Source organism: Asticcacaulis currens (assembly GCF_028550395.1).
Lineage (GTDB): Bacteria > Pseudomonadota > Alphaproteobacteria > Caulobacterales > Caulobacteraceae > Asticcacaulis > Asticcacaulis currens.
In genome coordinates this window covers 1-57671 of record NZ_JAQQKW010000004.1, presented here as the reverse complement: position 1 = coordinate 57671, position 57671 = coordinate 1, and the positions used below count along the sequence as shown (strand labels likewise).

The 57671-nt window shown below is 60.5% G+C and carries 40 protein-coding genes (1 of these 40 running past the window's edge); 20 read left to right on the top strand and 20 right to left on the bottom strand.

Going from position 1 to position 57671, the window contains the following annotated elements:
* A protein-coding gene (gene gntR / locus PQU94_RS07865; protein WP_272740918.1) for an HTH-type transcriptional regulator GntR crosses the window boundary here: on the bottom strand, positions 1 to 124 show its beginning. 893 nt of this gene lie to the left of the window's left edge; only the first 124 of its 1017 coding nucleotides appear in the window; the start codon lies at positions 122 to 124; its stop codon lies off the left edge, out of view.
* Between the two features lie 588 nt (positions 125 to 712).
* On the opposite strand from gntR, the gene PQU94_RS07860 reads away from it, so the two are divergent.
* From PQU94_RS07860 to PQU94_RS07830, 7 genes are all read left to right on the top strand, one after another.
* On the top strand, positions 713 to 3592 hold the full coding sequence (locus tag PQU94_RS07860) for a TonB-dependent receptor domain-containing protein (RefSeq protein ID WP_272740917.1): 2880 nt from the start codon (positions 713 to 715) through the stop codon (positions 3590 to 3592).
* Between the two features lie 200 nt (positions 3593 to 3792).
* Positions 3793 to 4341: a gluconokinase gene (locus PQU94_RS07855; RefSeq protein ID WP_368407064.1), complete on the top strand. Its 549-nt coding sequence runs from the start codon at positions 3793 to 3795 to the stop codon at positions 4339 to 4341.
* 35 nt (positions 4342 to 4376) lie between these two features.
* Positions 4377 to 7385 (top strand): glycosyl hydrolase family 28-related protein, encoded by a 3009-nt coding sequence (locus tag PQU94_RS07850; protein ID WP_272741193.1) that lies wholly within the window; start codon positions 4377 to 4379, stop codon positions 7383 to 7385.
* Positions 7386 to 7387: 2 nt separating this feature from the next.
* Entirely contained in the window at positions 7388 to 8722 is a 1335-nt protein-coding gene (locus PQU94_RS07845; RefSeq protein ID WP_272740916.1) for a gluconate:H+ symporter, read from the top strand.
* A 476-nt stretch (positions 8723 to 9198) separates the two neighbouring features.
* Positions 9199 to 9819, top strand: coding sequence for a DUF433 domain-containing protein (locus PQU94_RS07840; protein ID WP_272740915.1), 621 nt, complete (start codon positions 9199 to 9201; stop codon positions 9817 to 9819).
* Positions 9816 to 10193: a DUF5615 family PIN-like protein gene (locus PQU94_RS07835; protein WP_272740914.1), complete on the top strand. Its 378-nt coding sequence runs from the start codon at positions 9816 to 9818 to the stop codon at positions 10191 to 10193. The genes PQU94_RS07840 and PQU94_RS07835 overlap by 4 nt, the downstream gene beginning before the upstream one ends.
* A gap of 162 nt (positions 10194 to 10355) precedes the next feature.
* Positions 10356 to 10631, top strand: a complete 276-nt coding sequence (locus tag PQU94_RS07830) for an HU family DNA-binding protein (protein ID WP_272740913.1) — start codon at positions 10356 to 10358, stop codon at positions 10629 to 10631.
* Positions 10632 to 11006: 375 nt separating this feature from the next.
* Here PQU94_RS07830 and PQU94_RS07825 read toward each other — a convergent pair whose 3' ends face one another.
* Positions 11007 to 12023, bottom strand: a complete 1017-nt coding sequence (locus PQU94_RS07825) for a glycoside hydrolase family 43 protein (protein WP_272740912.1) — start codon at positions 12021 to 12023, stop codon at positions 11007 to 11009.
* A 165-nt stretch (positions 12024 to 12188) separates the two neighbouring features.
* Here PQU94_RS07825 and PQU94_RS07820 point away from each other — a divergent pair, with 165 nt between their 5' ends.
* Together PQU94_RS07820 and PQU94_RS07815 are read left to right on the top strand one after the other, a co-directional pair.
* The gene (locus PQU94_RS07820; protein WP_272740911.1) at positions 12189 to 13274 is read left to right on the top strand and encodes a serine hydrolase domain-containing protein; all 1086 of its coding nucleotides are present in this window, start codon (positions 12189 to 12191) and stop codon (positions 13272 to 13274) included.
* A gap of 14 nt (positions 13275 to 13288) precedes the next feature.
* Entirely contained in the window at positions 13289 to 14734 is a 1446-nt protein-coding gene (locus tag PQU94_RS07815) for a S41 family peptidase (RefSeq protein ID WP_272740910.1), read from the top strand.
* Positions 14735 to 14771: 37 nt separating this feature from the next.
* Here PQU94_RS07815 and PQU94_RS07810 read toward each other — a convergent pair whose 3' ends face one another.
* Positions 14772 to 15665, bottom strand: coding sequence for a LysR family transcriptional regulator (locus tag PQU94_RS07810; RefSeq protein ID WP_272740909.1), 894 nt, complete (start codon positions 15663 to 15665; stop codon positions 14772 to 14774).
* 117 nt (positions 15666 to 15782) lie between these two features.
* Here PQU94_RS07810 and PQU94_RS07805 point away from each other — a divergent pair, with 117 nt between their 5' ends.
* On the top strand, positions 15783 to 16340 hold the full coding sequence (locus PQU94_RS07805) for a carboxymuconolactone decarboxylase family protein (protein WP_272740908.1): 558 nt from the start codon (positions 15783 to 15785) through the stop codon (positions 16338 to 16340).
* A 5-nt stretch (positions 16341 to 16345) separates the two neighbouring features.
* Here PQU94_RS07805 and PQU94_RS07800 read toward each other — a convergent pair whose 3' ends face one another.
* The 5 genes from PQU94_RS07800 to PQU94_RS07780 form a co-directional block, all read right to left on the bottom strand.
* Complete coding sequence (locus tag PQU94_RS07800) at positions 16346 to 17353, bottom strand: NAD-dependent epimerase/dehydratase family protein (protein WP_272740907.1); 1008 nt, start codon at positions 17351 to 17353, stop codon at positions 16346 to 16348.
* The gene (locus PQU94_RS07795) at positions 17350 to 18747 is read right to left on the bottom strand and encodes a TolC family protein (protein ID WP_272740906.1); all 1398 of its coding nucleotides are present in this window, start codon (positions 18745 to 18747) and stop codon (positions 17350 to 17352) included. Before PQU94_RS07795 ends, PQU94_RS07800 begins: the two co-directional genes overlap by 4 nt.
* Entirely contained in the window at positions 18744 to 19595 is an 852-nt protein-coding gene (locus PQU94_RS07790) for an efflux RND transporter periplasmic adaptor subunit (RefSeq protein WP_272740905.1), read from the bottom strand. The genes PQU94_RS07795 and PQU94_RS07790 overlap by 4 nt, the downstream gene beginning before the upstream one ends.
* Positions 19596 to 19677: 82 nt before the next feature.
* Positions 19678 to 20382 (bottom strand): ABC transporter ATP-binding protein, encoded by a 705-nt coding sequence (locus PQU94_RS07785; RefSeq protein WP_272740904.1) that lies wholly within the window; start codon positions 20380 to 20382, stop codon positions 19678 to 19680.
* A 6-nt stretch (positions 20383 to 20388) separates the two neighbouring features.
* On the bottom strand, positions 20389 to 21528 hold the full coding sequence (locus PQU94_RS07780; protein WP_272740903.1) for an ABC transporter permease: 1140 nt from the start codon (positions 21526 to 21528) through the stop codon (positions 20389 to 20391).
* Positions 21529 to 21600: 72 nt separating this feature from the next.
* On the opposite strand from PQU94_RS07780, the gene PQU94_RS07775 reads away from it, so the two are divergent.
* Positions 21601 to 22248 (top strand): TetR/AcrR family transcriptional regulator, encoded by a 648-nt coding sequence (locus tag PQU94_RS07775; protein ID WP_272740902.1) that lies wholly within the window; start codon positions 21601 to 21603, stop codon positions 22246 to 22248.
* A gap of 161 nt (positions 22249 to 22409) precedes the next feature.
* On the top strand, positions 22410 to 24251 hold the full coding sequence (locus PQU94_RS07770) for a glycoside hydrolase family 97 protein (protein ID WP_272740901.1): 1842 nt from the start codon (positions 22410 to 22412) through the stop codon (positions 24249 to 24251).
* Positions 24252 to 24282: 31 nt separating this feature from the next.
* Here PQU94_RS07770 and PQU94_RS07765 read toward each other — a convergent pair whose 3' ends face one another.
* The gene (locus tag PQU94_RS07765; RefSeq protein ID WP_272740900.1) at positions 24283 to 25518 is read right to left on the bottom strand and encodes an RNA polymerase sigma factor; all 1236 of its coding nucleotides are present in this window, start codon (positions 25516 to 25518) and stop codon (positions 24283 to 24285) included.
* Positions 25518 to 25877: a YciI family protein gene (locus PQU94_RS07760; RefSeq protein WP_272740899.1), complete on the bottom strand. Its 360-nt coding sequence runs from the start codon at positions 25875 to 25877 to the stop codon at positions 25518 to 25520. The genes PQU94_RS07765 and PQU94_RS07760 overlap by 1 nt, the downstream gene beginning before the upstream one ends.
* A gap of 220 nt (positions 25878 to 26097) precedes the next feature.
* Here PQU94_RS07760 and PQU94_RS07755 point away from each other — a divergent pair, with 220 nt between their 5' ends.
* Positions 26098 to 28059 carry a ferritin-like domain-containing protein gene (locus PQU94_RS07755; RefSeq protein ID WP_272740898.1) on the top strand — a complete coding sequence of 654 codons (1962 nt, stop codon included), beginning with the start codon at positions 26098 to 26100 and terminating at the stop codon, positions 28057 to 28059.
* A gap of 6 nt (positions 28060 to 28065) precedes the next feature.
* On the opposite strand, the gene PQU94_RS07750 is transcribed toward PQU94_RS07755, so the two are convergent.
* From PQU94_RS07750 to PQU94_RS07730, 5 genes are all read right to left on the bottom strand, one after another.
* Positions 28066 to 28863 (bottom strand): FadR/GntR family transcriptional regulator, encoded by a 798-nt coding sequence (locus PQU94_RS07750; protein WP_272740897.1) that lies wholly within the window; start codon positions 28861 to 28863, stop codon positions 28066 to 28068.
* Positions 28864 to 29071: 208 nt separating this feature from the next.
* The gene (locus PQU94_RS07745; RefSeq protein ID WP_272740896.1) at positions 29072 to 29830 is read right to left on the bottom strand and encodes a FadR/GntR family transcriptional regulator; all 759 of its coding nucleotides are present in this window, start codon (positions 29828 to 29830) and stop codon (positions 29072 to 29074) included.
* 121 nt (positions 29831 to 29951) lie between these two features.
* The gene (locus PQU94_RS07740) at positions 29952 to 32330 is read right to left on the bottom strand and encodes a glycoside hydrolase family 95 protein (protein WP_272740895.1); all 2379 of its coding nucleotides are present in this window, start codon (positions 32328 to 32330) and stop codon (positions 29952 to 29954) included.
* Positions 32331 to 32342: 12 nt separating this feature from the next.
* Complete coding sequence (locus PQU94_RS07735; protein ID WP_272740894.1) at positions 32343 to 33842, bottom strand: tryptophan halogenase family protein; 1500 nt, start codon at positions 33840 to 33842, stop codon at positions 32343 to 32345.
* A gap of 143 nt (positions 33843 to 33985) precedes the next feature.
* Positions 33986 to 36994, bottom strand: a complete 3009-nt coding sequence (locus PQU94_RS07730; protein ID WP_272740893.1) for a TonB-dependent receptor — start codon at positions 36992 to 36994, stop codon at positions 33986 to 33988.
* 1017 nt (positions 36995 to 38011) lie between these two features.
* Between PQU94_RS07730 and PQU94_RS07725 the strand changes: the two genes are divergently transcribed.
* The 6 genes from PQU94_RS07725 to PQU94_RS07700 all read left to right on the top strand — a co-directional run bounded on the left by PQU94_RS07725 (position 38012) and on the right by PQU94_RS07700 (position 45878).
* The gene (locus PQU94_RS07725; RefSeq protein WP_272740892.1) at positions 38012 to 38272 is read left to right on the top strand and encodes an alpha-N-acetylglucosaminidase N-terminal domain-containing protein; all 261 of its coding nucleotides are present in this window, start codon (positions 38012 to 38014) and stop codon (positions 38270 to 38272) included.
* 15 nt (positions 38273 to 38287) lie between these two features.
* Positions 38288 to 40303: an alpha-N-acetylglucosaminidase gene (locus PQU94_RS07720; protein ID WP_272740891.1), complete on the top strand. Its 2016-nt coding sequence runs from the start codon at positions 38288 to 38290 to the stop codon at positions 40301 to 40303.
* Positions 40300 to 41418 (top strand): acyltransferase family protein, encoded by a 1119-nt coding sequence (locus PQU94_RS07715; RefSeq protein WP_272740890.1) that lies wholly within the window; start codon positions 40300 to 40302, stop codon positions 41416 to 41418. Before PQU94_RS07720 ends, PQU94_RS07715 begins: the two co-directional genes overlap by 4 nt.
* 45 nt (positions 41419 to 41463) lie before the next feature.
* The gene (locus tag PQU94_RS07710; RefSeq protein ID WP_272740889.1) at positions 41464 to 42375 is read left to right on the top strand and encodes a glucosamine kinase nucleotide-binding domain-containing protein; all 912 of its coding nucleotides are present in this window, start codon (positions 41464 to 41466) and stop codon (positions 42373 to 42375) included.
* A gap of 144 nt (positions 42376 to 42519) precedes the next feature.
* Entirely contained in the window at positions 42520 to 44952 is a 2433-nt protein-coding gene (gene galA / locus PQU94_RS07705; RefSeq protein ID WP_272740888.1) for a beta-galactosidase GalA, read from the top strand.
* An 8-nt stretch (positions 44953 to 44960) separates the two neighbouring features.
* Positions 44961 to 45878, top strand: a complete 918-nt coding sequence (locus tag PQU94_RS07700) for a family 43 glycosylhydrolase (protein ID WP_272740887.1) — start codon at positions 44961 to 44963, stop codon at positions 45876 to 45878.
* A 3-nt stretch (positions 45879 to 45881) separates the two neighbouring features.
* On the opposite strand, the gene PQU94_RS07695 is transcribed toward PQU94_RS07700, so the two are convergent.
* On the bottom strand, positions 45882 to 47462 hold the full coding sequence (locus tag PQU94_RS07695) for an alpha-N-arabinofuranosidase (protein WP_272740886.1): 1581 nt from the start codon (positions 47460 to 47462) through the stop codon (positions 45882 to 45884).
* Between the two features lie 196 nt (positions 47463 to 47658).
* On the opposite strand from PQU94_RS07695, the gene PQU94_RS07690 reads away from it, so the two are divergent.
* Positions 47659 to 50568, top strand: coding sequence for a TIM-barrel domain-containing protein (locus PQU94_RS07690; protein WP_272740885.1), 2910 nt, complete (start codon positions 47659 to 47661; stop codon positions 50566 to 50568).
* A gap of 29 nt (positions 50569 to 50597) precedes the next feature.
* Here the strand turns inward: PQU94_RS07690 and PQU94_RS07685 are convergent, their stop codons facing one another.
* The 4 genes from PQU94_RS07685 to PQU94_RS07670 all read right to left on the bottom strand — a co-directional run.
* On the bottom strand, positions 50598 to 52241 hold the full coding sequence (locus PQU94_RS07685; RefSeq protein WP_272740884.1) for an alpha-L-fucosidase: 1644 nt from the start codon (positions 52239 to 52241) through the stop codon (positions 50598 to 50600).
* Positions 52242 to 52304: 63 nt separating this feature from the next.
* Complete coding sequence (locus tag PQU94_RS07680; RefSeq protein WP_272740883.1) at positions 52305 to 53057, bottom strand: DUF6445 family protein; 753 nt, start codon at positions 53055 to 53057, stop codon at positions 52305 to 52307.
* A gap of 32 nt (positions 53058 to 53089) precedes the next feature.
* Positions 53090 to 55864, bottom strand: a complete 2775-nt coding sequence (locus PQU94_RS07675; RefSeq protein WP_272740882.1) for a glycosyl hydrolase 115 family protein — start codon at positions 55862 to 55864, stop codon at positions 53090 to 53092.
* A 14-nt stretch (positions 55865 to 55878) separates the two neighbouring features.
* A partial coding sequence (locus PQU94_RS07670) for a beta-galactosidase small subunit-related protein (RefSeq protein WP_272740881.1) occupies positions 55879 to 57671 on the bottom strand: 1793 nt, incomplete at its 5' end.

The window sequence follows — 57671 nt, the reverse complement described above, 5'->3', positions numbered from 1 at the left end:
GCAGATCTTCCGAGACTTTTTCCGGATGGCGAAAGGCGCGCGACACCGTAATCGTCGAGACACCCGTCATTCGGGCGACATCGTCAAGGGTCGCCCGACCCGTACTGGAGGCGCGTGAGGCCAATATTATCACCCTGTTTCGTTTTGCCAGCTCCAGGCGGCCACTGTCTCAGCCATATCACCGAATCGCGCAAAATGGCAATGACAGCGCTATCATTTTTTATTTTTCAATCCAATGGGGGACGAACACGTCGCTCATAAAAATGCCCATCGCCCGGCTGCCACTTTCCATCGTCCGCAAGGTGATAAAATAAAATTGATTTTGTTATTACTGACTTTTTTATCACATGCCATCGATTGAAGTCAGACTATTTGGTCGGGCGCTTGACATGTGGTCCATATCCGATTTACCAATTGTCCGACCGATAGCTGCGTTATGAAATGTTAGCGCTGTCATTGGCAATAAAAATCTGACTGGGAAACAACGCCGAACGAACCGCATTGGACACGGGTCGTTTATCTATCCGCTTCAATGATACCGCTATCAGCCGCCTCAATGTGCTCGAAGAGCGCCCAAAGGCGGTCGATTTTGCACAAAACCACGTGCAAACGTATGCAATTTGCAATGATAGCGCTGACATTGACGCCTCATGTGAAGGGAAAGACACACATGCCTCTTTTCAAGCGCCATATCATCAGCTCGGTTTCCGCTATGGTTCTCGCGACCCTGGCCGCCGGTGCGTTTGCACAGGAAGCCGCACCGGCGAAAGATGCCGAACCCTCCGACGACAGCACCATCGTCGTTACGGCCTCGCGCATTGCTTCGCGCGGCTTTAAGGCGCCTACCCCCACCAGCACCATAGGCGCGCTGGAAATCGCCCAGAATGCGCAGCCCAACGTCTTCACGACCATCGCGCAACTGCCCTCGCTTCAGGGGTCAAGCGGCGTCGCCACCAACACCTTCAGCACCTCCAGCGGTCAGCAGGGTCTGAGCTCGTTCGCGCTACGCGGTCTGGGTGTCAGCCGCACCCTGACGCTTCTCGATGGTCAGCGCGTGGTTCCGGCCAATATCGGTACCGGCGCGGTGGACGTCAGCCTGCTGCCGCAACTGCTGATCAAGCGAGTGGATGTCGTCAATGGCGGGGCCTCGGCCTCATGGGGTTCAGATGCCGTCGGCGGCGTCGTCAACTTTGTCACCGATACCCGCTTCGAAGGCTTCAAGGCCAATATCGCTCTGGGTCAGACCACCTATGGCGACGACAAGCAGGGCGTTATTCAGGTTGCCTTCGGCAAGTCCTTCCTCAATGACCGCTTGCATACGGCGACCGCGCTGGAATATCACCGCGAACAGGGTATCGAAGCCGGTGATTTCGGTGAGAACGCCGCCAATGGACGTACCTGGTACCGCTCATCGACCCTGGTCAATACGGGCATTACCAATAATGGCCTGCCGCAATTCCGGAATGTCGATCACGCCCAGTCTTATACCTACTCCAAATATGGCCTGATCACCGCCGGCCCGCTTCAGGGCATTGCCTTCGACCAGAACGGCAACCCCACCAACTTCGTCTATGGGTCGAACGGCGTGCCGCAAAAGGACGCGGCGGGCACGGTAGCGGGCTGCTATATCGGCTTCTGCGTCGGCGGGGACACCTCGGCGAATGTGGGGATCGGCGCGACGCTTCAGTCGGGCATCAACCGCCAGAACTTCTACAACCGCACCTCCTATGATATCGACGACAATAACGAGGTCTATTTCACCATCAATCTGGCGAAGGTCGGTACGCACAACCAGCCAAACCCCGGCACGACGCAGGCCGGTCTGACGATCCAGTGCGCCAACCCCTATGTGCCGCAGATCATTTCGCAGGCCTGCACCACCAACAACATCACCAGCTTCAAGCTGGGGACGGTGACGCCCTTCCTGCCCAATATCCGCGTCAATACCGAGCGCACACAGGAGCGCTTCGTCGTGGGCGCAAACGGTAAGTTCAACCTGTTCAACACCGACTGGTCGTACAACACCTACTACCAGCACGGTAAGGAAACCTCGGACATCAAGGTCCGCAATCTGCTCCTGAAGGCGCGCTTCACCGCCGCCATCAACGCCGTCCTGCTCAACGGAGCTATTGTCTGCGCCGATCCGGTCGCCCGCGCCAATGGCTGTCAGCCGATCAATGTCATCGGCAACCAGAAGCCCAGCGCCTCGGCCCTCGCCTATCTGCAACCGGCTGTGGGCGCCTTCCAGCACACCATCCAGACGCAGGATGTGGCGAGCTTCAACGTTTCGGGCGAACCCTTCTCGTTGTGGGCCGGGCCGGTTTCGGTGGCCTTCGGCGCCGAATATCGTCGCGAAGCCTATAAGGCCGTCGCCGATCCTTACGGCAACGGATCATCGAGCCCCTATACGGCGGAATATCCGGCCGATCCGCTTCTCAGCACCGGCGGGGGCAACTTCTACGCCGGCAATTATCGCAACGGTCGCGGCAGCTATAACGTCAAGGAAGCCTTCCTCGAATTCAACATTCCGCTGATCAACTCGGAAGCCGCCGGGGTGGTCAATCTGAACACCGCCGGGCGCGCCACCGATTACAGCACCTCCGGACGCGTCAACGCTTGGAAGGTCGGCCTGACGTGGGATACCCCGTTCGACGGTATCCGCGTGCGTACCGTGCAGTCGCAGGACGTGCGGGCACCGAACCTGAACGACCTGTTCGGGCCGATTGTTTCGACCAACCTGCCGAACTTCACCAACCCCTTCACCAACTCGACCCTGACCGTGTCGCAAAATCAGGGCTCGAACCCCAATCTGAAGCCGGAAATCGCCAAGAACCTGTCGTTCGGCGTGGTTCTGGCCAATCCGAAGTGGCTGCCGGGCTTCAACGCCTCGATCGACTATTACAAGATCGAACTGACCGACGCGATTTCGGGCGGACCGAACGCGACCCAGCTGGTGCAATACTGCTTCGACGGATCCGTGCCTTCGGCGTGCAGCACCTTCAACCTGACCGGCGCCAACCCCTACGTTAATGTCGGCAGCATCAATGCGGCCTCGATCAAGACCAGCGGCGTCGATTACGAGTTCAGCTACCGCTATGCACGCCCTCTCGGCCTGCCCGGCGAACTGATCCTGAGAGCGCTGGCCACGAATGTGCGTGACTTCACGACCATTCCGGGCCTGCCGGGCACCATCCCGTCTCAGACCGCCGGCCAGAACTCCGGCGCGACTCCGGACTGGAAAGGTCAGTTCATCCAGACCTACACGACAGAGAAATACACCCTCACCCTGCAAGAGCGCTGGTTCAGCGATGGTGTGATCGGTAATCAGTATGTGGTCTGCCGCAGCGGTTGCCCGGTTTCGACCTCGAACAATCCGACGCTCGACAACAATACGATGAAGGGCGCGACCTATATTGACCTTGGCGGCACCTACAATATCCGCAAGGGTGTCGCGGCCTACTTCAAGGTCGATAACCTGTTCAATGTCGATCCGGAGCCGTCACCGCAGACCAATACCGGTCTCGATGTAAACCCGGCCCTCTATGATACGCTGGGCCGCTTCTACCGCATCGGTCTGCGCCTCAACTTCTAACCGACGATACCGAGGGGCACCGACCTGCAAGGGCTCAAGGTGTCCCTCAACGCTTCCAAGTCATCTCACTTCGCCCGCCGCTCGGCTCTCTAACCCGAGCGGTGCGGGCGGCATGCTTCCCGGACCACGTCCCTCCCGCCCCATCCGGGAAGCATGTTTCCTTTTCCTCGGCGCGCTTCGGCCCGACCCGCGAGGTAATTATGCCAACCCCACACGCTATCGTCGTCATGGGCATCAGCGGGTGCGGCAAGACCACACTCGGCAAAGGGATAGCTCAAGCGTTAGGCTACAACTTCATCGAAGGCGATGACCTTCACCCCCAAGACAATGTCTCAAAGATGTCGGCGGGGATTGCCCTGACCGATGAGGATCGCTGGCCGTGGCTCGAACGTGTAGCCCAAGCGCTGGATCGCGCGTCGCCTGAAAATGGATGCGTGGTCTCGTGTTCAGCCTTGCGTCACTCTTACCGTCAGATGCTGAGATCACGGTGCGGAACACCAATTGTATTTGTGTTTCCGGAGCTTTCACCTGACGTCGCCCGTGCCCGACTTCAGAGACGGCCGAACCATTATATGCCAGCCAGTCTGGTCGACAGTCAGTTCGCGACGTTGGAGCCTCCCGGCCCGGAAGAGAGCGTCCTCCGAATCGACGGCCTGAGGTCCACAGGCGCATGCCTGAGGTATGCGCTGGCAAACCTCTCCCCCCAAACCGCAGATCTCTTAATCCAAACCCCTCAAGCTACTTTATGAAGGTCTTATCCATGGCCCTAAAACGCCTGATAATGATGTGCGTGACGGTATATCTGGTCAGCGTGACTTGCGCAGAGTCCGCCGCCCTTCACGAGTCTGTTTACCGGGTCGCGCCTGAGGACCCCAAGGCTGTGACCGTCCGCGGGGCGGGTGACGGCAGGACCGATGACACCCTGGCCATTCAACAGGCCATAGATACCGCCGCAAACTCAGGTGCCGGGGGTATCGTGTGGTTGCCCAGCGGGCGCTATCGCATCACAAAGAGTTTGCTCATCCCTCCGGCTGTCAGACTGTACGGCGTCGGTGCCAGACGGCCCGTCCTGGTCTTAGGCGATCATACGCCGGGCTTCGACCACGGGGTGGCCACCATGGTCATCTTCACCGGAGCAGATCAATATCAAAGCGGACAGGTACCCGTACCTGTCCCGTCGGCACGTCCCGAGACAGCAATTGTACGAGATGCCAATTCCGGTACCTTTTATTCCGCCCTGTCGAATGTTGATTTCGAGATGGGAAAAGGGAACCCGGCTGCCGCTGGTGTTCGGATGCGGATCGCCCAGCACGCCTTTCTAAGCCATATCGACTTCCATCTCGACTCTGGGTTTGCGGGCATTTACCAGGCCGGCAATGTCGCCGAAGACCTTCATTTTTTTGGCGGCCGTTATGGTATCGTAACAGAGAAGACCTCGCCTGCCTGGCAGTTCACCCTGATTGACGCCACCTTCGAGGGGCAGCGTGACGCGGCCATCCGCGAGCACGAAGTGGACCTCACTCTGATCAATGTCCAGATCAAAGACACGCCCGTCGGTATCGAAATTGACAGAGGGTACAGCGACAGCCTGTGGGGCAAAGACGTTCGATTTGAACGTGTTTCCCAGGCGGCCGTCATTATTAGCAATGAAAACAGCCCCTTCACCCAGATCGGCTTTGACAATGCCCTGGCGGCAAAGGTGCCCGTTTTTGTCCGGTTTCGCGAGTCAGGCAAGATTTTGAACGCGCCGGCGCGTATTTATCGGGTGTCTGAGTTCAGCCACGGCCTCAAGATTGAGGCGCGTGGGCAAATGGGCCGTCTGGCCACTTCATTTACAGCAAAGCGACTGGACAAGATACCTGCCTGGGGCGGCCCGGTGTTGCCCGCCTTGCCGCCCGTCGATCAGTGGACCAATGTCCGAGCGCACGGTGTCGTCGGAGATGGGATTGCCGATGACACGCAGGCGTTACAGCGTGCCATCGACGCCAACCGCGTGGTCTACCTGCCTTCCGGCCATTATCTCGTGAGCGACACGCTGCACCTGCGATCAGACAGCGTCCTGATTGGACTGCACCCCAGTGCAACCCAGATCACGTTGGCAGAGAAGACCCCAGCCTATCAGGGCGTTGGCAACGCGAAGGCCCTGGTCGAAAGCGCGCGTGGCGGGGAGGCTGTCATCAGTGGGGTGGGCCTCTTCACCGGGGGGGTTAACCCCCGGGCGACCGCCCTGATTTGGAGGGCCGGAGAGCGCTCGCTGGTCGAGGATGTCCGAATTCATGGTGGACACGGCACGCTTTTGCCCAGTGGCAAACGGGTCGATTTTTCCAACCCCTCTTTCCGGATGGATGGGCAGTACCCCGGTATCTGGGTGACAGATGGCGGAGGCGGCTACTTCGTCGGAAACTGGACGCCCAACACCATGTCGGACGCCGGCTTTTACGTCAGTAACACCAAAACCCCAGGCCATGTTTATGAGCTTTCCGCTGAACACCATAACCGTCACGAGATCGTATTGGATGGCGTCGAAAACTGGGAGTTTCTGGCGCCACAAACCGAGCAGGAGGTCGTAGATGGCCTCGAGTCGATGTCCCTCGAGGTGCGTAATTCAAAAAACATCCTTTTCGCTAACTATCATGCGTATCGTGTAACCCGCAGCCTCAAGCCGGCGGCCACGGCGGTGAAACTCTTCAACGTTGATAATATCCGCTTCCGTAACATGTCGACCAATGCGGAAAGTGGCTATGCCGCCTGTGATACGGAAGGGTGCGGCACGTATCTGAGGGCCAGCAAGTTTCCCTTTGAAAACGCCATCACCGACGTGACGCACCAGCTTGAGGTCCGTGAGCGTCAATTTGCGGTCCTCGATGTTTCAGCCAACCCGCCGCAGCCTCCGGCGACGCCTCGCCCAAGAGGACTGGAGACCGCGATTGTCGAGAAGCGTGAAGACGGCTTTTATTCCATTAGCGGCGGCACGGTCGACGATAAGGGCAATCTCTACTTTGTCGATCATCACTTCCATCGCATCTATCGATGGTCCCAAACGCGCGGTCTCGAAGTCGTTGCAGATGCGCCTCTGGATCCGGTAAATTTGGCCGTTGACCGCTCCGGGCAGCTCATGGTCCTCTCGTCGGACGGCTCGGACACGTCCGTTTACAGCTTCGATCCGTGGACACCCACTGCCCCGATTACCCGCATTGCGCCAACGCCTGCCGCCGTGCACCCCGATGCCATCATCGCCTTCCCCGGCAATCTGTGGAACAACGGTGAGTTCAGAGATCAGCTGGATCCGGTTACCTATCAGTTTACCACGCTCGCTGAGATGTTCCGCCGTGACATGGGCGTGCCCAAAGCACTGGAATATGTATCGCCCGATGGAAGCCTTGTCCTTCCGGCGTTTCGTGTGCACAGGCAAGGTCCTCCAAATTTCCTCGGATGGAGATTTTCAGACACGCTAGACACTTATGGCTTTGTGACAGGCAGATTGGGTGAACGCATACGGGTCAGCAACGGGTCAGAGGGTCGCATTTATTCCGGGATCCTGGGTCAGGGAGGGACGCTCACTGACCTGAAACCCCTCACCGAGCGTGCCGGTGAAAGCGTCGCCGTAGATGCGCAGGGCCGGATGTTCGTCGCCAACGGGCAGATTTTTGTCTACGGCGCCAACGGCGACCCAATGGGCCGGATCGACACTCCCGAGAGGCCGCTGCAACTGTTGTTTGGCGGACCTGACCGGCAAACCCTATTCATCCTGACACACCACACCCTGTACAGTCTGAGCGTCAAGGGGTTCTGACTATGTCACTGACGCATGATACCCTTGCGATCGTCGTGGTTCTGGTCGCCGTCGCATCCTTGATTGGCCTGATCGCTTGGCTCAAGGTTCAACCGCTTCTCGCCTTCGTGATAGCCTCCCTTCTGGCGGCCCTGATGCTGGGGATGCCCCTCAATAAGATCACGCATTCTATCGAGAGCGGCATAGGCAGTATGGTGGGTTCGCTTGCGGTTCTGCTGGCTTTGGGGGCCATATTCGGGAAAATCATCGCCGATAGTGGGGCGGCGAGGAAAATAGCCAGGGTCCTGATAACGGGGTTCGGTGACCGGCGGATCACCCTCGCCCTGTGCCTGACGGGTTTCATTGTCGGCATACCCCTCTTTTACAACGTGGGCTTTGTCCTTCTGGTGCCGCTGATCTTTTCTGTTGCCCGTCAGTCCGGAGGAGGTCTCGTGTATCTGGCCTTGCCGGTTATGGCGGGTCTATCCATAGCGCATGGGTTCTTGCCGCCGCACCCGTCTCCGACGGCTATCGTGCCGATGTTTGGCGCCGATATGGGCCTGACGCTCATTTACGGTCTTATCGTCGGTGTACCGACCGCGCTGATTGCAGGTCCTGTGTTTGCGCTAAGCGCGCGGGGCATTGTGTCGAACCCCCCACAGCTTTTTGTTGTGGATGAGACCGCCGAAGTCGCATTGCCGTCCACCTCCACCAGTTTTCTCACTGCGCTGTTACCGGTCATCCTCTTAACCGCGTCTACGGGGCTCGGCTATGTGCAGGGCCTGAGCCCAGAGACAAAATCCCTGATTGGCTTTCTCGGCAATCCCATGATCGTTATGCTGATCTCGGTAATGGTCGCACTGGTGACCCTTGGTATCGGTCAGCGCCAACAGCTGAGCGTACTGATGCAGGGCTCCTCCCTGGCCTTGCGCGAAATTGCGCCGATCCTGCTGATTATCGCTGGTGCTGGCGCCCTAAAGCAGATCTTTATCGACGGTGGCCTCAACGAACAGCTTGGCCTGCTGCTCAAAAATCTTCCCATTCCGCCCCTGGTGCTCGGTTGGCTGATCGCCGGCGTAATCCGCCTGTCGCTCGGTTCGGCGACCGTGGCGGGGCTAACAGCGGCAGGGCTCGTCGCGCCCTTGGTTAAGCTTTCCGGCGTCAATCCTAACCTGATGGTTCTGGTGATTGGGGCTGGCAGCCTGATGTTCAGTCATGTCAATGATTCCGGGTTCTGGATGTTCAAGGAGTATTTCGGTCTGTCCGTGAAAGATACGTTGCGAACATGGACCCTAATGGAGGGGCTTGTGGGCATTTTCGGTCTCATCTTTACGCTCTTGCTTAGCCTGTGCGTCTGAACTTCTGACATCGTAGCAGACACCGGGAAGGTGCTGGCCGACCTAAGCGGTCTCGCGCTGCAAATCACCTAGCGTCCACAAGGCGCCGGCGAGAGCAACGGAAATAGCCAGACAGCTCCAGTCAAAAAGCTTTAAGAGGTGTGGCCGTCAAATTCGGTACCCAAACGAAAATCGCGAAAAGGAGGTACATAGGCATCTTGCTGAGTCAGGGATCGATAGCCAACTGAATGCGACGACCGCGCACCAAAGTAAGTCTAATGGCCAAGTGAGGCCAGAAGGGCCAGTCGTATGCGATGAGCGGGCTGGTCCGAAAATAACAAGCGGAAGCGCGGCCTATCATCTGCCCATTAAGACGCCTTAGCTTTATGTATGGGAATGAAAAATGGCAGAGCTGAATTGCCTGTCGATCTTCCCGTTCTATCGGAATTTACTCAGACCTCACTCCATGATAATTATCCTTCCATAGGAGAATAATTATGCCGGCACTGTCCCGAACATTTACCCCTGCCCAGGCCGCTGCCGTTACAGGTGTGGATGTAAAAGCGGTTCACAACGCGATCGACAAGCACATCGTGGTTGCTCAATCCCGGCCCGGCATTGTGAAGTCGAAACGCATACTGTCTGATCTGGCGGTTCTGAAACTCAAACTCTGGAAAGAAGTCGGGGGCGCTTTAAGCCAGGAGCGAAGGCTTGCGCTCTTTGCAGAGATTGAACGCGAGCCAAAAGCGAAGACGGTCAAGGCCGGTGACTACCTCATCGTCGACGTCGCGGCGGCTCGCAAGGAAATCGAGAAAGCCGTGAAGGACCTGACAGAGGCGGAATCGGACGTCACGACAGACCTGGCCGTGTTGGGTGGTGAACCCGTCTTCAAAGACACGCGTATCCCTATACGGCTTGTGGCCACCATGCTGCGCGACGGGGCGTCAGAGGCCGAACTCCTTGAGGGGTATCCGAAACTCAACGCGCGGCGGCTGGAACTGGCACGGGTCTGGGCGGCTGCGCATCCGGCCGTGGGGCGCCCCAAAAAGCTGTCAGAAAAAAGCGGCACCCTTCGGTCCAGCGTGTCGCTTGGAAAGCTGTCGGGCGTGGGCGCGTGAGGTTCCTGATCGACGAGTGTCTGCACACCTCACTGGTAGAGGTGGCGCAGCAGGCCGGCCATCATTGCGATCATGTGAACTGGCTCGGGCTGAGCGGCACGACGGACTGGGACCTCATGCCGCGGATTATCGACGGGGACTGTACCTTCGTCACCAACAACGCGGTCGATTTCCGACGTCTGTACCGCCGAGAATCCCTCCACGCGGGTCTAATTATTATCATTCCGCAGGTCCCACCTGCACGGCAACGCGAGCTCCTGGCGGCCCTATTGACTCACCTTGGTCCTGACGGGCGGCTTGTAAACGAAGTCGTCGAGATTGTGATCGACGGCGATGAGGTGAGGCTCGAGGTTTACGACCTGCCTGAAGACTGAGTACCCTCATAAACCAGAGCTCGATGACCTCGTGGCTACTTGTCTCCCTGCGCACCATCATCATTAAAGGCCCATGGGTTCTTACGGTGGATACCTGACCAAGGGTATTGCCAATGCCTGTCCGGGAAGGCAAGTCAGAGACTTTCAATCGGAGACAGATCCATGAATACCTCTGACCTCATCGACAAAATCGCAACCGAACACGGCGTGACCAAGACGGCGGCCAAGGCCATCGTTGACACGGTATTTGGCAGCATCGTGGAAGCGGCCGTTCTGGGGCAGGAAGTCAACTTTCCGAGCTTCGGCAAATTCAGGGTCCAGGATAAGCCCGCACGCGAAGGGCGAAACCCCTCGACGGGCGCTACCATCCAGATCGCCGCCTCAAAGAAGCTGGTCTTCCAACCGGGCAAGGCGGTTAAGGATCGCCTGAACGCGTAGACCCGCGCTCCAAACGGCAAAAGCCCCGGGATAACCCCCGGGGCTCATAAGAGCCGTCGATTGCGGGGTCTCTCAAATGCACATCGACCCGATCCTGTGGTTTGCGAATTTATCGTTGGAACCGCAAACCCGGCTCCACCACACACGATTGATAGTTCGCGAAGTGACGGTCTATCTCGTTGCCAGCCACATAGTTTGAGTCGAGCGTCATCCGAAGCTCGATCAATGAAGTGAGTAACCGCACACATCTGCCGCGGCTTGGTTCCCACCTCCAAGGGCTCGGTTTCGGATCCGATTTCACAATCGCGTCGCCCCCGCACTCGATGACCGACAGAAAGCTAAAACCGCAAAGGCGGGTTGCGAGGATCACACTGCCTATTTTTGTCGCGGCACAGAGACGCCTTCGGTCGTGTGGACGATCGGCTTAATCGTACCGTCGGCATTGTAATAGAGATGCTCGACCGCAACGGCCCGACGACCCAGCCCGCCCTTTTCGCCGTTCAGCGTCAGCTTGCCATTATGGTAGAAGAAGTACGGTTGCCCCTTGAACTCAACAATGGCCGGATGGATGGTGAAGCTGTTTTCAGCAGGCCCGCTGATCTCACCGCGATAGGTCCACGGCCCGGTTATGGAAGGCGCGGTCGCGTAAGAGATCAACTCGTCGTTAGACACCGCCTTATCCATCGACGCATAGGTGAGGTAGTAGGTCTGACCGTGTTTGTGGATCCAGGGCCCCTCAACATATTTCGGCAGCGGAATTTGCTGAATCGGGCCGTCCAGCTCGGTCATGTTGGGCTTTAAGCGGGCGTAATAGCAGTTGGCATTGCCCCAGATCAGCCACGCCGTGCCGTCGTCTTCGATATAAACGGTGGGGTCGATATCGTCCCAGGTGTGCGGCCCTTGTGGCGTCATGTCATTGCTGATCAGGGCGGAGCCGCGCGCATCGACAAAGGGGCCGGTGGGGCTGTCGGAGACGGCGACGCCTATGGCCTTGCCCGGATGGGTTTTGTCGTGTTCGACTGCGGCATAGAGCCAGAACTTGCCATTGCGTTCCACGACCTGTGACGCCCAGGAATCGCGGATCGCCCATTTGAAATCCGTGGCCTTCATGATCGGCCCGTGCGCCTGCCAGGTCTTCATGTCCCTGGTGGAATAGACCAGCCACTCACGCATGGTGAACATCTCATCGCCCGTCGCCTGATCATGGCCGACATAGAGGTAGAGGGTGTCCTTGACCACCAGAGCCGCAGGATCGGCGGTAAAGGCGTCAGTAAACAACGGATTGCCGCCCTTGGGCGCGGCCTGTGCGGCCCCCGAAAATGCCATAGTGCAAACCGCTATGGCAGACACGCCCGCCACCGCGCACGCCCGCACCCATCCTGACCGGATCATGATAAACCTCCCATATCTGTTTAGGGCAGTGTGGCACCGATATTTGTCTGAGTAAACCGTCTTCCATACAGCCCCCTAATAGCGGCTCCCGTATCAAAGTTCTCTGGACTCTTCATCGGAATGCCCCTCCTATGCGTACATAAGACAGACAGGGGGAGCCAGATCATGCGCGCAGCGAAACGTGGCTCCGGCCGGGGTCTTTCCCTTTGCCTTTCTCTGATGGCTGAGCTGTTGGCCCTGCCCGCGTGCGCGCAAACACCGCTCAAAGCCATCGTCACTGCGGAAAATGCCACGGGGCGTTTTAACGGCATTGTGGTGGCCTCGGTAGAGGGACAGCCCACCGAAGCCATCCCCGCCGGCCGGCTTTCAAAAACCCGCAAGGCCGCGACTTTGGACACGCCGTGGCGACTGGCCTCGATCAGCAAGCAGATTACCGCCGTGCTGGTGATGATGTCAGTCGAACGCAAGGAGGTGTCACTCGACACACCCTTGAAAGCGGTCTTGCCGGAATTTGCCGACCTTCCGTCCGGAAACGTCACCGTTAAAGCGCTCCTGCGGCATCAGTCGGGCCTGCCTGACCCCTCCGAAACGCCGGCCAATGCCGATGGCGTGGCGCAATTCTACACCCACGACAAGGCCGATCACGGGTTTTGCCGCGGGCCGTTGCGCGCCGACCCGGAGGCCTTCCACTACAATAATTGCGACTATTATCTGCTGTCGGATGTGCTGGAAAAGGTGACGGGACGCCCCTTCGCGCAGCTTCTCGAAGAGCGGATCAGCGGGCCACTGGGCTTGAAAACCCTGCGTCTTTACCAGCCGGGCGATCGCGAGCCCTTCACCGCAGTCGATAGCGACGGCGCGCCGGAGCCGGTCCTGTCCCTGTCGGTTTATGAGGCGGCGGCTGGCATAAAGGGCTCGGCACGTGATCTGATGCGCTTTGATACGGCGCTCATGTCCGGACGCCTGCTGTCGCGTGACAGCCTGAAAGCGCTGTGGGAAGGAGAACCGTCGCTCGGCTATGTGGCGCTGGGGGCGTGGGCCTATACGGTCAAGCCCACGGGCTGCGCCCAGCCTATGACGGTCGTCGAACGACGCGGTGCGGTCGGCAATGTGCAGACGCTCAACCTCATCTGGCCGGAGCGGCAGGGGGTCATCATCGCCTTCAGCCGCACCGCCGCCACCGACTGGGGACAGCTTTGGCAGGATAAGGGGTTCATGCGGGACTTAGTCGTCGCCGCCTGGTGCCGCTAACAGGGAGACACAAGATGCATAGACGAACCCTTCTCACCGCCCTGGCGGCCAGTGCCACCTTGTCCGGCCGGGCGTGGTCGAGAGCCGCCCGCTCCGAGGACATGACGGTGTTCCGGGCGGCGATGGCTATTCATCCGGGGCTGTTGCGGTACAACACGCCCGCTGAAATCGCCGGGCGCCTTGATGCCGTAGAGCGCGCCTATGAGGCAACCCCTTCGAGCGAAAGCCGTTATCTGATCCTGTCACGCTTCCTCTCCTCGCTCAATTGCGGCCACAGCTACTGCAACTTTTTCAATCAGAAGACGGCCGAGGTCACGACCCTGTTCGACCGCCCGACCCGCCTGCCCTTCTACTTCGAGTGGCTGGGCGACGAGATGATCGTGCGGCAGGACTTTAGCGGCACCGATAAGCTGAGCCCCGGTACGCGCGTGACGTCCGTCAACGGGCTGCCGGCGGCGCAGATGCTGGCGCGCCTGTTGCCGGTTAGCCGGGCCGATGGCCACAACGGCGGCAAGCGCCGCTCTCTCCTGAGCGTACAGGGGACGGAAACCATTGAGTTTTTCGACGTCTTTCAGGGGCTATTGTGCCCGCCGTCCGGGGACACTCACCGGCTTGACGTCGTCTGGCCGGATGGTCGCGCCGGACAGGTCGAGGTGCCGGTGATGACGCTGAAGGCGCGTCAGGCGACGATCACCCGCGTGCCCGAAGACAGCCCCGACCCGCGCTGGACGTGGACGATGCGCGACGACGGTATCGCCGTGCTCGACATGCCCGGCTGGGCCATGTGGAACAGCCCGTGGAAGTGGGAAGAATGGCTGGAAGACCGTCTCGACAGCCTGAGCGGCGCGCGCGGGCTGATCATGGATATACGCGGCAATGAAGGGGGCGATGACTGTGGCAACCCGCTGCTGCGTCGCCTGATCGACCGACCGACCCAGGCCATCAACTTCGTGGAAAAGGTCCGCTTTGAAACCGTACCGGACGTATTGGCACCCCACGTTTCGACGTGGGACGAAGGCTTTAAAACCATTGGAGTCGGCGGGCGTAAACTGGACGACGGGTTCATAGAACGCCCCGCCAGAGACACGGTGCCCGCACTTTTACCCTCGGCCAAAAAGCTGCGTGTGCCTGTGGCCGCCCTGATCGGGCCCGCCAACAGCTCCGCCACCTTCGGCTTTATCTATTCGGCGCGCCAGACGGGCCGCATTAAACTGTTCGGCCGCCAGACCGGCGGCAATCTCAGAGGCATCAATGGCGGCGGCTTCTTTTTCACTCAGCTACCGCAGAGCGGCATCGAATTCGACCTGCCGCTGGTTGGCTATTTCGCCCCTACCCCGCAACCGGACAAGGGCATAGACCCGGACGTCTTTGTCGCCCCGACCGCGCAGGATATTGCGCTCGGACGCGATACGGCGATGGACGCTGCCGCCGCGTGGATCCGCACTCAGCCGAAAGCCTGAGGTCGCAGATAACAGAGGGCATTGAGATATTCCGGCCTTAGCTCAGGCGCGATCTGAGAAAGTCTATCATCACCCGCACCTTGTTCGGCAGATAGGCGCGGCTGGGGTAGATGGCCCACGCGCCCGTATCGAACGTGGTCGGGGTCGGACGATGGTCGGGGAAAAGATCGACCAGACGCCCGGCGCGCAGATCGTCAGCGATCAGAAAACCGGACAACAGGGCCGGACCGCCGCCTGAGAGCACGGCAGCGCGCAAGGCCAGAGGGGTAGAGATGACCACATCCCCGTCCACCGACACTTCTTCGAGCGCATCGTGCGCATCCCTGAACTTCCATGTCGAGCGAAAGGCGCGCAACCCCAGAAGCAGGCACCGGTGGGTGAGCAGGTCGCGCGGCTCGGCGATGGGCGCGGCACGCGCAATATAGTCGGGGCTTGCCACCACATGATAGCGGGTTGAAAAAAGCCGGGTGGCGACCAGATCGCCCTCAATCGCCGGGGCCAGCCGGATAGCCAGATCCATGCGCTCCTGAACAAGGTCCAGATTGGCGTCGGTGAAGACACAGTCGAGCTTGAGGCCCGGATAGAGGGCGCAAAATTCGCCAACCAGAGGCGCAATCTGCTGCACTCCGAAAGCCACCGAAGCCGTCAGCCGCAAAACCCCTCTGGGTTCGGCATTGACGTTGGAAGCCTCGGCGGCCGCCCGGCGCATCTCATCCAGCAGGGGTTCGATGCGCGCCAGATAGAGCGCCCCCGCCTCGGTCAGGCTGAGCGAGCGGGTCGTGCGCTGAAAGAGGCGGACATTCAGCTCCGCCTCCAGCCCCGCAATTACGCGCGAAACGGTCGAAGGGTCGAGCAACCGTTCTTTCGCGACGGCGGCAAAGCCTCCGGCGTGAGCAACGGCAACAAAGAGGTCGAGCGCCTGCGTGTCCATTCATGCAAAATACGCATGAGTATCATGCCTGTCTATGAATTTATTGCGGATTTAACGGCGCATATAAGGTGATCACGGAGCACCACTCCCGACGCCTCACGAGACAGGACCCCTACCATGACCCTCTTTACCGTTCATTCGATCGACTCCGCGCCGGCCGGTTCAAAGGCGCGCCTTGAAGCCGTACACAAGGCCTGGGGCTTCACGCCGAAACTGCAAGGGACGCTGGCCGAAAGTCCGCTGGCTCTGTCGGCCTATGACGGGCTGTTTACCGCAGTCGCCGCCGAAACAACCTTCAGCCCGGCAGAGCTTCAGCTCGTCTATCTAACCGTCAGCGTGCTGCACGCCTGCGAATACTGCACCATGGGTCACACCTGGCTGGCGCGTAACGCCCATCTGGACGAAGGTGTCATCCAGGCTCTGCGTAACCGTGCGCCGGTCACCGACGCCAGACTACAGGCCTTGCGCCTCTTTACCGAAACCGTGGTGCGCGAACGCGGCTTTGCCGGAGATGCGGCGGTGGACGCCTTCCTGGCGGCGGGCTTTACAAAGGCGCAGGTGCTGGAGGTCGTTACGATCATCGCGGTGAAAACCATCTCCAACTACACCAATCACCTGACCCATACGCCCAAGGAAGGGTTTATGAGCGACCCGGCCCTCGCCTGGACAGCCTGAGCGGTTCAGGCCTTGCCGGAGAGAGCCCGTGCGGCGGCCGTGACCGCGTCTCTGGCGCTGTTCAAGGTCAGTCCGGTCAACTCTGTGGTCAGGCGGCTGTCGGCCACGGGGTAGCGACCGAGATCGGGCCTGAGCGTGGCGAGCGATTTGTCGAACAGCGACAGGACGCGCGTCACGCTGAGCGGCAATGTCTGCGTCGGAATGCGCTTCGCGTTTTGCGGCAGGACCGTGCGCAGGAACTGGCCCATTTCAGACAGGGAGAGGGTATCGGCCGCGGCCAGCAGGCGGTGCCCTCCGACCGGTGCGGTCATCGCTTTCACGTGCAAGGCCGCCACGTCACGCACATCGACGATGGGAAAGGCCACCGGCGGCACGGCGGGGTACTTGCCCTGAATCAGCATCGACACGACGTCGAGCGATGTGCCCCAATGCGCATCCAGCGGCGGGCCCAGCACCAGACCGGGATTGATGGCCGTCAGGGCCTGACGGCGACCAACCTGGTCCATATAGGTCCAGGCCGCCTGCTCGGCGCGGGTCTTGGCGACGACGTAAGGGGTGTTGAGCGACCATTCGGGATCGGACCAGTCTTCGGGGCCGAAGGTGAAGCGGCGTTGCGCGCGCGGCGCATACATCATGGCGGCAATCGACGAAGTCATGCAGATGCGTTCCGCTCCGCTGGCGGCTTTCAGAACGCGCAGCGCGCCATCGCGAGCGGCGGGCACCAGAGCTTCGCGGTCAGTGGGCTGCACCAGCGGAAAGGGTGCGGCGACATGATGCACAAAGCGGCAGTCGCGCGCCGCCTCGTCCCAGCCCTCATCGCGTTCCAGATCGAGGGTGACAAAACTCAGACGATCGAGCGGCAGACCCTGCGCCCGAAGGGCCACGCGCACCTCTTCGGCGCGCGATGGGCTGCGCACGGTGCCCCGCACCGTGAACCCCTCGGCCAGAAGCTGCGCCGCCAGATGCTTGGCGATAAAGCCACCGATGCCGGTGACAAGTACTGTGTCCGTCATTGTTTTAATCCCTGTACCTTAGCGTAATTGTAAGCAGAAGAGGTTGAAAGCGCCGACTGAGGACCCAAGACCCTCTGAAGGCGTACGAAGGCCACATGGGCCTGTTCCTGTTCCTGTATTATCGCCATCTGACGGGACAGACGCTTTAGCTCGCCTTCAGTCACAATGTCATCGGACACGAGTCCTGCTCTTTGGCGGCTTTGGTCGATTTGAAGAGCGCGCACACTCATGGCAAGGGCTTTCTCACTGGCAAGGCCCTGTTTGTACGCGCCTTCGTATTCTGCCACGGCGAGCTGGCTGTCTTCGAGCGCTTCGGTCAACGCCGCGTGATAGGACGCTATCGCCGATTTCTTATAGGAGGCCGCAGTTGCAACATCGGCATCTATTCGCCCGCGATCAAAAATGGGCGAAAGAAGCTGCGCCGAGAGGCTTTGTATGGGGTTGGCACTCAATCTGAGTCCGTTGGACCCATCCTGCAACCCCAGGAAGCCCGACAGACTCACTCGCGGCCAGCGTGCAGCGAGAGCTATCTGGTGGTTTGTTTCTTCACGGGCGACCTCGGACGCGGCAGCTCTCACCTTGGGATTAAATGCAAGTCGGTCGAGGGGCAGCGCCGCGACCGCGGCGGGCGCCGGCACTGGAGGCAGGGCCTTGGGCCGCAACGCATCATTGAGTTGATCTCTGGAATATCCTGTCAGGGCTTCAATTTGGACCAGGGTAGCTTGACGCTGGGCCTGCAATCCTTCGAGTGCATTCTGTTCCGCTGCAAGGTTGGCTTCGAGATCTTGCGATCGTCCTCCCCTAACGAGCCCGGACTGTAGGCGGGCGGTTTCGCGTTGAACCTGACGCAAACGGAGATTAACGATTTGAATTTGCAAGTCGATTTTTCCGTCTAGGGCGCGTAGTGCGATCAACCTCTGGGTAAGGTCCGCCAACAGACTAAAGGCCGATGATTCATATAGAGCCGCATCACGGTCTCGGGCGTAACCGGCGCGGGCTTCTTCTAGGGAGAGGCGTTGACGGACATCAATCTCCCAGCGTGCCTCCAAACCGGCTCGCCCCAGACTAGCGTCGGTATTGGAACCAATTTGATCGTTCCCGGAGTAGCCTGTTATCAGGCCATCAACACTCAGCTGACGCCGCGCCCGCTGAGCTTTTATTATCGAAGAACCCGCTTCAACACGCGCCCTTATTGCCTTAAGATTTGGATTGTCGTTCAAAACGTGCTGCGCGAGGCAGATCAGACCAGGATCCGCAAACTCCGACCAAAGAGTTTGATACGTGGCGACGGCAGCGGGCTGCTGGTCTATACATGCAGGCGAGGCTGCTGGGGGTTCCGCTGCGAATACGGGTGTTGCAGCGGACAGGCTAAACAGGAAGACGACGGCCCTCATTTCGGCGTTCCTTCAGAGGGACTTCCTATGAAGACGTCCATTTGCTGGCCGACAAAATCCGTGCGCGTGTCCTCCGGGAGGGCATAAACGACTTGTGCAACCCGGGTGTCGACGCGCGGCGAAGCTGATGTCAGATTTTGCTTTGGTCGAACATACGGCTCGCTTCGGACAAAGCTTAGAGGATACTTCCTTGCATCCCCCCTAAACGTGGCATAGGCGGAGGTTCCTGTTGACAGCCGAGTGAGAAACTCTTCATCCACCTCGGCTCTCACATGAAGACGTGAGACGTCGCCCAAGGAAATCAAGACCTGATTAGAAGGCGAGCCGACAAATTCACCCGGTCTTACGTTCAACTCCAGGATTCGTCCAGGGATGGGGGCAGTCAGCGTCAAGCGGGACTTCGTCGTGCGAGCCGCCTCGAGGGTTGCCTGCGCTTCTTTCACACGCGCATCGGCGAGTTTCAGAGCGTACTGGCGTTGCTCGGTTTCTTCAGCTGAGACGGCCGCCGTGTCATCGACGTTAGAGATCCTTTTATAGAGTGCAAGCGCATCTGCAGCCTGAATCCGTGCACTGTCTACTACGGCTTGCCTGCGCGCAATCTCTGCATCAATATCGCGCTGGTCAAGGGCAAGTAAGACCTCTCCCTCAGTGACGTCCTGACCGACCTTGACGTTTAGGGACCGAACGATCCCCGGCAACTCGACACCAAGTTGAATAATCTCGCTTCGCGGTTCAACAACACCTACAGCTGCCAGCGCACCTTCGGCGGGAGACCGAGGCGGTGGGGTTGCTGGAATTCGTGCCGCTTCCACGGGCTTAAAAAACACGGTGAAGATTGCAAATCCCATCCCAAGTACCGCTAGCGCGGGAAGGATCAAGTTTGACGGCTTAAGCGTCCACGTCTTGGCTTTCGACGAACCCGCCGTAGTACTATTCCTTATGAATGAAGGCATCGGGCGCATGGTCGCCGATGAGGCGACCATCGCTCATTTCGAGAATACGATCGGCGTGAGAGTAGATCCGATTGTCATGGGTGACGACGATCACACCGCGCTCAGGTGTACTGGCGATCTGCCTTAAAATGTCCATAACGCCCTTACCCGATGCGGCATCCAGAGCTGCTGTAGGTTCATCACAGACAATCAGACGAGGTGAGTGGACAAGGGCTCTGGCGATCGCGACGCGCTGCTGCTGTCCACCTGATAGCTGGCGTGGGAGCTTGTTTACATGGTCGCTCATTCCGACCGCGTCGAGAAGCTCGCAGGCTCGCTGAGAGGCCTTCTGCATCGACAGACCTGACGCCATCAGCGGCATACCCGCATTTTCAGCCGCCGTGAGTGCCGGTAGAAGATTATACTGCTGAAAGATAAAGCCTATATTCTTGCGTCGGAACATTACCTTTTTGCGATCATTCATCTGCGTCAGTGAATGTCCGAGAAGTTCGATTTCGCCGGCAGAGGCCGATAAAATCCCCGATAGAATAGATATGAGCGTGGTTTTCCCGCAGCCGGAAGGCCCCACAAGCATTGTCAATTCGCCAAGCCTGATATCTGTACTTACATCGTGAAGGACCTGCACCTGGCCATCTCCAGCGGCAAAGCTTTTCGAGACATGTCTAAGTGAAACGTCTGACATTGCGCCCTACCCCCTGAACACAACAGCCGGATCAAGGCGAAATACCTTGCGCAGACTGAACAGGATGGAACCCAAAATGATTATGGCGATGCTTACCGCGGTGCCCGCCATAACCTGGGCGTAGAGCTGAAAACCCTGAAGCGCGGGTTGATTTTTGGTGGCGAAAAAGAACAGCGCAGTCGCGCCCATCCCCAGGCCATACCCCATTGAACCTACGACGCTCGCCTGAAGCAGGACCATCCTGAGAAGCTGACCATTGGTCACACCCACAGCTTTCATCGCCGCAAACTGCTTTAGGTTCTCAACAACGAAAATGTAAAAGGTTTGAGCGGTAATCGCTGCGCCAATAATGGCACCCAACGCAATCGTAATACCAAAGTTAATCGGGATGCCTGTCCGCTCAAGGTAGTAGTTGATGCTTCGCCAACGAAATTGCGGAGCGGTCAGCGCCTGAAGCCCAGTCGTGTGTGCAATGCGTGTTGCGAGCGCTTCCGCAGTCACGCCGTCACGCGCCTTTACGACAATGAATGGCATCTTTTTACGCTGCGGCGGCGTAATCTCCATTGCGGTCTGGTAAGTGACATAGAGTATCGGAAAGGTCAGGAAGGTGGGCTTTTCGTTGCATACGCCTCGAATCCGAAGACGGTTGTCGTTCAGTTCGAAGGTACGGCTATTCTGAAAATCGCCTTCCGGCCACACGAACAAGAAGCCATTTCGGTCCATAATCGCGGATTGAGGATCGCGGATGGCGTCGCGTCGGCCAGAAAGCATGTCATCGCATAAACCGATGAGAGAGACATCATCCACCCCAATCAATTGGACCTGCTGAGTCAGGCCATCTGCGAGCCGAATGGTCGATAGGCCCTTGTAAAAGGGGACAGCCCAATCTACCCCCGGTACTGAACGGACGCGGCTGAGCTCTACGTCTCGCATAGGCTCGACTTCATCCACGTACCGTACACGAGGATCCATAACCCAGACGTCAGCTTCCCGGACGCTGGTGATGGCATTGGCTGTACGCGACATGATCCCCACAAAAATAGAGACTTGTTGCGCCATTAAAAGTGTGGCGAAGGTAACGCCGAAAACAAGACCGAGGTACTTTGCCCGGTCTCCTAACAACATCTTAAGTGCGACGGCGTTCATGGAGTTGCCATTAAGTGAACCATTGAGTATCATAAATGGCAATAAATTAATGGACCGTCAAGTACCATTATTATGAGCGATATGCCAAATTTGTCAAAAGGGCGGCGCGGCCGGCCGATCAATGCCGACCTTATCCCTCAAATTTTGAAGGTAGCTGGCGACTTGTTTCTGGAACTCGGCTACCAGGGCGCGACCATGGAGGCCGTGGCCAAAGGCGTTGGCATGTCCAAGCTTACGCTCTACAGGCGGTTTCAGACCAAAGAAGAACTATTTGCCGCCGTCGTTCGTGCAAAGTGCGAAGAGTTTATTCCAGAGGCCCTGTTTGAACAGTGTGACGAGTTGCCGGTAAGGGAAGCTCTTCTCTCTATAGCGATTGGTCTCATGAACCTCATGAACAGTCGTGAGGCTATGTCAATTGAAACGATTCTTCGCGCGGATGGGGCCAATCACCAAAACTTACGCGACCTTTTCTTCGAGGCTGGGCCCGGACGTGTCAAAGCGGCAATGGCGAGATATTTTCAACGTCTTTCGGCGCGCGGCACCCTTAAGATTGAAGACCCAGTCTTTTACACGCATGTATTTTCGTCGCTAATCAAGGGATCAGACATACATATGCGGTGCGGCATGGGCATTGGAGATCGACCTTCTGATGAAGAAATTGGTCACTACTGCACCAAAGCGGTAGATTTTTTTGTTCGCGGCCTTGAACCCCCCAGGTAGATTTGGTCCATATGCAAAATAGCGGTTTAAATGTTGTTTTGTCGTACAATTAACTATTGACGAAATCGCTCTGGCATTTAACTCTGACAGGCGGATAAGAGCGCGCTCATAAGCGCTGAGAGGGCCGCAGGGGCCGCACAAAGAGGCATTGGAGAGGTTTCATGAGAATGACCAAAGCGGTTTTCAGAACGGTCGCGCTGCTGGGGGTCGCCCTGTTCTCGGTCGCCCAGACGGCGGACGCCGCCACGGTGAATATCGAAAGCCCCTCCGGAAAGGTCAGGGTCCATATCAGCGATGAGAGCGGGCACCTGACCTATAAGGTGACCGCTGATGGCAAGGACGTACTGGCCGCCTCGCCTCTTGGCATCCGCACCAACGCCATCGACGTGGGTCAGCATACGGTGATTACCAAGGTCAAGCGAGGCAAGGTCGCCGAAACGTACCGCCTCTATGGCGTCAAGCGCTTTGCGGAACACAAGGCCAATACAGCGACGCTCTCTCTGCGGGACACGGGCAGCGTGGCCTTCGCCGATGTGCAGGTGGCCGACGACGGCGTTGCGGTCAGGCTCAGATTGCCCGCGCAGACCGGCCGCAAGGTCGAAGCGGACCTTTCGGGCTGGCGACCCAGCGACGCGGACGCCACAATGTGGGTATCCGAACTCAAAGAAGATTACGAAAACCCCTACTATCAGAGCCGTTTATCGCAACTGTCAGGCAAACGGCTCGGCGCGCCGATTACGCTTAAAATCAACGGACTGTGGGTGACCCTCACAGAGGCCGCCGTCAGGGACTATGCCGACAGCGCGGTCGGCGTGTCTCCGGACGGGCTGCTCCTCAACACACTTTACGCCAATCCCGAGGGCTGGACGACGGACGCCGCCGTCATTCAGCCGTGGCGGGTCACGATCATTGCGCGAACCCTCACCGAACTGGTCAACTCCACCCTCGTTCAAAACGTGAACCCGGCCCCGTCCGCCGAGTTGGCCCGGGCCGACTGGATCAAGCCGGGCCGCTCCACGTGGCAATGGCTGGCGATCGGTGATCCCCTCGAAGACGATCAGCCGCAATGGGTCGATTGGACGAAGACGCTTGGCTATGAATATTATCTGATCGACGACGGCTGGGCCAAGTGGAAGCAACCCTGGCCGACGCTGGAAAAAACCGTGCGCTATGCGCGGGAAAAACGCGTCGGTATCTGGGTGTGGGTCCACAGCCGCGAAGTCTTTGAAGCCGATGCCCGCCGCAGCTTTTTCAAACGACTGGCCGACGCCGGTGTGGTCGGTGTCAAGATCGATTTCCCGGAACCGGGGAGCCGGACGTGGTCGAATTGGTACGAAGACGCCGCCCGCGATGCCGCCGCTGCGCGTCTGATGGTTGACTTCCATGGTGCCATAAAGCCCAGCGGCACCGAACGGACCTGGCCCAACGTCCTGACACGCGAGGGCGTGCGCGGTCATGAATGGCACATCACGCGCTATAACCGGAAACTGCCGGCGGCGCATGACACCATCCTGCCGTTTACGCGCTACGTGGCCGGGCCGGGCGACTATACGCCCACCGTCTTCACGCCGAAGGAACTTCAGGGCAATACGTGGTCGCACGAACTGGCGCAGATGGTCATGTTTACCTCGCCCTTTCTGTCGTTCGGCGGACACCCGCAGACCTATATTTCCAACCCGGCCTTCGGGGTCATAAAAGACATGCCGGCCGTCTGGGATGAAACCCGGGTACTGGCGCCCAGTCAGCCGGGCGAGGTCGCCGCCCTTGCCCGTCGGTCGGGTGAGGCGTGGTACATCGCGGTCATCAATAATGAGACCCCAAGGTCGGCGCACCTGAAACTGGACTTCCTCACGCCCGGGAAGTGGCAGATCGAAGACTATGCCGACGACCGTCAGAACCCCGCCGCCTTCATTACGGGCAAACGTCACGTCGCCCCCGGTGAAAGCCTCGACATCACCTTAAGTCCGCAGGGGGGCTACGTCGCCCGGATCCGCCGGCAATAAGACCACACGTCCGGATCATCGGGGTTTGTCGTTACGCGTGAGCGCCGCCAGCCCCGAGACCGGCCCTGCGCCCGATCAGATACTGGCGCACGGCACTGTCGCCCGAAAGACCGATGGCCAGATCATAGGCGCTGGCGGCCTCGGTCATCCGCCCTGCCCGCCGCAGCAGGTCGGCCCGCGTCGCCCAATAGGGCTGGTAGCTGGCGGTCTGCACCGGGTCGATCAGGTCGAGCTGGCGCAGCCCGAATTCTGGGCCCTGCGCATTGCCGAGCGCCATCGCAAAAGCCACCTCGACCCCCAGACCGGGCGCGATGTGGCGCAGGCCCGCATAGAGATGCGCTACACCCTCGCTGTAATCACGCCCCGTCAGCCGGGCCTCAATATGCGCGCTCTGGATCGCCGCCATCAGCTGAAATGGCCCCGAGTGCTGAAAGCGCGCCGCGCGTTGCAGAACCTGCCCCGCTTCGCGCATCTGATCGGCGTCCCACAGGGTGGCGTCTTGCTCGGATAAGGGAACATAGGCCCCATCACGTGTACGGCTTTTGTGACGGGCGTCGCTATAGAGCAGAAGGGCCAGACAGCCCAGAGCCTCCGGGGCCTGCGGCATCAACTCTGCGACAAGGCGCGCCAGCAGCAGACATTCCTGCGTCAGGTCTTCCGCCCCCATGCGCGTGCGCGCCTCGTCCCAGCCAATGCCGAACCCGGCATAGATGGCCTGAAGGACGCTGTGCAGGCGCGGCGGCATATCTTCGGCGTCCGGAATGACAAAAGGGATACGCGCCTCACGGATCTTCGCCTTGGCGCGGGTGAGACGCTGGCTCATGGTCGCCGGTGAAATAACAAAGGCGTGGGCAATGCGGTGCGCCTCGACTCCCAGGACGGTATTGAGCATCAAAGCGATGTGCAGGTCCGCCGCAATCGCCGGGTGGGCACAGACAAACAGGAGTTTTAAGCGCTCGTCCGGAAAGACAAAACCCGGCGCATCCTCTGCCTCCGGCCTTTGCGCCACCGGATCGGCCGCATAGGCGGCGGCCGTCTTGCGCCGGCGCAGGGTGTCCAGGATGGCGCGCCGGGCCACCTGATAGAGCCAGGCCTCCGGGGAGGTGGGCACGCCCGTGTCAGGCCATAGCCTGAGCGCCGCCGCGAAGGCCGCGCTCAGGGCATCTTCAGCGAGGGCGACATCACCGAAACGCGCCGCCAGATAGGCCGTCAGTCGTCCGGACGACGCCTGAAAGACACGTTCTATGAGCCGCTTATCCTCCCGCATCAGTCACGCGGCGGCGGGGGCAGGCAGGGGCGCACTTCGACGGAACCCCCGCGCGTGATCGGGGCCTTGCGCGCCCAATCCAGGGCGGCATCGAGATTCGGTACGTCGATGATGAAAAAGCCACCGACCTGTTCCTTGGAGTCGATGAACGGACCATCCTGCACGCGCTGACCTTTGGTGTCAAAACGCAGGACGGTGGCGGTCTCAGGCCCGGCCAGGCCCGCGCCCGAAACGAAGATGCCCGCTTCAACAATGGCGGCAGAATAGGCCATCCAGCCGCTCCAGTAGGCGGGGGCGTTTTCGGAGTTGCGCTCGGCGAAGCCTTCGGCGGACTCGGCAATCAGAAGCATGTAGTGCATGACGTGTTTCCTTCGTGGAACGAAGACCCAGATGTCTTCGGCTGACTGACGCACAAAGACAGGCGGATTCGACATCGCCTGCGAAAAAATTATCCGAACATTGTTTTTTGCCGCCCGCAAGGCAACTGTGCCCATGGCGCAGTCAAAAAGCGAAAGCATTGCTGGCCTTGCCGCGAAATTCGGTGATAGGTTGATCTCACCTGCCTCCCGGGACCCGCACATGACCTCTGCAGAGCCTGCCATTATCATCCATAACCGCGAGCAGTTGCTCGACAGTCTGTGCGAGGCGGCGGAGATCGAGCACAACCTGATGTGCTGCTACCTCTACGCGGCCTGGTCGCTTAAGACGGAAGCAGACGACGACGTAGCCGAAGACCTGCGCGAGACCGTGCGTGGCTGGCACCGGGCCATTGTTGACGTTGCCATCGACGAAATGACGCATCTGACGCTGGTCGCTAATCTGATGAACGCTATTGGCGGCGTAGGTCACCTCAGCCGCCCGAATTTTCCGGTGGCCGATGGCTATCACCCGTCGGGGATCCAGGTGCGGCTGGCGCCTTTTACGCCCGAAACCCTTCAGCATTTCATTTATCTGGAACGGCCCGAGGGCAGCCATGAACCGGATGGCCGCGGTTTTGACAATCGTCCGGCCTATCAGCGCGCGCTGGCCGGTCTGCGTCTTATGCCATCGGCGCAGGACTATCTGACGGTGGGACACCTCTACCGCTCGGTAGAGGCCGGGCTTGAGCAACTGAGCGAACAGATGGGCGAAGCCTCGCTCTTTTGCGGCGATCCCGCCCTTCAGGTGTGTCCCAGCATACTGCCTTTGACCGGATTGGTGCGCATCACCGATCTGGCTTCCGCAAAAAAGGCCATCGAGACCATTGTGGAGCAGGGCGAAGGCACGGAGATCGGCTGCAAGCGCAGTCACTACAGCCGCTTCGTCAAGATCCGTGAGGCTTATGAGGCGCGCCTCGCCGACACTCCGGACTTCAAGCCCGCCTATAATGCTGCCCGCAATCCGGTGATGCGCAAACCGATCCACGACCCGCAAGACCGCGTGTGGGTCGAATGCGACCGTCCGCGTCAGGTGCTCGATCTGGGCAACGCCGTCTATAACCATATGCTGCGATTTCTGGCGCAGGGCTTCGCCTCCACCGACATGGCCGAGAAGCGGCTGATGATCAATACCTCGATCAGTCTGATGCGGGCGCTCGACCCGCTGGCGCGCGAACTGGCCCGTTTAAAGGCCAATGAGCACGACGACTGCAATGCCGGACTGAGTTTCGCCACGCTGCGCACACTGGATACGCCCGGTTCGACCCCGGCTATTCGCAAGCTCCTGGGCGACCGGCTGAAAGAAATTGAAGAGGGCGGACGTCAGATCGCGTCAAGTCCCCGCGTGGAACGCGCGCTTTCGCAACTAAGATCAGTTTACACCACCTACCTTCGGACAGCCACCGTGACCGACACCCCTGACACAACGCCGCCCGAAGCCGCACCGGAGTCTTTGAAAAGCGTCGCCCCTTCCGACGGCAGCAACTCCGCGCCCGAAGTGGTTGAAGGGAAAGACCTCACCTTGGTCGTCGATATGAAACGTTGCATCCATGCGCGCTTCTGCGTGACGGGTGCCCCCAAAAGCTTCATCGCAAATGTCGTGGGCCCCTGGCTGCACCCGGATGAAACACCGACAGATCAACTTATCGAGGTGGCGCACGCGTGCCCATCCGGTGCCATTGGCTACCGCGGGAAGACGCGCCCGGATGAACGGGCACCGGCAGTCAATATGATGCGCACGCGTGAGAATGGTCCCAATGCTATCCATGCGCCACTGACGGTGGCGGGCGAGACGATCGGATTTCGCGCGACCTTCTGCCGCTGCGGAGCCTCAAAGAACAAGCCCTATTGCGACGGCTCCCATCATGAGGTCCAGTTCACAGCTACGGGGGAGCCTGAAACACAGAGCCTTGAGCCCCTCGCCGTACGGGACGGGCCACTGCTGGTCGATCCGCAGCGCAATGGCCCGCTGCGCATTACCGGCAATCTCGAAATCTGCGCCGGGACCGGGCGCGTGGTGACGCGGGTCGAGAGCGCTCTCTTGTGCCGCTGCGGTCAGTCGGGGGCCAAACCGTTCTGCGACGGCAGCCACCGGGCCGCCGGGTTCGAGGCCGAGGGGGTTTAGGCGCCTTTAGCCCTGAATGGCAGGGAGCGACTCGGCCAGGGTTAGCGCCGTCTTGAGGTTCTCATAATGGTGCCACATGGAATAGAAGGCCCCGTCGCCGTCGCCGCGGTGCAGGAAATCAAGCGTGCGCTGATGGTCGGCAAAGACCAGACTGCGGAAGCGGTCGCCATAGAGAAGCACGCTCAGATTGCGCATGGCCGGGCTTTGCTGACGCCGCTGCCAGGCCTGTTCCGACATGAAGACGAACTCGAAATTGTGCGTCGCCTGCGCGATCTGGCGATGGAAGTGATGATTGCGCGGCTCATATTCTTCGTCCGCGCTGGTATTGATCAGCCCTTGCAGAGCCTTTTCCATCGCCGCCATATCGTCTTCGGTATGCCGCGCGGCGGTGATGCGCGCAATCTGGCAATCCAGCCACTGATGCGCGTCGATCAGGTGCTGCGGGTTCAGTTGCGCGACCGCCAGCTCTGCGCCGGCAAAGCCGTCTGACGGATCGACATTGACGCCCTGCGCATAGGCCTGCGGCATGATGTAAATGCCGGAGCCCTGCCGCGACTGCACCGCGCCCTTGACCTCGAGCATGACCAGCGCGTCGCGGATAACCGCCCGCCCGACGCCATAGATTTCAGCCAGATCGCGCTCAGTCGGCAGCTTGCCGCTGGCGCGAAACTCACCCGAACGGATACGCTCCAGAAGCGACTTGCCAATGACCTGATAGGCCCGCAGATCGCGTTCGTTCCACGCTTCCTCGCTCAGCACAGGCTCGGCGTCGCTATGGCCGTCACGGCTTTGTCTGGATGCCATTCTGGGGTTCATCAGGGCTCTCAACTCTTTCCGATCTGCTGGAACCCGGTGCGTCAGGCCCGAACCATAGCAGCATACACGTTTTATTGGCCAACCAATATCAAAATCTTGACGTTATGGCCTCAGAACGCGCGGCTCAAAACGCTATATCTGTTACTTTTTAACTCCTCGCCCTGTATCCAGATTGACCGGCCAATGCCGGGCGCACTTACACGCCGATCGGGGCCTTTTCCGGTTTGTACAGGGCTTTGAGGTTTTCGAAGTGATGCCACATGGCAAAATAGGCGCGGTCGGCATCGCCTTTTCGGATCGCCTCCAGCGTGCGCCTGTGATCGAGGGCGCACAGCTGGCGGGTAGCGGCCAAATTCGGATAATCGCCCAGAGTCTGCGCGGTGGCCGCCTGCGCACGCCGCTCCCACATCTGCTGCGACAACCACATCAGTTCGCTGTTGCGCGCGGCCTGCGCCAGCGTGGCGTGCCACAGGCCATTCAGGCGGTTCAGTTCGGTTGGTGACGGCGCCTGGCGCAGCCGCTCGACCAGCTCCTCCAGCGCGCCCCCCTCGTCAGCGCCCGCAAGGGCCGCCTGTCGGGCAATATGGCTTTCGAGGCATTGCTGGGCGTGCAGGATATCGAGCCATTTCGGCGCGGGCGCTTCGCTCAGAGGGCGGTCGGCGAACTCTTCCTTGCGATCGGGCCAGCCTTCGGCGTAGGCGGCCTTGGTAATATAGATGCCCGAGCCCTGACGCGACTGCACCAGTCCCTTGACTTCAAGCATGACCAGAGCGTCGCGAATGACCGCGCGGCCGACGCCATAGACCTCGGCCAGTTCACGCTCGGTCGGCAGCTTGCCCGTCGCGTGAAACTCGCCGGACCGGATGCGTTGCAGCAGGGACTGCCCGATGATCTGATAGGCTCTCAGATCGCGCTGGGTGCGTAACTCGTCCGAGGCTAGGTCTTCGTTTGACATGACGTTCCGCCGCACGGCTGTTGAACGTCTTGGATAGCGCGTGCCCGCCCGCCGGGTCAATGCGCCCGCACGCATTTGATCGGGCGCGCTGCCCGCGGCTATCTCGTCGTCACGGCCCGGCCTAGAGCGCATAGCTCTGGCCAGCCTGCAAGTCGGCCACCTGCCCCCAGACGAGCTTTTGCTTGCCTTGGCTGAGCGGTGCAAGGCCCGACTGACCCGGCGGCGGCACAAGGCGGAATTGCGCCTTGCGCGACGCCCGCACTACACAGTGGGTCAGCCTGCCCTCGGCCCATTGCAGATCGACGCTCACACCGCCGCGCGCGCGCAGGCCGCGCACCCGCCCGTTCGCCCACGATTTCGGCAGGGCCGGCAGAAGGCGCAGGCTGCCATTGTGGCTTTGCACCAGCATCTCGGCGATGGCCGCCGTCGCCCCCAGATTACCGTCGATCTGGAAGATCGGGTCCGGCGTGTAGGGGTGGGTATCGAAGAAGTTGGCCCCCGTAGACTGACGAAACAGCTTTCTCAGCATGGCCAGAGATTCTTCGCCGTCGCCCAGCCGCGCCCGGAACATGGTCAGCCACGCCGCGCTCCAGCCCGTATGACCGCCCCCATGCCGCAGGCGCTCGGTCAGGGTGCGCCGCGCCGCTTCAGCCAGATCGGGCGTATCGTGGACATCAATCTCAATGCCAGGATAGAGGCCAAACAGGTGCGAGATATGCCGGTGACCGGGCTCGGCTTCGGTGAGCGGCTCGCTCCATTCCTGCACGCGGCCATCGGGCCCGATCTTCAGCCGGTCCAGTCGCGCCAGCGCCGCCGCACAGGCCTCGCGCAATTCAGGCTCTGCCGACAGGGTGTCCGCCGCCTTTTTTGTCAGTGTCAGGACGGTGAAGGCCATGGACTGCGACATGGCGCACCCCATATCGACATAGCCGACCTTGCCATTGTCCATGACATAGCTGTTTTCGGGCGAACTGGCGGGACCGGACACCAGCTTGCCGGTGCGCGGGTCTTCGACCAGATAGTCGAGCGTAAATTCGGCACAGGCCTTGAACACCGGCAGGGCGCGCGCCCGCAGGAAGTCGAGGTCGCCTGTATAGAGATAATGTTCCCAGTAATGCAGGGTGAGCCACGCCAGACCCTCCGGCCACAATCCCCACTGCACATTGCCGTCCAGCGCCGTGTGCCCCCACGGATTGGTCGTGTAGTGGGCCACGGCCCCGCGGCAGCCATAGGCGATCTGCGCCGTCTGACGCGCATGGGGCATCAGGCGGTCCACATAGTCGAACAGGCTGTGGTGCAGTTCGGACAGGCCGCACACCTCGGCCGGCCAGTAGTTCATCTGGATATTGATATTGATGTGGTAGTCGGCGCTCCACGGCGGGGCAAAGCCGTCGGCCCACAGGCCCTGAAGATTGGGCGGCAGGGAACCGGGCCGGTTCGAGCCGATCAGCAGGTAACGCCCGAAATTGAAGTAGGTCTCGATCAGCGCCTTTTCGGCCGCGTCGGACGCCGCCGCCAGACGTTCGGACGCCAGAACCGGCACGCCAGACGGTGCCAGCGTCAACTCCACGCGGTCGAACAGGGCGCGGTGATCGCGGATCTGATCGCGGGCGAGGCTCTTCCACGAACGGGCCGTGAGTTTGGCCTGCGCCGCCCGGGCGACGGTTTCCGGAGCGGGCGCCAGCAGATCAGTGGCTCCGGTCAGGGTCAGAAGGACGGAACGCGCGCCCGTGATGCGGAAACCCTGACCGTCCGGCGCAACGCGGCCGCCGTCGCTGCGGCAGGCCAGATAGGCGCAGAAATGCACGCCATAAGGCTGGGGCTGACCGAACATTTTCAGTACCCCGCCCTGCCAGTCGAACGCCACATCGCGGTCGCGCCTGAGCATCGCCGTCAGGGACAGGCCCTCGGGAGCGCTGGTTTCGAAATAAACGGCCAGACACTGATCCGGGGCCGAGGCCATCACCGTGCGGCTGTAGGTGGCCTTGCCAATCTTGTAGCGGACCGTGACCTGACCCGTGGCCATGTCGAGCTCGCGGCTATAGTCGCTGACGGCCTCGCCATGGCCCATCTCCAGCCGCAGGTCACCCAGCATCTGATAGGACCCGTAATCAACCTCGTTCATCGGGCCCATCATCTGATCCTGCGCCAGACGATTGGCCTCGACGCGGTTGCCGGCGAACAAAAGCTCACGCACCTTGGGCAAGGCAGCGCGCGTCGTCTTCGGATTGTCTTCGACCGAGCGCCCGGACCACAGCTCGATATGGTTCAGTTGCAGCCGCTCGCTTTTGACGCCGCCATAGACCATGGCCCCCAGACGGCCATTGCCGACCGGCAGGGCCTCCATCCAGCGCGCCGCCGGGGCGTTGAACCCGAGCACCCTGGTCGAGGCCCCCGCACCCGATGACCCCGTCTGTGCACGGGCCTGCGCCGCCAGCAAAGGAAGGGTGCTGAGGGCCAGAAGCCCCCCAAGGGTTTCGCGGCGGGTCGATCGGGTCATGGCAGTCCTTATCTAAACATTGGCCGCGCAGAAGTGGCGGATATAGTCCTCGTGCGGTGGCATCCGGTCACGACAGGCGGCGATCACTTCGCGCGTCTGGCGCAGCCAGGTTTCCGAGCGCGCCTCAGGGATGCTGAGCGTCAGCGGATCGGGGGCCGCCGGGCGCAGGCCCTGCCCCCACATGACCGCCAGCCAGTTGCCCGTTCGAAACTGCTCGCCGCGCTCCTGCGGGATGCGGCCGCGGCTGCGGAACAGGTCGAGCCGGTGGGTCAGGGCGTCGGGCACGGCCATGTCGCGGCAGTAGCTCCAGAAGGCGCTGTCGCGGCGCGATCCGGCATAATAGTGCAGGATGAGAAAGTCACGCACCTCCTCATATTCGCGCGTCAGATCGGCATTATAGGTGTCGATATCGGCCTGATGGAAGTCGCGATCGGGGAACAGATACTGCAATCGCGCAATACCGTTCTGAATCAGCATGATCGAGGTCGATTCCAGCGGCTCAAGAAAGCCGGACGACAGGCCAATGGCGACGCAGTTCTTTTCCCAGAATTTCCGGCGGCGGCCGGTCTGGAAACGGATGGCGCGCGGTTCGGCCAGAGGCTCCCCGTCCAGATTGGCCAGCAGGTTTTCGCGCGCCGCGTCCTCGTCCATGAACTGACTGCAATAGACGCTGCCATTGCCGACGCGGTGCTGCAACGGAATGCGCCAGCGCCACCCGGCACTATGGGCGGTCGAGCGCGTATAGGGCACCGGCGGCTCGGTGGCGCGGCTGGGCACAGCCAGGGCGCGGTCGCACGGCAGCCAGTGCGACCAGTCCTCAAAACCGACCCCCAGTGCCCCGCCCAGCAGGAGCGAGCGGAAACCGGTGCAGTCGATAAACAGGTCGCCCTCGATCAGGCGCTCGCCGTTCAGGCGCAGGCCGGTGATGAACCCCCGCTCATCCAGATCGACGTGTTCGATGCGGCCTTCGACACGGCGCACCCCTTCGGCCTCGGACATCTGGCGCAGGAAGGCGGCGTAGTGGGCGGCATCGAAATGATAGGCATAACTGATTTCGGCCAGCGGCGAATTGGCCCCGGCGGGCGGCATGAACTTGCCGGCCTTGGCCGCCAGCGCCTGAAGATTATAGGAATCGAGAGGTGCTTCATCGCCACTCAGGGCATGGCGCAGCCACACCGAATGAAACGGCAGGGCCCCGAATTCCCGGCCGAAAGGGCCGAACGGGTGCACATAGCGGTTATCGAGGGCACCCCAATCGACAAATTCGATACCGAGTTTGTAGGTGCCATAGGTCGCCTTGAGGAAGGCGTGTTCGTCAATGCCGAGAACCTGATTGAAGACGCGGATATAGGGGGTTGTCGCCTCGCCCACGCCGATGGTCGAAATCTCTTCGCTTTCGACGAGGGTGATGGTTTCGACATCGTCCTTGAGCAGTTTGGCAAACCAGGCGGCGGTCATCCACCCCGCCGTGCCGCCTCCGGCAATGACCACGTGTCTTATCTTCTGGGACATGTCCCTTACCGCTAGCTGAAAAAAAGATGCCTGACAAAACACTTGTCAGGCATCGAGGCCCGTATCCAGAGCTATTTTTCAGGAGGGGGAGCGCTCTGGACACGGTAGAGGCGGGTTCCCGCGAACGGGAACCCGCAGGAGGCTTAGAAGGTCGCACGACCCGTGAGGGTGAAGGTACGACCGTCGTAATCGATCCAGCGCACGAAGCGGTGATCGTTTTCGAACTCGTAACGCTTCTCGTCGGTGATGTTATAGGCATCGAGCGAGATGGTGAAACGATCGGTCAGGTTATACGAGGCCGACAGGTCGAGCTGACCGCGTTCCTTCACCGAACGCGCGCCACCCGTATAGGTGCCGTTGGCGTTCAGAGGATAGTCGGTACGGTAGTTGTAAACCGCGCGGATACCGTATTTCGGGGTCTCGTAGTACAGGATGGCGTTCGCCGCGTGCTTCGAGATACCGGGGAAGGGCGCGATGGCCGGGCTCTTCGACTTGGTATAGGCGTAGTTGAAGTTACCGCCAAAGTTCTTCCAGAAGCCCGGCAGGAAGTCGAAGTTCTGCTGGATGTTGAACTCAAGCCCGTCCACGGTCGTGTCGCTGTCGAGGTTGTAGGCCCCTGAGGCTGAGATATACAGCTTGTTCGTGGCCGTGCTACGGCTAGTAGCGGTACACGTCTGGCCATCCCACGACAGCGGCCCATAACCCCAGTTCGACCCATCGGCCGGACACAGGATGGCCGGGTCCGAGGTGCCCACGATACGGCCGGTGATGACCTTCTTGAAGTAGGCCAGCGAGATCACGCCGTTCGGACGGTTATACCATTCCAGCGACAGATCGTAGGAGTCGGCGAGGTATGGACGCAGCTTGTTGTTACCAATTCGGATCGACGCCGTCGCCGAAGTCAGATTGCCAGCATTCTGGTTCGAGCTTACCGGCTCACCAATGCGAGTCACCGGCGAGAATTGACGGTCCTGCGGACGGACGTAGGTCTTGTAATAGGCGCCACGCAGGATCAGGTCATCCTTGATGTCGGCGGCGAAGATCGCCGACGGCAGCCAGTAATGATACTTGTTTTCCAGACGCTGCCACTTGAAGTCCGACAGGGAGCCGACGGCACCGGTGAAGTTGCGGTAGGTGTCGAGCGAGTCGATGGTGTTCTGCGTGCCTTCGTAACGCGTACCGAAGTTACCACGCAGACGGTGGCCCAGCACTTCCGTTTCGTACTTGAATTGGATGTAGGCCTGGGTCAGGTCGTTTTGGGTGCGGTAGTTGTTATCGGCAAAGGCGCCATCCTTGTACAGGATATTAAAGCCGCGCGTGGTCAGACCGCCACCCGAAGGGGTGTAGATGTCCACGGGGGTGACCGCCGCAATGAAGCGCTCGGCATCGATAACCTGCCAGTTCTTGCTGATCGAAGCATTGCCGTTCATGAAGTCGTTGACGAAGGACGGGGTATAGACCAGGTCCTGCGTGATATTCTGCAACTTGGCGCCATAAGCCATGTTACGGAAGCCGCGCGACTTGAACTCATTCTTTTCGAGGCGCAGCCCGCCCTTGATGCTGGTGATCGGACCGAACTTCACAAAGCGTTCCGCATCGATCTGTGCGGACGTCACCGTCTGCTCAGCGAAACTCTCCGAACCGGAGATGTTCAGGTAGTACTTGCCGTCAGCCGTGTTGTAACCTTCCGGGTCGTCGCTGCCGCCCCAGATCCAGCCCGTGTTGAAGATGCGGTTTTGCGGGGTCGGGTTGACCGTGTAGCTGAAGCCATCGAGGTCGCCGAAGCCGGTCGTCAGACGGCCGCTGATCCCGTTGCCGCCGGTGACCGGGTTGGTTTGCAGATCGAGCTCGGTTTCCAGAGACTGGTTGGCCCCTTTTGAACCGGCAACAATGGCCGAAACCTTCCAGTCTTCGTTCGACCAGTCGAGGTTGCCGATGAAGCCCTGCGACTCCTGCTTCTGCGAGTAGAGGCGCGTCGACGACTTGGCCGGGAAGTTAGCGTAGTCGGCCGTCTGATAGAGCCAGCGACCGTCAGAGGTCTGAACCGGCGTGCCCGACGGCGTGATGGTGCCCGCGCCATCCCAGACGGCGTTGATCAGGAAGTACTGGGTGGTCTTCGGCAGATCGCGCTGGGTGTAGTAACCGATCAGGCCGACCTTTGTGTTGTCGTTCGGCTTCCATTCAACGCCGCCCGAAGCGGTCCACAACTGACCGATATTCTCACGGGTATACTGACGGATGGCGTCCAGCGCATAGACGCCGGTATTGCCCTTCGAACCCGTTGTGGCGGTGTTGAAGTTTTCGTTAGGCAAAGCGCCGACCACGCTGTTCAGCGTGCGGCAGAAGGAGCCCGACTGCGGACAAGCTGTGGCCGAATAGTAATCGCCATAGGTGGCGGCAAACTGCGACTTCGACAGGCCCGTCAGGCCCGGCGTCAGACGGCTGTAGCCGTTAAAACGCAGCGTATCACGGCGGAAGTTTTCTTTCTTGTAGGCCACCGTACCAAAGACGGCCAGGGTGCTGCTCAGGTGCTTGTTATAGCCCAGGGTGAAGGCGGGAGCGGTCTTACCGCCCAGCTCGTTATATTCCATCGCCGCCTTGAACACGCCGCCGTCCGTGCGCGACAGGGCGCCGGCGATTTGCATGTCGATATTGCCGGAGAGGCCGCCCGACTGGGCATTGGCCATCGGCGACTTTTCGATGACGAAGGCCGAGAAGATGTCGGAGTTAAAAGCACCGAGCGGCGCGCCCTGATCATTGGCGAGCGACGGCGGCGCGGCAAAGGCCACCCCGTTCAGCGTCGTGCGGGCGTAGGAGCCTGGCATACCGCGCAGGTTGATGGTGGCGTTACGGCCTTCGGCTTCGCGGTTGATCTGGACGCCGGGGACGCGTTGCAGGGCTTCACCCACGTTCAGGTCGGGGAAGCGACCCAGACCATCCGAGGAGATACCATCGGTGATTTCGATATTGTTGCGCTTGGCACGAACGGCGTCGGCATAGCTCTTTTTCAGACCCGTAACCACGACCACTTCCGGCTCAGCCGCGTTCTTGGCCGCTTCCTGCGCTTGCGCGACAGCGGCACCGCAACCCATCAGCATGGTGGCGCCAAGAAGGATGGATTTCGTCCCCCTCGCGTATGACCGCAATTTCATCTCTAACTTCTCCTGGGATATCTGGCCTTACTCAATTGAGCGGCACAGGCTTGGTGCAATTCCGTGCCCCGCCTCTGTTCTGTGCTTGCCGTCAGGTAAAGGTCTGTCGATTACACCTTCAGGACCACCTGACCGCAACACAGAATTTAAAGTCGCGGCGAACTCAACTTAAGCATTTTTTGCTTTTTCTATCGTCTTATTGATAACGCTACCCGCACAACTTACTATGTGGTCCGCGTCCATCGCACTCGAATATGCGCCGAATAATTGGCCTGTCAATTTGTAATATGGCTGACACAAACGATTTTTGCGGGCCAATTTTGACGCAATTGCGAAACGATTTTTGGAGGTTTGTTTTTAATCGTTATATTTCAGCAATTTAAATTCGTTGCGAGCACGAACAAGAGGTCAACCAAATTCTAATCTCGTCGAACCACTGTCTCATATATGACACAAAGTGAGATAGCGCCGATATGAAAACCGGCCTCCAGCGCTTTGGTTTACCAATGCGGAAGCGGGAATCGGGCCGCCCGGACGGAAAATAGGTCAAACCAATATTGGCGCGCCAAAATGCGAAAAATCGAAAATCGAGGGCCAAACACGCGCTCGACGCCCTTATGTCCAAGAGGCCTGTTTACCCGCGGCAATAAGAGGCAACCGATTGACCGCTTAAAAAAGCCTATAAAATCTCTGGCCTAAAGGCTTTGCTACGCCCCATACACAGGGTATGCCCCCGATCACGCCGGACCGGGCCACGGGAAAAAAGCGACAGATGTTTGACATAAAAAAATTGACAGGCCAATTTTTTGACGCATAGAGTGAGTTACCAGAGCCTTCACAGGCAAAAAAGAATTATCGGGCCGGATCAAATATTAAATATAATATTTCTTCGGCTTAACAGTAAACCTGGCCAGACCATCCCGCCTCATTCCCAAAAGGAAGTGTGACTAAGGCCTGATGTGGCTGAGGCGTGAACCGACGATCTTCGCGCCTATCTTCCTCTGTTGAGACCTGACAATGCCCGCTCTTAGCCGCCGGACGTTTCTTTCGACCTCTATAGCGACGGCGACCACGCTTGGTCTCGCGCCCGCCCTTCACGCCGCAACCGCTCCGTCAGCCGCGCAAGCGGTGCTGAAGCGTTTTCTGGGCCGCGACGCCGCGCGCATCCGCCTCAGCCTCGATCCGTCAGGCGCACTGCCGTGGTACGCGACCACGACGACGGGGGGGCAGGTCACCATTCGCGGCAATTCGCCGGTCGCGCTGACGCACGGGGCCTAAGGCTATCTAAAGCGTGTGGGCGCGGCACAGACCAGTTGGGAAGGCGACCGCGTCGCCCTGCCTGCGCGCCTGCCGACGGCGAACACCGCCAAGGTCGAAAGCCCGTTCGCCCACCGCGTCTATATGAATACCTGTACCTTTGGGTACACGACGCCCTTCTGGGACTGGGCGCGCTGGGAGCGCGAACTGGACTGGATGGCGCTGCACGGCATCGACATGCCTCTGGCCATGGAAGGACAGGAATATGTCTGGCAGGCCCTGTGGCGCGAGCTGGGCCTCAGCGACACCGAACTGGGCGACTACTTCTCAGGCCCCGCCTTCACGCCCTGGCACCGCATGGGCAATATCGAAGGCTATCTGGCCCCCGTGCCTCAGGCGTGGATCGAGAAGAAGCACAAGCTACAGGTCCAGATTCTGGGCCGCATGAAAGAACTGGGCATGACGCCCATCCTGCCGGCCTTTGGCGGCTATGTCCCCAAGGCCTTTGCGCAAAAGCACCCGGAAGCGCGCATCTATCCCATGCGCCCGTGGGAAGGCTTCCATGAGACCTACTGGCTCGATCCGGCCGATCCGTTGTTTGCCAAAATCGCCGCGCGCTTCATTGCGCTCTATAGCGAAACCTATGGCGAAGGCCGCTACTATCTGGCCGACTCCTTCAATGAGATGCTGCCGCCGATCTCGCACGATGGTTCAGACGTCAAGGCCGCCAAGTATGGCGACTCTACCGCCAATACCAGGGAGACGGAAACCGTCGTCGATCCGGCGGTGAAGGCCGAGCGCCTCGCCGCCTATGGCAAGGCCATCTACGACTCCATCCGTCAGGCGCGGCCCGACGCCGTGTGGACCATGCAGGGCTGGCTGTTCGGCGCGGACAAGCATTTCTGGACGCCGGACGCCATCAGGGCCTTCCTGCGCGACGTGCCGCAGGACAGGCTGATGATCCTCGATATCGGCAATGACCGCTATCCCGGCGTCTGGCAATCGAGCAACGCCTTTCAGGGTAAGCCGTGGATCTACGGCTATGTGCACAATTACGGCGCGTCCAACCCCGTCTATGGCGACCTCGGCTTCTACCGCGATGACATCAAAAGCGTTCTGGCGCGTAAGGATACGGGCGATCTCAAAGGCTTCGGCCTCTTCCCGGAGGGCCTGCACAACAATTCCATCGTCTATGAATACGCCTATGATCTGGCCTGGGGTCAGACCGACCAGACGGTGAGCGAATGGCTCACCACCTATCTGAAAAGCCGCTATGGGCAGGTGACACCTGCGCTGTTGGCCGCATGGACCACCTATGTTGAGGCGGCGTTTTCGACGCGCTACTGGACGCCGCGCTGGTGGCGCAGCAAGGCCGGGGCCTATCTTCTGTGCAAGCGCCCAACGGCGGACATGGTGGAGTTTGAGGGCCATCCGGGCGATCGCGCCAAACTGCGCAGCGCCGTTGCGACCTTCCTGTCGCTGAAGGGCTTTGAGGGTTCGGCCCTTTATCGCCACGACGTGATCGACGCCGTGCGCCATCTGGTCTCCGAAGAGATCGACGACCGTCTGATCGCCGCCATGAAGGCCTATAAGGCGGGCGATGTGAAGACCGGCGACGCCCTGCGCGAAGAAATCCGCGCGCTGGTCACGCAGGTCGATACGCTGATGGGGGCCCAACCCGACACGCTGGCGAGTTGGATCGACGCGGCGCGCGCCTATGGCGATACGCCCGAAGACAAGGCCTATTATGTGCTGAACGCCAAGGCGCAGGTGACCGTCTGGGGCGGCAAGGGCAATCTCAACGACTATGCCTCAAAAGCGTGGCAGGGGCTCTATAAGGACTTCTACCTGCCGCGCTGGATGAAGCTTCTGGCCGCCCTGCGTGCCTCGGCGAACGGTGGCGCCCCCTTCGATCAGAAAGCCTTTACGCGCGATCTGATCGGCTGGGAGCAGGCGTGGGTCAGGGCCGATATCCCCTTCAAACGCCACATGCCGAAACAGCCGCTCAACGCGGCCCGCGCCCTTGTCGCGCAACTGGGGGCCAAGGCATGAGCGCCGCCCGTTATACCGCCCTCGATGTGTTTCGCGGCCTGACCATCTGCGTCATGATCGTGGTCAATACGTCGCCCGCCGGGGCCGAGCCGTTCGCGCAGCTTCAGCACGCCCAATGGTTCGGCTTTACCCTGACCGATCTGGTCTTCCCGTCATTTCTGTTCGCCATCGGCAATTCGATGGTTTTCGCCTTTCGCAAGCCTCTGCCACAGAAAGCGTTTTTGCTGAAGGTGCTGAAGCGCTCGGCCCTGATCTTCCTGCTCGGCTATCTGATGTACTGGTTCCCCTTCGTGCATCAGACGCCGGATGGCGCGTGGGCCTTCAATGATATCGGCCACACCCGCATTATGGGCGTGCTCCAGCGTATCGCGCTCTGTTACCTGTTTGCGTCGCTGGCGGCGCGCTATCTGTCGATAAAGGGCATTCTCATCCTCAGTGGCGTGCTGTTGCTGGGCTATTGGGGCCTGCTCTACGCCTTTACACCCGCCGCCGACGCGCTCACCATGACGGGCAATCTGGGGGCCAAAATCGACCAGTTCGTGCTGGGGCTCGATCACATGTATCGCGGGGGAGCCAGGGGTTATGATCCGGAAGGTCTGCTCTCAACCCTTCCCGCCATTGTCAATGTGCTGGCCGGCTATCTGTGCGGGCGTCTGATCCTCAAAACCGAAGACCGCCTCAGCACCGTCCTGATCCTCAGCGGTGTCGGGCTGGCCCTCGTCTCCGTCGCCCTCGTCTGGAGTTTCGGCTTCCCCTTCTCCAAGCGTTTGTGGACCTCATCCTTTGCGCTACTGACCATAGGGTTCGACTGCCTGATCCTGTCGGGGATCATTGCCTATGTCGATGTGGCCAAACGCCGCGAGGGTCTGGGCTTCTTTGAGACCTTCGGGCGCAATCCACTCGTTATCTATCTGTTTTCAGAGCTTTTGGTCACCGTCCTGCAAACCTTCAAAAACGCCGAAGGGCATGGCCTTTACGACCTGATCGGCCTCAACCTCTTCCGCACGCCGGTGACGGGATCGTGGGGCGCTTTGGCCTGTGCGGTCGCCTATATGCTGGTCTGCTGGGGATTGGGCTGGTGGATGGACCGCAAACACCTCATCATCAAACTCTGATCCGGGTAACCGGAGCGTCCTGTTTCTGTTATAAGCATGAATAATATGACCGATATCATTCCTCCCCTCTACTATATCGGCGTCGATGGCGGCGGCACGCGCTGCCGCGCGCGTCTGCGCAACCGGGCCGGTCAGGTGTTAGGCGAAGGCTATGGCGGCGCGGGCAATATCCGGCTGGGGCTGGGGCTTGTGTGGCGCAACATCATGGCCGCCGTCGATGAGGCCTTGTCACAGGCGCAACTCACCCATGCCGACCTGCCCGACATCCATATCGGGCTGGGGCTGGCCGGGGTCACCTCGGCCACCAGCGCGCAGGTAACCGTCGATGCCGGGCCGGATTTCGGCGCCATTTCGGTGGCCAGCGACGCGCACGCCGCCTGTCTGGGGGCTTTTTCCGGCAAGGACGGGGCCATTCAGATCTGCGGCACAGGCAGCGCGGGCTATATCCTCAGCGACGGTGTGGGTCAGGGCATTGGCGGCTGGGGGTTCGAAGTCGGTGATGACGGCTCGGCGGCGGGTCTGGGCCGGGCGGCGCTGCGGGCGGCGCTGCGCGGCTTTGACAAGATCGCCCCGGCGACCGACTTCACGCGCGAAATGATCGCCTCGTTTGGCGGGCAGCCCGCCGACGTGATCGCCTTTGTCACCACGGCGACGCCCAGCGATTACGGCGCGATGGCCCCCACCATCATGGGCTATGCCGAAAAGGGCGATCTGGTCGCCACGGCTCTGGTGCGCGCGGTGGCCGAAGATATCGGGCTTTATCTGCGTCGCCTGCACCATCTGGGGGCCAAACGCATCGCTCTGGTGGGCGGTCTGGGCGAGCCGATCCGCCCCTGGCTTTCGACGCGTGACGCAGCGCTGCTCAGCGAGCCGGAACAGGACGCCGTCGAAGGGGCGATCCTGCTGGCCAGAGGGGCCAGCAACGGTCTGGCCTCGCCCGGCAAGATCCTCGTCTGACCTGATTACCGTCCTCCCCGAAACGCCGGACAAAGCGTGTGCCGGCTTCGGCAACTGGGCGCATCCTCTGCAAATTCCGGACTTTTGAGAGGATGCGCCTCTTTTATGATTGCGTGACCGATGACACCCAACCGACGCACCGTAATGGCCAGCCTCCCCGTTATCGGCATGGCCAGCACTCTGGCGGCCCCGGTCGCCGCCGCCACCGCCCCGTCGTCAAACAGCCCGCGTCAGCGCCTGCGGCTCGATGACGGCTGGCGCTTTCATTTCGGTCATGCCGAAGACCTGGAGCGCGATTTTGGTTTTGGGGCCAATCAACGCACCCTCGCCAAACAGGGGCGCAGCGGGGCCAAGCCGGACGCGGCCGATTACGACGATTCGACCTGGCGTTCCGTCATCCTGCCGCACGACTGGGCGGTCGAACTGCCCTTCGTCAATAACGAAGACTATCGCCGCAACCCGGCGGACAAGGACGATGAGGACTACGCCGCCGCGCACGGCTATAAGCCTATCGGGCGCAAGTTTCCGGAAACCTCGGTCGGCTGGTATCGCCGCCTGATCACGCTGGATAAGGCCGATGCGGGCCGGTGCCTGTGGCTGGAGTTCGATGGCGTGTTCCGCGACGCCACCATCATCTTCAATGGCTATATCCTTGAGCGCCACGACAGCGGCTATACCTCCTTCCGCGTCGATATTAGCGACTTCATCAACACAGACGACACGCCCAATGTGCTGCTGGTGCGCGTTGATGCTTCTTACGGCGAAGGCTGGTTCTACGAAGGGGCCGGCATCTATCGTCATGTATGGCTGGTCAAGGCCGACCCCGTGCACGTGCCGCAATGGGGCGTGTTTGTGCGGCCGCAGACCGACGGCACGGTCGAAGCCACGGTCGATCTCGTTAACCGCAGCGAGGCGGCGCAGGTTGCCACGCTCGAGGTCACGGCCCTTGATAAGGACGGCACCGCGGTCGCCATGACGCGCCAGACGGTCGAGCTGAACGCGCAATCCACGACGCCCAGCGAGGTGCGCCTCACCCTGCTGCAGCCGCGCCTGTGGTCGATCGACAGCCCCTACCTCTACACGCTGCGGGTCGAGGTGACGACCGAGGCGACCCGCGATCTCTATACGCTGCGTTTCGGCCTGCGCGACCTGCGTTTTGATGCCAGGGAAGGCTTCTTCCTCAATGGCCAACCCGTCAAGATCAAGGGCACCAACAACCATCAGGACCATGCGGGGGTGGGTGCGGCCATTCCGGATGCGCTTCAGGTCTGGCGTCTGAAGCAACTCAAGAGTCTGGGGTCCAACGCCTATCGCACCTCGCACAATCCGCCGACGCCGGAACTGCTCGATGCCTGCGACGAACTGGGCCTGCTGGTCATTGATGAGGTGCGCCAGATGACCTCCAGCCGTCAGGGCCTGAGCGAGCTTGAAGCCCTGATCCGCCGCGACCGCAACCACCCCAGCGTCATCCTGTGGTCCATCGGCAATGAAGAACCGCAGCAGATGACGGCGCGCGGCCTTAAAGTCGCCAAAAGCATGGCGCGACGCATCCGTGAGCTTGACCCGACGCGCAAGGTCAATGCGGCCATGAACAAGGGCTTTGGCGACGGCATTACGACGGCGCTGGACGTCATCGGCTTCAACTATCACGAAGCTCAGATCGAGCCCTTCCGCGCCCGCTTCCCCGACATGCCGATCATCGGCACCGAAACGGCCAGCGCGGTGTCCACCCGCGGTGAATACAAGACCGACGCCAAACGGCAGGTCGTGGCCTCTTACGACACCGAACACCCCTATTGGGGGGCGACGGCGGAAAGCTGGTGGAGCCTCTATAATTCAAAGCCTTACCTGCTGGGCGGTTTCATCTGGACCGGGTTCGACTATCGCGGCGAACCGACGCCCTTCAACTGGTGGCCGTCGGTTGCCTCCAATTTCGGCGTCTTCGACAGTTGCGGCTTCCCCAAGGACATCTATCACTATTACCGCGCCTGGTGGCAGGACGAACCCGTGCTGCACCTTTTGCCGCACTGGAACTGGAGCGAAGGCGAGACGGTTTCAGTCTGGGCCTATTCCAACTGCGATGAGGTGGAACTCTTCCTCAATCGCAAGTCGCTGGGCCGCCAGACGATGCGGCGCGACTCGCATCTGGAATGGGCCGTGCCTTTTGCGCCCGGCAGCCTCACCGCCTATGGCTATAAGGGCGGCAAGGTGGTGATGAAGAGCGAGCGCAAGACCGCCGGTGCGCCCCATAGACTGACCCTCAGCGCCGACCGGACGCAACTGAGCGCCGACGGTCAGGACGTGGCCATGATCAGCGTCAGCGCCGTCGATAAGGCGGGCGTCACCGTGCCGCTGGCCGACGATCTGATCCAGTTCGCTTTGACCGGTCAGGGCCGCCTGATCGGCGTCGGCAACGGCAATCCCAACAGCCACGAGCCGGACAAGGCCGCCTATCGCCACCTCTTCAACGGCTACGCACAGGCCATTGTGCAGACGACCAAAACCGGCGGGCGCTTCACGTTTGAGGCCCGCGCCGAGGGCCTGAGCGCCGCCACCCTCACCTTTACTTCGCGATAGAGGACGTCATGACCTTTAAACTCAGTTCCGCCCTCCTGCTGCTCTCGGCGACGCAGGCCCTTGCCGGTGAACCGATCAGCACGCGCTTCAATGCCGACCCCTCGCCGCACGTCTTCAATGGCAAGGTCTATCTCTACGCCACGGACGATGCCTCCAATTCCGGCACCTACTGGGATTCGACAAGCTGGCGGCTCTATACGTCCAACGACCTGAAAACCTGGCGCGACGATGGGTCGTTTCTGAGCGTCACCGTGTTCAAATGGGCGCGCCCCGATGCCAAGGCCTGGGCCCCCGAAGCCGCCTATCGCAACGGCAAATACTACTTCTACGCCCCCGTGGGCGGCGATAAGATCGGCGTGGCCGTGGCCGATACGCCGGCCGGGCCGTTCAAGGATGCGCGCAGCGACGCCCTGATCGACAAGGCGCGCGACGCCAATGCCGGGGATGAGCCTATCGACCCTCAGGTGCTGATCGACAATGACGGTCAGGCCTATCTCACCTTTGGCACGCGTGTGCCCAAGATCGTGAAGCTCAATGCCGATATGACTTCGCTGGCCGGGCCGATCGAAAATCTGGTCATCGAGGGCTTTCCGGCCAATGATCCCAAGAAGAAATATGGTGAGGCCCCCTTCCTGCATAAGCATAAGGGTCTCTATTATTTCAGCTTTTCGACCGGCTGGCCGGGGCAGATCGTCTATGCCACCTCAAAAACGCCGATGGGCCCCTATACCTATCGTGGCGTGATCTTCGACTATCTGAAAATCTCGACCAACCATCAGGCGATCATTACCTTCAAGGGCAAGCCGTGGTTCTTCTATCACGACAACCTGCTGCCCGGCGGCGGCGATCACAAGCGCTCCATCGCCATCGAACCGCTGCGCTACAATCGCGACGGCACGATCCGTGAGGTCAAGGTAAAGCCCTGAAGGCTATTTCAGGGTCAGCACGATCAGCGATTTGGCCGGCTGCGTCAGCACCAGATACCCGTCTTCGAGCCGCGCCCCGTCAAAGGGGTGCGGCTTTACGGTGTCTGCGCGTCCGAAATCATTGTGGGCGTCCATCGCTTCCGCCGTCAGTATCTGTGCACTGAGCGTCTGAACCCGCAGGTCGCGCAGGTCGAGGCGCATCTCCACGGCCTCCTGTGGCGACAGATTGCTTAGCGCCACCAGATAGTCGCCGTTGGTCGCGCGCGCCGCCGCCCCGCTGAGCGACGGCATCCAGGTGGTACCGACCTTGATTTCCGGGGCCGCCAGCCGCAGCGGCAAGACGGTCGCCTCCTGAAACGGCATGTACATCTGATAGGCGTAGTAGGTCGGCGTCAGCACCATCTGAGGCCCGCGCGTCAGGATGAGGGATTGCAGGACATTGACCGTCTGGGCGATATTGGCCATGCGCACGCGGTCGGCGTGACGGATGAAGATGTCGAAATTCACCGCCGCCACCAGAGCGTCACGCAGGCTGTTCTGCTGATAGAGGTGACCGGGATCGGTGCCCGGCTCGACCGTGTACCAGGTGCCCCATTCGTCGATAAACAGTGCCACCCGCTTTTGCGGATCATGGGTGTCCATCACGCGGGAATGGGCGGTAATGTAGTCCTCCATCTTCAGGGTCTGCACGAAGGTATCGGCCCAGTCCTGTGCATCGAAGCCCGTGGCGGGTTTGGTCACATCGACATTGCCGGTGGGCGAGGTGTAATAATGGAGCGACAGCGCGTCCATATTCTCCAGCGCCTCACCCATCACGGCGTCGGTCCATTCGGTCAGACCGTTCTTGGCCCCCACGGCGACACGGGTTGCCGCCTGACCGGGCTGCGGATGGTAGAAGGCGGTAAAGCGCATGAAGTCGCGCCCGTACTGCTGCGGCGTCATCTTGCCGCCACAGCCCCAGTATTCGTTGCCTATGCCGATGAACTTGACCGGCCACGGCTTGTCACGGCCATTGCGCCGACGCTCCTGCGCCAGCGCATCCTCACCGTCCGAGGTCATATATTCGATCCAGTGGCGCATTTCGGTTGGGGTGGAGGCGCCGACATTCATCGACACATAGGCGTCGGCCCCGATCTGTTCCACAAAGTCGAAATATTCATGCGTGCCGAAGGCATTGGTTTCCGGCGATCCGGCCCACCAGTTGTTTTTGCGCGCCGGGCGTTTGGCCCGTGGGCCGATGCCGTCGCGCCAGTTATATTCATCGGCAAAACAGCCGCCGGGCCAGCGCACGACCGGCACATGGATGGCCTTCAGCGCGCCCACCACGTCGCTGCGGATGCCGCGCACATTGGGGACGCGGCTGTCGGGTCCGACCCAGATGCCCTCATAGATGCCGCGTCCCAGATGCTCGGAAAACTGACCGAAGAGGTAGCGGCTGATCACCGGACCCGACGGTTCGGGCATCAGCACACCGGAGGCGCGCAGCGGCTCGGCCAGCACGGCCCCGGCCATAAGGCACCCGCTTAAAACTATGCCCGCCAGATAGCGCCAGGGGTTTACGCTTATGCTCAAACGATGTCTCATACCTCTGCCCCCGGAAGCGCCATAAGGTTTTAATTTGGCCAACCAATTTCGTAGCCTTGACGAAAGTGGTGTGTCAATTCAATTTACAGACGCCAATTGCGGCTCACGAAACCGTATTGGGTCCAAATCAAACCTTGAGCACCGAACAAAACTAACGATAATATACTCAGACCAATAAACAGATCGGGAGGTGAGTATGCGTCTTTCACGTCGGGCCTTTGCGGCCTTAACGGGCTCTTCTCTCGCGGCGGCGGCCCATGCCGCCCACGCCAAGGGTCAGAGCGCGCTTGACGCCAACGGGCACGTGATCCGCCTCCCGGCGCCCGATACACCGGGCTTTCAGTATCAGCGGCTGAGCGAAGGCGTGCAGTTCCATCTGAACGGCGTCACGAAGACGGTCCTGTTCTATGGTCCCGCCACGGTACGGGTGAACGCGCATCTCGGCAAAAACCACTGGGCGAACAAAAGTATCGTTATCCTGGGTCGCCCCAAATCCGTGGCCTTTCAGATCGAGGATAACAAGACCACGCTGCGGATCAAAAGCGCGGCCCTGAACATCGAGATCGACAAGGTGTCGGGCGCGCTGAGCTTCCTGTCGGCCGATGGCCGCCTCTATACGCGCGAACGCGCCACGTCACCGCAGGCCATTCGCCCGGTCACCTTGCAAAACGCCCCCAGTTATGAGGTCGAAAACAGCTTCACCCTGAAACCCGGCGAAGGCATTTACGGCTTCGGCTATGTCAACGAAGCGACGCTGAACCGCCGCGGTCAGAACCTGCTTCTGGTGCAGACCAATACCGGCATCATCATCCCCGTCATGGTGTCGTCCGAGGGCTACGGCATCCTGTGGGACACCTATTCCAAGATGCGCTTTTCTGACGGCGCGGACGGCGCGACCCTGTGGGCCGAAAGCGCGCCGGGCGGCGTCGATTACTACTTCATGGGCGGCGGCAGCGCCGATAAGGTCATCGCCGCCTATCGCACCCTGACCGGGGCCGCGCCCATGTATCCGAAACAGGCCTTCGGTCTGTTCATGAGCAAGGAGCGCTACAAGACGCAGCAGCGTCTGGTCGAGGTGGCCGAGACCTTCCGCAAGGAGGGCTTCCCGCTCGATTATATCGTGCAGGACTGGCAATACTGGGGCTCAGACAAGGACGGTAGCTGGAGCGGTATGATCTGGGACAAGGAACGCTTCCCCGATCCCGATGGCATGATCCGCAAAATCCATGATCTGCATCTGAAGATGATGATCTCTATCTGGCCATCCATCGGCAACGATACGGCGTTGGCGAAAGAACTCGACAGCTACGGCCTGCGCTTTAAGCCGCTGCACTGGATCTCCAAAAAGGCGCGCATCTACGACGCCTTCAGCGCCAAGGGCCGGCAGATCTATTTCAAGCACATCAAGCACGGGTTGCTGGACAAGGGCGTCGATGCCCTGTGGATGGACGGCACCGAGGTCGAGGTGGGTACAGCCTGCTGGGACGCGGGCGAAGTAGAGGCCGATATCAAGGGCCTTGGCGTCAATGCCATGGGCGATTTCACGCGCTACCTCAACCCCTACACCCTGATGACGACGCAGGGCACCTATGACGGGCAGCGCGCCACCGGCAATAAGCGCGTCCTGACCCTGACGCGCTCGGCCTGGGCCGGAGCGCAGCGCACAGCCGCCACCTCTTGGTCGGGCGATATCTTCGCCAGTTGGAAGACCTTTGCCGAACAGATTTCCGGCGGTCTCAACGTCACCATTACTGGCAATCCCTACTGGACGCAGGATACGGGCGGCTTCTTCGTGACCACCTTCCCCGGCGGTGAAAACAACCCCGCCTACAGAGAGTTGTTTGCCCGCTGGTTCCAGTTTGCGGTCTTCAACCCCCTGATGCGCGTGCACGGCACCAGTATCGAGCGCGAGCCCTATATTTTCAAAACGCTGGACCCCACGGTCTATGCCGCACTTCTGGAGGCGGTGCATCTGCGCTATCGCCTGCTGCCCTATATCTACAGCCTGAGCTGGCAGGTAACATCCTCACACTATACGCTGATGCGGGCCCTGCCGATGGACTTTCCGCACGACCCGAAGGTGTACGACATCAACGACACCTTCATGTTCGGCCCGGCCTGCCTGGTGCAGCCGGTGACGCGCGCCATGTATAATCTTCAGGACCCGCCGGCGACCACGATTCCGGCTGAGGCGCTGCGCACACCCGACGGCCGGCCCGGGCTGGCGGGCCAGTATTTTGAAGGCGAAAATTTCGAGACGCCGAAGGGCAAGGTCATCGACGCGAAACTCGATCACACCTGGCCGGGGCCGCCTCTGGCCGAAGCGCCGGGGGGCTTGAGCAGCCTCAACAACTTCTCCGCCCGCTGGGAAGGTCAGGTGATTGCCCCGGAAGACGGCGCGTTTGAGCTTGGGCTCGAAGGTGATGACGGCTTCCGCCTGTTTATCGACGGCAAGCTTGTGGTCGAAGACTGGTCTAACGGCGCACCGCGCTATAAGGGCACCCCGCTTACCCTGAAGCGCGGGCAGGCTGTGGCGGTGAAGATCGAATATTATCAGGCGACGTCCGGGCGGTCTTTGCGTCTGGCGTGGCGCACGCCGGCCGATCTGCGCGCCCTGGCCGAAAGCCGCAAGGTGCGGGACCTCACTACACAGACCTATCTGCCGGCGGGCAACGGCTGGTACCACTTCTGGAGCGGAGAAAGGCTCGCGGGCGGTCAGAGCGTGACGCGCGAAACCCCGCTCAATGTGTTTCCGTTCTTTATCCGCGAAGGCTCGATCCTGCCGCTGGGGCCGGTTGTGCAGTACGCCACCGAGCAACCGGACGCGCCCTATGAGGTCCGCATCTATGCCGGGGCGGACGCCAGCTTTACGCTCTATGAAGACGACAACGAAACCTATGACTACGAAAAAGGCGCGTACAGCACCTATACGCTGACCTGGTCGCAGGCGACGCAGAGCCTCAGCATCGGGGCCCGCAAAGGCCGCTTCCCCGGCATGGTGCAAAAACGCGCGCTGCGTCTTGTGCTGATCGACGGGCAAAACCCGCCACGGACCCGCAACCACCTCTATGACGGACAAAAGGCCGTTTTCAGCTTCAAAGGTTAAACGAAAGGGGGCGTTTGCCCCCTTTCTTATCAGACCACGCCGTAGATTTTTAGGGCCACACCAAACTCATGGCTGGCCGCTGGCGGAATGTCGATGACCAGACCGTCGGCGCTCTGACGGAAGGTCAGCGGATCGCGGCTGCCCACCACCTCCACCCGCTTGACGCGCTTCTGATCCCGGCCTTGCAGGGAGCGGATAGTGACCGTCTGTGCCGGCCGGCCCAGCGTGATCGCATAGAACGCCTTGTCCTTCGTGGTAAAGCGCAGGTCTTCGGCGGTAAAGGGCTTCTGGGCGCTTTCGCCGAACATGCCGACGCCCACCTGAGTGGGGCCTTCGCCAAAGACCCGCCACGGGCGTGTACCGTAAATGGCTTCGGAGAAGCGTGCCATCCAGGATCCGATGCCTTCGACGATCTTGCGTTCTTCGGAATCGATCGTGCCGTCCGGGCGCACCGGCACGCTGAGCAGCAGATTGCCGTTCTTGGAGACGATATCGCACAGGCGATGGACCACGTCGGCCGCAGGCAGGTAGCGCTTTTCGTCATACAGGCGGCGGTTATAGTGCCATTGGCCAATGCAGGTGCAGGTCTGCCACGGCCGCGCGTCGATGGCCGATTTCGAGCCGCGCTCGACATCGGCGACGATACCGCCATTGAAGGGGCCGTGCGGCTTCATATTGACCACGCCCTCAACCTTGCCCCCATGCCATTTGGCCGAGGCATTGTAGAAGTGGGCGGTGACATCGAGCCCCACCTGTCCCAGAGGCAGATCGAAATTGTCGAAATAGACGATATCGGGGCGATAGCTGTCGATCAGATCCTTACAGCGAAGATACCATTGGCGCGTAAAGGCCGGATTGTTCAGCGGCGGCTTTTCGTCCCACACCCGGTCGTTTAGTTCGTGCCAGGCATTGGCGGAGGTTATGTTATCGAAGCCATCGGGCAGGGCCATGACCGGATCACCGTAGAGCATACGGGGATCGAGCCCTTCCCACCACTTGCCCTTGCCATCGAGCGCGTTCAGCTTGTAGGCGTCATAGCGTTCGCCCTGACGCGGGCCTTCGGCATCATAGCCATAGGCCGTCTGGAACCAGTGCCAGGCGTGGGCGGAGTGGTTGGAGACGCCAAAGCGCAGACCCCGCTTACGCGCCGCCTTTTCCCAGATGCCGACAATGTCCTTGCGTGGGCCGATACGCGTCGAGTTCCAGTCATGGAAGCGCGAGGCATACATGTCAAAATTGTCGTGGTGGTTGGCCATCGACATGAAGTATTTGGCCCCGGCGCTGACATAGAGATCAAGCAGCTCATCCGGGTTCCAGCTTTCGGCCTTCCAGCGCGGCAGCAGGTCCATAAAGCCCGTATCCGCCGGGTGGCCATAGGTCTTGACGAAATGCTTATAGGACCCGCTGCCCTGCAAATACATTTCGCGCGCGTACCAGTCGCCCGCTTCCGGTACACATTGCGGGCCCCAGTGCGCCCAGATGCCGAACTTGGCGTCGCGGAACCAGTCGGGCACCTGATACTGGCTCTGAAGCGAGGCCCATTCCGGCTTGAACGGCCCGTCGGCTATCTTGTCAAAGCCCGGTTCGACCAGCTCAGCCGCCCTGGCGGGCAAGGCCGAAGCCAGAGCCAGACCCGCCGTTCCCCGGACCCATTCGCGTTTGGTGACTTTCATCTGGCCTGCCTCATATTTTATCAGAGAAATGGAAGATTGTATCCAAACCCTAATTTGTACGACTTATTTTGGCAAGTCCTTTACATGGTCGCCAGGTGGGTGCGCGGGGGTCGCAGCTTCCATGAACGCGGTCAGGGTTAAGCGCCCGGCGGCCGGATCTTCACTGTGGATTTTTGTCGGAACTATAATTCCGGAATGGAGGGCACGCGACCTGTAGAGAACCAGGCGGTTAAAGCGGGCCTCAACCTCCTGCACGACGTCGAAAAGGGGGTGGGCAGCGTCCGGATAACCGCTAATCGCAGGGGTCATCCGCAACTCATCGGCCAGTCGCCTGTTATAGCTTTCTGCGCGGTCAGTCGAGATTCGCTCGAAGCCGGTCGAACGATGGCGGTAGAACCGTGTCCCTCCCCATGATGAGTCACACAGATAGACGACCACAGCCAGATTTTTGTCTGGTGTCGAATCGTAATGCGGCAAAGCCTGCGCCAGCATCAGCTTTTCAGGCGGATAGGAGACCATCGCAAAGGACGTCGTCATGGACATCTCATCATCGTCCGAAACGCCAAACACATGTTGGGCCAGGGGCTGTAACGCGTAAAAGAGAGCGACATTCAGGGCTTGGGGAACCGCTGCGCGCACACCCGGGTATGCCACGCCACCGGGCCCAAAGCGCGCTTCGGTCGTCGCGTATTGGACAAGACGTTCCGGATGCAAAAACGCCTCGTCAATAACAATCAGCGGCTCCTTTTCTGACCCCATTAGCGTGGCCTTTGGGCGGGCAGCGAAGTTCAGGTCATAGTCGGTTTCGTTGATCATGCCACATCCTCATGGGCTTATACCCTTTTGCCTCAATGCGATGCGGGTTCCACCACCCCGTAATATTTGTCCGCTCCATCAAGTCGCACCTCGGCATAGTCGAGCACCACGCCGGGATCGAGCGGCCAGAGCTTCAGGCTGTGCACCCCGGCCTCCAGCTTTTTGAAGCCTTGCGTCTGGATGGCCTTGTTGGTCAGGACATTGCCGCGCCAGACATCGCTGCGGCCCACGGTCGCGAAATCCATCAACTGCACCGGGCCGTCATCCAGTTGCACCGCGACCTTAAGGCCCGTCGCCGGGTTCAGCGCATGGACCGGCAGGGCCACGACGCTTAAGGTGCCGCCAACGGCGCTATAGGTGGTGAAGCTATAGGTCAGGGGCGTGCCCGCAGGTGTCGTGCGCGTGGGCAGGGTCAGGCGTGAGCGCAGGCTGTTGCCGGAATGGCCAAGACCCTCCAGCCGCTCCCAGTCGTCACCGCTCTGTGTGGCCAGCGGAATGATCACACGGCGGTCGTTTTCGATAAACGGCGTCTGGGGCGGCGCCGGCAGCCGCTTGGTATAGACGCGCACCGTCTTGCCGCCACAGGCGATGTCGATGGGGCCGGTGGACGCCCCGCCGTCATAGGAGACGGTCAGGCGTTGCTCAAAACCGTTGTCGGTGGCCAGACGCCCGCTCGTACCGGAAACCTTCAGGCTGTCTCCCGTGACCTTCAGCGACCAGTCGCGCGCCTCGGTATCGCGGCTAAACAGCTCGATGACCCGGCTGCGCGGCTGACCCGTGACAAAGGTAAGCGCGTTTTCGTCGTTCCACCAGCCGCCGGAGACCGCCGCGGCACAGCCCTTTTCCGGCGACACCGACCATTGCGGCCAGGTGGGTTCCAGAAACACCGGCAGTTTGCGCGGGGCCATGTCCATCATGTGGTTCCACTTGCCGTTTTCCAGCCCATTATAGGCAGCCGTATCGGCGACCAGGGCCTGATGCGCCGCCTTGGCTTTCGCCACATAGGCGTTGGCGCTGGCGCGGCCCTGACGGGCATAGAGATTAGCCAGATCAAGGTTCAGTTTGCGGCTGTTGAGATTGGCCGCACCGCGCACCGGATAGAGGATCATCTCGAAGAAGGCCGACTGACGGTCGGCGGGTAGGGTCTTTTCCACCGCCTCGGCGCGGGCCACCAGATCGGCATAGGCCTTCAGACGCGCCTGCGCCTTTTCGCCATCGGGCTTGACGAAATCGCTCTCCGTCACCGGCGTCACCGGTTCGGTTTCGGAAAAGCCCATATATTCGGGCTTCCGTTCAAAGGCGAGGTCATAATAGCCCATCATCAGATCGGCAATCTCTGAGGCCTTGTCGGCCCCAAACTGCTCGGCCGCCCATTTCGTCAGGTGCTCACGCGGGGCTTCGGCAAAGCCGTCCGCATCGAAGGCCAGATCGAGGAAATATTGCGTCAGATACTCAATCGGCTTGATGTCGCCGACATTGACGATCCAGAGGCGCCGGGCGTCCAGCGCATAGGCCTTCTGCATTTCGGCATGGATCAGCGCCGGGTGCGTCGTCCCCAGCCACAGATAGTCGTGCGGACGCCCCCAGTAGGACAGGTGGTAATAGACGCCGGAGCCGCCGGACCGCTTGCGCTCTTCCGGATTGCTGAGACGGCGCACATAGCCGTAATTGTCGTCCGCCCACATCAGGGTCACGTCGTCGGGCAGTTTCAGCCCGGCATCGTAGGCTTCCTGAAGCTCATGATAGAGCACATAGGCCTGCGGCACCGTCTCCGGCGCTTTGCCGAAGGTCGAGCGGATCAGGTCGCGTTGCAGGCTGATCACCGACTGCAGCACGTCCTTGCGCGCCTCAAGGGTGTCGGCGCCCTGCATGGGGCCATCGTGCAGGCCGCGCAGACCCACCGTATAGATGTTTTCGTCGCGGGCCGTCTCCTTCAGGCGCGTTCGCCAGTAGTCGAGGATCTTGTCGCGGTTGACCTTGAAATTGAAGGGACCGTTGCGCGCCTCATCCCATTCGCGCAGATTGTTGCGCGCCATCGGCTCGGCGTGCGAGGTCCCCATGACAATCGCGTAGGCGTCGGCCAGCTTGGGATTGGCCTTATTGCCGTAGAACTGCACGGTATTGATGTGCATGGCCGGCCACAGCGTATTGGCCTTCAGACGCCACATCAGCTCAAAGACGCGTTTATAGGTTTTAGGCCCGATATTGCCGACTTCGGGCTCCAGAGTCTTGCCCGCCCACGGCTCAAGCCCCCAGTCCTCGTCATTCAGAAAGATGCCGCGATACTGCACCGACGGGGCCTTCGACAGACGCGGCGCGCCGTCGATGACGAGGCGGCTGACGCGACGCGGCTTGACATCCGCCCACCATTCCCAGGGCGATACGCCCAGCTCACGCGACAGGTCGGTGACGCCATAGACGGTGCCGCGCCGGTCGGAGCCATAGATGAGTACGTAGGTCTTGCCCTTATGCGCGAAGGCGACGCGGCCATAGCGTTCCCACTGGCCTTTCAGCGCGAGCGGATCAACCCCCGCCGCCTTGGCCAGTTGCGTGACAGCCGGCGCATCAAAACGGCCGATGACGACGCAGACCTGCGCACAGTCAGACAGGCGTTTCGATACCTTCGCCGTCTGACCCGTCAGGGCCTTCAGATCATCCGACAGCATCTGCGCCGCCAGCGACGTGGTCTCGGTCTTGTCGTGCACAATGCTGAGGGGCTGCGTGCCGTCAAACAGGGTGGTCTCCGCCGCCGAGGCCGCGCCCGAACAGGCCAGTAGTAGGGTCGAAAAAAGCCAAACTCGTGACATGGGATTTCCTCTGATTAATTCGTCTTTTCAGTGGCTGTCAGGCGGAAGCGATAGCTGATCGGCTGCAAGGGGATGCGGTATTTGACCAGCGGGCGTCCAATACTGTTCCAGCCAGTATCGCCGCCTACGCCGGCCTGAGCGATATCGACCAACAGCGACCCGTCACCACGCGGCGCAATATCTGAGGACTTCCATGTGCCTTGCGGGCGCATATAGAGGTCCTCATAGGGAAATGGCAGGGCATTGACCGACAGAGGCTGCGCCCCGCTGACGCGGACACCAAAGCCTGCGGCATCAGCCAGGCTCAGCCAGCGCACATCCGTCTTGTTGCCCGACTCTTGGGGGCGAGCATAATCGTGATACTGCGCCCGCACGGACCCGCTATAAAGCCCCAGCTGCGCGCCCGTCTTGCGATCGGCATAGGTTTCCCACGGTCCGCGCCCGTACCAGTTCAACTCGTCCAGCGCTGCATCGAAATCGAAGCGCAGACCGACGCGCAGCGGATCGGGCAGATCGTCTTTTAAAGGCACAAAGTCAGCGGTGACATCGACCTGACCGTCGGCGGCCATCTGATAGGTGATGTCAAAGCGCCCGCCGCCTTCGCCCAGCGCATAGCGCACCTTGATGCGGTCAACGGCGCTGTCGATATCCAGTAGACGCCTTGTGGTGGAATAGTGTTTCCAGTCGGCGTGGCTTTTGGCGAGGCCGATGCCCACATCATTATCGGTCAGGCCGCGCCAGAAATTGGGCGTCCCGCCGCTGAGAAGGCGGCGGCCGCCCTGCTCATAACGCATCTGGCCGGTGCGCAAATCGACCGTCAACTGCCGGGCAGCGGCTCTGAGCGACAAAACCTCATTTGTGCGCAACAATTGCACGCCGCCTGCCGTCAGCGACGGCAATGGCTTGGCCGGGCGTAGGATGAACTGACCAAACGCCAGTTCAGTGCCACCGGGCACGCCCTTGATTGCGCCCTCATGCGCCACCGCGCGCAGGGTCAGGATCGCTTCTCCGTTAGCCGGCAAATCGGGCAGGTTCAGCGCCAGAGGCTTCGTCTCGCCCGCCTTAACCACAGGCGTTGCCAGCGGCCCATCGGCCAGACGGTGACCGTCTATCGTCACCTCCCAGCGCAGCGCATAACCGGACAGGTCGCTGACGTCTTGGCGGTTGTGCACAGACACGTTACCCGCAGGGTCCTGACTGAACGTCAGCGGCGCCTGTACGTGTCGCAACTCATAGTATTCAGGATCCGGCGTGCGGTCGGCCTGCACGATACCGTCACCCACGACGCTGTTGTCACCGCGTTTGGGGTTGAGGTCGAAACCAGACGCCCAGTAGGTGCGCCCCGCGGAATCTTTGGCGTAGACATACTGATCGACCCAGTCCCAGACGAAGCCTCCCTGAAGCTTTTTGTGCGCGCGGATCGTCTCCCAGTAGTCAGCGAAATTACCCAGGCTGTTGCCCATGGCGTGGGCGTACTCCGTCTGGATCATCGGCTGGGTGAATTGCGGGTTCTCGGCATAGTCGCGCATCCGATCGATATCATCGTACATGGGCGCGTAGATATCGACATAGGCGTTCGGCCTGTGGTCTTCGGTCAGGGCGCTGTAGCCCAGGAAGGAAATGAGGCGCGTCGGATCATTCTGGCGCACCCATTTTGCCGCGGCCTCGAAATTGGGCCCAACCCCCGTCTCATTGCCCAGTGACCAGAAGATGATAGAGGGGTGGTTTTTGTCGCGCTCGACCATGCGGCTGACCCGGTCGAGATGCGCGGCGGCCCAGTGCGGCTTATAGCCCAATTGCACGCTGA

Coding starts and splice junctions, on each gene's coding strand:
- PQU94_RS07830 (WP_272740913.1), top strand. CDS start 10,356: ATGAATACCTCTGACCTCATCGACAAAATCGCAACCGAACACGGCGTG.
- PQU94_RS07680 (WP_272740883.1), bottom strand. CDS start 53,057: ATGATCAACGAAACCGACTATGACCTGAACTTCGCTGCCCGCCCAAAG.
- PQU94_RS07850 (WP_272741193.1), top strand. CDS start 4,377: ATGTGCGTGACGGTATATCTGGTCAGCGTGACTTGCGCAGAGTCCGCC.
- PQU94_RS07765 (WP_272740900.1), bottom strand. CDS start 25,518: ATGCGGGAGGATAAGCGGCTCATAGAACGTGTCTTTCAGGCGTCGTCC.
- PQU94_RS07725 (WP_272740892.1), top strand. CDS start 38,012: ATGCCCGCTCTTAGCCGCCGGACGTTTCTTTCGACCTCTATAGCGACG.
- PQU94_RS07770 (WP_272740901.1), top strand. CDS start 22,410: ATGAGAATGACCAAAGCGGTTTTCAGAACGGTCGCGCTGCTGGGGGTC.
- PQU94_RS07840 (WP_272740915.1), top strand. CDS start 9,199: ATGCCGGCACTGTCCCGAACATTTACCCCTGCCCAGGCCGCTGCCGTT.
- PQU94_RS07740 (WP_272740895.1), bottom strand. CDS start 32,330: ATGACCCGATCGACCCGCCGCGAAACCCTTGGGGGGCTTCTGGCCCTC.
- PQU94_RS07805 (WP_272740908.1), top strand. CDS start 15,783: ATGACCCTCTTTACCGTTCATTCGATCGACTCCGCGCCGGCCGGTTCA.
- PQU94_RS07775 (WP_272740902.1), top strand. CDS start 21,601: ATGAGCGATATGCCAAATTTGTCAAAAGGGCGGCGCGGCCGGCCGATC.
- PQU94_RS07685 (WP_272740884.1), bottom strand. CDS start 52,241: ATGAAAGTCACCAAACGCGAATGGGTCCGGGGAACGGCGGGTCTGGCT.
- PQU94_RS07780 (WP_272740903.1), bottom strand. CDS start 21,528: ATGAACGCCGTCGCACTTAAGATGTTGTTAGGAGACCGGGCAAAGTAC.
- PQU94_RS07710 (WP_272740889.1), top strand. CDS start 41,464: ATGACCGATATCATTCCTCCCCTCTACTATATCGGCGTCGATGGCGGC.
- PQU94_RS07690 (WP_272740885.1), top strand. CDS start 47,659: ATGCGTCTTTCACGTCGGGCCTTTGCGGCCTTAACGGGCTCTTCTCTC.
- PQU94_RS07855 (WP_368407064.1), top strand. CDS start 3,793: ATGCCAACCCCACACGCTATCGTCGTCATGGGCATCAGCGGGTGCGGC.
- PQU94_RS07745 (WP_272740896.1), bottom strand. CDS start 29,830: ATGTCAAACGAAGACCTAGCCTCGGACGAGTTACGCACCCAGCGCGAT.
- PQU94_RS07715 (WP_272740890.1), top strand. CDS start 40,300: ATGAGCGCCGCCCGTTATACCGCCCTCGATGTGTTTCGCGGCCTGACC.
- PQU94_RS07695 (WP_272740886.1), bottom strand. CDS start 47,462: ATGAGACATCGTTTGAGCATAAGCGTAAACCCCTGGCGCTATCTGGCG.
- PQU94_RS07845 (WP_272740916.1), top strand. CDS start 7,388: ATGTCACTGACGCATGATACCCTTGCGATCGTCGTGGTTCTGGTCGCC.
- PQU94_RS07860 (WP_272740917.1), top strand. CDS start 713: ATGGTTCTCGCGACCCTGGCCGCCGGTGCGTTTGCACAGGAAGCCGCA.
- PQU94_RS07755 (WP_272740898.1), top strand. CDS start 26,098: ATGACCTCTGCAGAGCCTGCCATTATCATCCATAACCGCGAGCAGTTG.
- PQU94_RS07825 (WP_272740912.1), bottom strand. CDS start 12,023: ATGATCCGGTCAGGATGGGTGCGGGCGTGCGCGGTGGCGGGCGTGTCT.
- PQU94_RS07790 (WP_272740905.1), bottom strand. CDS start 19,595: ATGGGATTTGCAATCTTCACCGTGTTTTTTAAGCCCGTGGAAGCGGCA.
- PQU94_RS07800 (WP_272740907.1), bottom strand. CDS start 17,353: ATGACGGACACAGTACTTGTCACCGGCATCGGTGGCTTTATCGCCAAG.
- PQU94_RS07820 (WP_272740911.1), top strand. CDS start 12,189: ATGCGCGCAGCGAAACGTGGCTCCGGCCGGGGTCTTTCCCTTTGCCTT.
- PQU94_RS07760 (WP_272740899.1), bottom strand. CDS start 25,877: ATGCACTACATGCTTCTGATTGCCGAGTCCGCCGAAGGCTTCGCCGAG.
- PQU94_RS07700 (WP_272740887.1), top strand. CDS start 44,961: ATGACCTTTAAACTCAGTTCCGCCCTCCTGCTGCTCTCGGCGACGCAG.
- PQU94_RS07730 (WP_272740893.1), bottom strand. CDS start 36,994: ATGAAATTGCGGTCATACGCGAGGGGGACGAAATCCATCCTTCTTGGC.
- PQU94_RS07735 (WP_272740894.1), bottom strand. CDS start 33,842: ATGTCCCAGAAGATAAGACACGTGGTCATTGCCGGAGGCGGCACGGCG.
- PQU94_RS07810 (WP_272740909.1), bottom strand. CDS start 15,665: ATGGACACGCAGGCGCTCGACCTCTTTGTTGCCGTTGCTCACGCCGGA.
- PQU94_RS07750 (WP_272740897.1), bottom strand. CDS start 28,863: ATGGCATCCAGACAAAGCCGTGACGGCCATAGCGACGCCGAGCCTGTG.
- galA (WP_272740888.1), top strand. CDS start 42,520: ATGGCCAGCCTCCCCGTTATCGGCATGGCCAGCACTCTGGCGGCCCCG.
- PQU94_RS07675 (WP_272740882.1), bottom strand. CDS start 55,864: ATGTCACGAGTTTGGCTTTTTTCGACCCTACTACTGGCCTGTTCGGGC.
- PQU94_RS07815 (WP_272740910.1), top strand. CDS start 13,289: ATGCATAGACGAACCCTTCTCACCGCCCTGGCGGCCAGTGCCACCTTG.
- PQU94_RS07785 (WP_272740904.1), bottom strand. CDS start 20,382: ATGTCAGACGTTTCACTTAGACATGTCTCGAAAAGCTTTGCCGCTGGA.
- PQU94_RS07795 (WP_272740906.1), bottom strand. CDS start 18,747: ATGAGGGCCGTCGTCTTCCTGTTTAGCCTGTCCGCTGCAACACCCGTA.